Raw genomic sequence first — 42,035 nt, 5'->3', positions numbered from 1 at the left:
ATGAATTGAATGAAGTCTTATTAGAATTAACTGATCGTGAAGAAAAAGTATTACGGTTAAGATTTGGATTAGATGATGGACGGACTAGAACGTTAGAAGAAGTAGGGAAAGAATTTAGTGTAACTAGAGAAAGAATTCGTCAAATCGAGGCTAAAGCATTACGTAAATTAAAGCATCCTTCACGTTCAAAGAGATTAAAGGATTTTTTGGATCGTTAAAATGAAACTATCAAAAAGATTACAATTAATTGCAGATGTAATCATCAAATATAAACAAGGAAGTGTTTTGGCAGATATCGGAACAGATCATGGGTATCTACCTTGTTATCTAGTTGAAAATCAAGTTATAACAAGTGCATATGCTTGTGATGTAGCTAAAGGACCGCTTGATTCTTCTAAAGATACGATAAAACAATATAAGTTAGATAATCAAGTTTTTCCATTACTAGGTAGTGGATTGGATCCAATTTTAGAGCGACAAGTTGATATGATTAGTATTGCTGGAATGGGAGCATATTTAATATGTGAAATTCTTGATGAACATCCGGAATACTTAAAAAATATACAAGTAATGTTTTTGCAAGCAAATGCTAATAATGATCATTTAAGAAAATATTTATTTGCTAATGATTGGATTATTATTGATGAGCAGATGGTCAAAGATGGTGGGCATATATATGAAGTAATGGTTGTTACGGCAAGGAAAAACAAAGCTGTTACCTATAGTCAAAGAGATGAAGAGTTTGGTCCAATCTTGATTAATAACCAAACACCCTTATTTAAAGAAAAGTGGAAAAAACAATATTTTGTATATAAAAAGATTCAAAATACATTATCTCATGATCATCCGCGCTATAATGAAATAAATGCTAAAATGAAAATGATTAAAGAGGTACTACATGAAAGCTTATGAAATAATTAATCATTTAGAAAATTATTTTCCTTTAAATTTGCAACAGTCATGGGATAAGTGTGGTATGCAAATTGGTAACATAAATCAAGAAATAAATCGTGTTATGATTTCATTGAATGCAGATTTACAAAGTTTACAATTAGCAATAGATAAAAATTGTCAGATGTTAATAACGCATCATCCATTTCTACTTGAAAAAATAGATAATCTAAGTTTTGATAATCATCATGGTAAATTTGTTAAATTATCAATAACAAATAATGTAGTTGTTTATAGTTTACATACTTGTCTAGATCAAGGCAAAGATGGTATTTCAATGAATGATTGGTTGATCAATGAGTTAGATGTTCATGATGTAAAGTGTTATGATGATATTCAGGTTGGAAAACAGGCTATTTTGAATAAGCCGTGTCTAACGAGTGAGCTGGTGGCTAGAATTAGAAATACTTTTAATCTTCCAGTAAAATATGCAGGTAAAGAAAGATTAATTAAGACAATTGCTATTTGTGGTGGTAGTGGTAGTGATGATTTAGAATATTTAGTGGGTAAAGTAGATGCTTATATTACAGGTGATACAAAACATCGTCATGCTAAATATGCCTATGATCATGATATTGTATTGATTGATGTGCCACATCATATTGAAGTAATAATGGAAAGTAAAGTAAAAGATTTATTGAAAGATAAAGATATAGATGTTATTACTTCGAATTTAAAAGACTACTATATATATTAGATAGCTTAATAAGCTATCTTTTATTATAAATTATTATTGTCTAGATATATTATCATAGGAGGTTTGATTGAAAAAAAAGTGATTGATGTGTATAATATTAGTATATACTAATATAATTAATTGTTCTTATTTTTAGTAAATTTATCAGAGACCCTTATAAAAGAATCATTAAAAAGGAGGGAGATATAAGGGGCTGAAGTATTTTAATGAATTATGTAATTTAGATTAAATTTTACCAGTTTATGTATTAATATTTAAGATACTTCAATAAGATTAATTGATTTAATCAATTTTATAGGGTTTCAAATAAAAAAATTATTTAATTTAAAAGAAAGGTGAATATGTGTATGAACACATAAATGAGGTAATTATCATGAAGAAAAAGAGAATGTGTAAAAAAATATCAAAAATCACTTTGGCATTTACATTAGTTGCTAGTGCAGTAATTCCCGTTTCGGCTTCTTTAAAAACGATAAATGCTGAAGAATTATTAATTAATCAAAGTAGACAAATGCAAAGTGCAATTGGTTCTATTACTCCAGTTGACAATGAATTTGTTGGGGATGCAAAAAAGAAAATATTTTCAAGTGCACATTTTAAAATTGCATGTACAGAAGCTTTTACTGAAATTCGTTTAAATAATCAAAAACTAGGTTTAGCACCTAGTAAATGGTCGGATATATCATTGTCTAATGTAAAAAAATGGTTAAATGAGGGACAAACAAATAAAATAGAAATCTTTTTTACTGATGATAGGGGAGATTTATATTTAGGTGGAAGTTATGAGTTCATTTATGATATAACAGCACCAAGTATTGAGCTTAATACCATTGATTTAAACAAATATACAATTGAATTAGGGGCAAAATATTCAGAAGAATATACTCTTTTAGACAATGTAAGTAAATCCGAGGATATTGACGTAAAGATGGTTTATCACTATAACAATAACGGTATTTATGAAGAAGTTACTACAATGGATAAAGTTGGAAACTATACTGTTTGGTATAATATTTGTGATGAAGCTGGAAACTTTGTTGAAAAAGCTGCTGTTAGAGATGTAGAGGTTGTAGATACATCTGGACCAAAAGTATATCCTTCTAAATTTACAGGTAGTGAAGTAGAAGGGATAGGATATTATTCTTATCTTGATTTAAAATTATATGATATGAGTGGATTGAGTCATCTATTAGTAAATGAAACAAATAGATTAGATAGAAAAGGTGTCTGGAATGATGCTAATTATATAAATTTAAAAGGTTATTATAAAAAGAATAAAATAAATACTGTACAAGTATTTGATATTTATAATAATAAATCGATCTATACATTTATATATGATATTGATAAACCAATTCTAGATGTACAATATAGTAAAACTACGCCAACAAATGAAGCCGTTATAGTTACAATTAGAGCAACAAATGAGTTGTATAATGGTTATGGTGGGATTCATGAGATTGATGGCTGGACTAAAATAGATAACCAGACATATCAAAAAGTATTTGAGAATAATACTAGTATTAGTGATTTAGCAATAAGTGACTTTGCAGGAAATGTATCATATGTAGATATTGATGTTAATAATATTGATAAAACCTTTGCTAGAACAGAGTTGTCTTATTCTGTTGCTAAAGGCGAATTTACTAATGGTAATGTAGAAGTTACTTTAGAATGTGATGAAGAAATTTTAACACCTGAAGGTTGGACAAAAAATGTACAAAGTGATGATAAGGTTAACTATGTAAAAAGCTTTACTGAAAATGGCACTTATGATTTTGAACTTCAAGATCTAGCGGGTAATAAAAAGACAATTACGGTTGTAATTGATCAAATTGATCGAATAGCACCAGTTATTAATGGAATTGAAAACAATAAATACTATAAAAATGATGTTACTTATACAATAGATGAGGAACATTTAGATTATGTTAAAATAAATGGTATAAAGTATACAGAAAATATTCCAACTACATTTACTGATGAAGGAAATTATATTATTAGTGCAGTAGATAAGGCAGGGAATGAAACAACTGTAAATTTTGTTATTGATAAAACAATGCCGGTTGTAGTTAATATAGAGCAAAAGTATGAAAGTGAAGAAAATGGTAGAATAAAGGTAAATGTTATATTTAGTGAACCAGTGAAAATAAATAACACGTCATCATGGAAAGCAGTAGATCCAGATAACAATGATTATGCAGCTGAATATTATAGTTATTTTTATAAAACTACAGACGTAACATTAAGTTTTAATGATCGTGCAGGTAATTTAGGTGATGAGACATTTACTGTTGATAAAACGGCACCAATTGCTCAAATAACTTATTCAACAACTGAACCTACTCGAGATAATGTAGTTGTCACATTAGTTACAAATGAAGATATTAATGATGAAGAGCTTATTAAGTTAGGTTGGATAAAAACAGCTGATAGAACATTTAATAGAGAATATTCTTCAAATGTAGACGAGACATTTAATATTTATGATTTAGTTGGAAATCCTGGGAATGTTACTGTAAAAATTACTAATATCGATAAAAAAGTACCTGAATATAAACCAGAAAAATGGTTTATCACAGTTGAAGTAGATGCAAATGCGGCTAATGGATATTTAATGCCAGAACAAGTAGCTGAAATTTTAGAAGAACAAAAACAATATATAACAGATGAAAACGTTGTAAGTGTTGTCGAAGATAAATGGTGGAATCAAAATAGTTCAAAACTTGATATTAGAAAAATAGGGTCATATGCAAATTCATTCTCTTTCTATATTACAGATGCTGCTGGAAATAGAATTAATCCTAGGTTATCAGTAAAAGTTGTTGATACAACTGTACCTGTAATTGATTTAGGTGATATAGAATTAATTACAACTCATGAATTAAATAAACCATTTGTTGATATTAATCCAACAGCAACTGATAATTCAGGTGAAACTATTTCAGTATTATTAAATAAAGTTATTTATGCCCCAACTCAAGCAGAATTGGAAACTTCAACAGAATTTTTAGATGAGGTAGATGTTTCTAGACTAGGTTGGTATAAATTAGAATATAAAGCTGAAGATTCCTCAGGAAATACTGCATACGCATCAAGGATTGTTCAAGTAATTGATACAACTGCTCCAGAATATACGATAGATTATTCAGAAATAAATCCAACTTATGATTCAGTTATGGTAACAATTACTACTAATGAACAAGCGTCAATTACTGGTGAGGGATGGACAACAGATAGTACAGGAATGATATTTACAAAAGTTTTCACGAAAAATAGTAGTGAGGATGTAGTATTAACTGATCTTTCTGGTAATGCAGTTACGGTTAATATTAAAGTAGAAAATATTGCGAATAAAGATTTATTAGAAAGTTTTGTAAATAAATGTAAAGATTTAGATGAAACTAAGTATACTGAAGCATCTTGGAATATGTATTATCCAGTTTATGAGGCAGCAGTTGAAATGTTAAAAACACCGCATTTACAAGCTGAAATAGATCAGATGTATGAAAATTTGGTTCGTGCGTATTTAAGTTTAAGATTAATACCTGATTTAGATATAACTGCTCCAAATTACACAGTAGAATATTCATTAACCGAACCAACATATGGTGATGTAAAAGTAACAATTACAACTGATGAACAAGCAACGATCACCGGTGAAGGATGGACTGTAGATAGTACAGGAATGAAATTTACAAAAGTCTTTATGACAAATGGCAGTGAGGATGTAATATTAACTGATCTTTCTGGTAATGCAGTTACGGTTAATATTAAAGTAGAAAATATTGCGAATAAAGATTTATTAGAAAGTTTTGTAAATAAATGTAAAGATTTAGATGGAACTAAGTATACTGAAACGTCTTGGAATATGTATTATCCAGTTTATGAAGCTGCAGTCGAAATGATACAAACGCCTCATATACAAACAGAGGTAGATCAAATGTATAGAGATTTAGTTTCTGCATATTTAAATTTAAGATTAATACCTGATGTAAATTTAGTAGATAATATAGTTGAATAATAAAAGGCTAATAAATATAAATAATAGGAGAGTTAAGTTTTTAATTAACTCTCCTATTATATTTAATATTGATAGTTTTAAAATATTAAAAATCCCCTTTAATAGGGGATTAATTTATAAAATTTTATTTAAATCTATATCTGGTTTTATATAGGTTGAAGGATTAAGATAATCAAATTGTTGTAAATAATTGATTACTTGATTTGTTAAATAAGTTGGAGTAGAAGCTCCAGAACTAATAGCTGCAACTTTTTTATCTTTTAACATATCTATAGTAATATCATTTACACTTTCAATCATATAAGTAGTTTTTTTAGCTTTACTAGAGGATATACTAGCTAACTTTCGGGTATTGTTAGAATGCGGATCGCCTACAATAAAGACCACATCTACATCATCATTGATTTTTGCAATTGCTTCTTGTCTGATTGTTGTTGCTTGACATGTTTCTTTAGCGATTGTTATATTTTTAAGTACACTTTTTGCATATTCACATAAATCATATACATCATACAAAGACATTGTGGTTTGGTTTGTCATAACATAATTTAAGTTTGGATTTAAGTCATCAATATCCTTTTTCGATTCAATTAAATGTATATGTTTAGAATCAATAGATAAAGCTCCTTCAGATTCAGGATGACCACTTTTACCTATATAGAGAATTTCTGTTTGTCTATTTAAATACTTTTTTATTAAATCATGGGTTTTAATAACATCTGGACAAGTAGCATCAATTACATTTAAATTTTTTTCACGAGCCTTGCTGATTATTTGTTCGCTTGCACCATGTGCAGTGATAATTATTGTACCTTGATTAACCTGATTAAGGAGTTCTTCACGTGAAGCCCCTTTTTTATCAATAGTTTTAATGCCTAAATTATCTAGAGCATCAACAATATATTGATTATGCACAATCATTCCTAAAATATAGGTATTATCTTGATAAGCTTGTTTTTTAGCAATTTCTATAGCACGAATAACACCTTTACAATAACCTCGAGGAACAACTTGATAAACTTTCATATAATCACCCCGAAGCTATTGTATCATATTTTCAAACTGTACGTCATCATTAGTGGTATTTTTTGTTTCATCTTCATTAATTGGAGTGATATTTTGTTCTACTTCGTCAAAATCAATATCATTAATATGATTTACTGCTTGAATGACACGAAATGCATTTTTTGTATTATTAATAATAGGACGAATTTGATAAATTAATGGTATTACCTGGTTGATCGTATAAATAGTTTTTGTAGCATAGTGTAAGGATTTTTTTAAATTCATCTTAGTTTTCATTTTACGATCAAGTGGATTTATTTGATTCATCGGATAGATTTGTGGATTAAAATTATCATAGTAGAAATTCTCATCATAGAATGGGTTCATGTTATCCCTCCTTTAATATATTTTATGTAATTTTTTTTTATTTGTGCATATCAACAAATAACTGTTAAGCAGGTATTTTTTTCATTAAATATATCAAAATATGTAAAGAAAGAATTATAAATAAATTTATTTGCATTTTATTATGGTTGTGATAAAATTAATTGAATTTATCAAAGAAAAGGAGGAAAAAGATGAATAAATTTGAAAATTATAAATTTCAAGAATTTTGTTATCAAACAATTAATGAATTAGGTTTCACCAAACCAACTTCAATTCAGGAAAAAGTAATTCCTTTAGTATATAAAAATAATGATATAATTGGTATTTCACAAACTGGAACTGGTAAAACACATGCATTTTTATTACCAATCATGGATCGTATAAATACTAATGATGATTTTGTCCAAGCAGTAATTACCGCACCAACCAGGGAATTGGCAACACAAATCTATAATAACGCTAAGTTATTTGTTAAATATAATAAAGATATTCGGGTATCTTTAATGATTGGAGGTAGTGATCGTCAAAAAGCTGTTAATAAATTATCTACACAGCCACATATCATTATTGGGACACCAGGTAGGATTAAAGATCTCTCATTAGACGAACAAGCTTTAAAAATAACTACAGCATCTACTTTTGTTATTGATGAAGCTGATATGACATTAGAGTTTGGGTATTTAGAAGATATAGATGCTGTTGCTGGTAAAATGAAAGATGATTTAAATATGATGGTTTTTTCAGCAACAATTCCTCAGATGCTTAGACCATTCTTAAAAAAATATATGAAGACACCAATAATAATCGAAATTGATGATGATAAAGTAACTACTGATAATGTTGAACATATCTTATTAGCTACAAAACATCAAAATCGTTATGAGGTTTTAAAGAAGATAATGATGACAATTGATCCATATATTTGTATTATTTTTGCAAATAAACGTGATGAGGTTGCTAGAATTACTAAAAAGTTACGTGAGGATGGATTTAAAGTTGGGGAGATTCATGGAGACTTAGAACCTCGTGAGCGTAAACAAATGATGCGTAGAATTCATAACAATGAATATCAATATATTGTTGCTACAGATATTGCTGCAAGAGGAATTGATATAGATGGAGTTTCTCATGTCATAAATATGGAACTTCCTAAAGAAGCTGATTTCTATATTCACCGCAGTGGTCGAAGTGGACGGGGAAATTATACAGGAATTTGTTATAGTATGTATGATACTAGCGATGAGGATAATTTAAGAATTTTAGAGAGAAAAGGTATCTCTTTTAAGAATATGACGATTAAAAATAATCAATTTGTAGATTTAGGAGAACGTCTAAAAAGAACAAAACGTCCTAAGCAACAAACAGAATTAGAAAAAAAAGTTCAAAGTATTATCCGAAGACCAAAAAAGGTTAAACCAGGTTATAAGAAAAAAAGGAAACGTGAAGTTGAGCAAGTTGTTAGAAAGCAAAGACGTCAAATGATTCAAGATGATATTAGACGTCAAAAAAAGGAACGAGCAAGAGCTGCTCAACGTGAAAAAAGAAATGAGGTGGAAAATTAATGATAATTGGAAGTCATGTATCAATGTCTGGTAAAGAGATGTTATTAGGATCAGTTAAAGAAGCTTTGTCATATCATGCTAATACCTTTATGTTTTATACTGGAGCACCTCAAAATACAGCTCGTAAACCAGTAGAACAGTTAAGAGCCGATGAGGCTAAAGAACTTATGGAAGAAAATGGTATTGATATTAATAATGTTATAGTTCATGCACCATATATTATTAATTTAGCAAATACAACTAAACCAGAAACTTTTGAATTAGCGGTCAGTTTTTTAAAACAAGAAATCGAACGCTGCAAAGCATTGGGAATGACAAAATTAGTTTTACATCCAGGAGCTCATGTTGGAGCAGGAAGTCAGATTGGTTTAGATAGAATTGTTGAAGGGTTAAATGAGGCAACTAAAGATTGTGGGAATGTTAAAATAGCATTAGAAACTATGGCTGGTAAAGGATCAGAATGCGGACGATCATTTGATGAAATCAAATACATTATTGACCATGTGGATAATAATGATTGTTTGGGCGTATGTTTAGATACTTGTCATTTACATGATGCTGGTTATGATTTAGCTAAGTTTGATGATATTTTAGCTGAATTTGATCAAAAGATTGGTTTGGAGCGTTTATTAGTTGTTCATGTTAATGATTCTAAAAATGAATGTGGAGCTAGTAAAGATCGACATGAAAATATTGGTTATGGTCATATTGGCTTTGATATTCTTAATATGATCGTTCATCATGAAAAATTAAAAGATGTTCCTAAAATTTTAGAAACACCGTATATTGAAAAAATTGCTCCATATAAAGAAGAGATTGAAATGTTTAAAAATCAAATTTTTAATCCGAATTTAAAATAATTAGGAAAATTAATTAAAAATGATTTTATTTTAAGGCAAGTAGAAGTACTTGTCTTTTCACTTATATAATTATACAGTACTTCATTATAATGACTATCTACTAATGCGTAGCGATTATTTTGAATAAGATCATAGATAATTAATAATTGTTTTTCATCAATATCAACACCTTGTTCATACACAAGTTCCTTAAATTTATTAAAATCAAGACTAAATAAATGGTCATAACTACTATTGCTCATTATCTGCCCTCCATATTAAATAATATGCATAAATAAAAAAAGTAGCACTAAGCTACTTAATCATTTCTAATATTTCTTTTTTCAATTCTTTAACAATATCTTCTTGTTTAACCTTACGAATAATTTTCCCTTTTTTAATCAATAATCCTTCATTGATTCCTCCAGCAATACCGATATCAGCATGTTTTGCTTCACCAGGGCCATTAACAGCACACCCCATTATTGCAACTGTAATATTGGCTTTGATTGTATTTAAAAAATCTTCGATTTCTTTAGCAATAGGGATTAAATCATATTGAATTCTACCACAGGTAGGGCATGAAACTAAGGTAGGGACATTATCAATTAACTCTAATTCCTTTAATAATGTTTTAGCAACCTTTATCTCTTCAATAGGACTATCACTTAATGATACTCTAATCGTATTACCAATTCCCTGATATAAAATAGTTCCAATTCCTAAGCTGGATTTAATTGTTCCGCCTAGTTTTGTACCGGCTTCAGTAACTCCAATATGCAATGGATAAGGGAAAGTTTTACTAGCTAATTGATAAGCTTCTATTGTAAGTAAGGTATTAGATGATTTTAAAGAGATACAAATATCATAGAAACCTAGATTCTCTAATATTTCAACATGTTTTTGAGCACTTTCAATCATTCCTTTTGCAGTAGGACGACCATATTTTTCTAAAATATCTTTTTCTAATGAACCCCCATTAACCCCTATTCTAATGGGAATTTGTCTTTTTTTACAAGCTTCTACTACTAATTTTACTTTATCAATAGAACCGATGTTTCCAGGATTAATTCTAATTTTGTCAATCCCTGATTCTATAGCCTGGAGGGCAAGCCGATAGTCAAAATGGATATCTGCTACTAGAGGAACAGTTACTTGTGCTTTGATCTCTTTAATTGCTAAAGCATCTTCCATATTTAATACAGCTAAACGAACTAATTGACAGCCAGTATTTGCTAAATCATTAATTTGTTTAACAGTAGCTTCTATATCTTTAGTTTTAGTATTTGTCATTGATTGAATAATTACTTCATTATTACCACCAATAGTAAGGCTACCTACTTTGATAGCTCTTGTTTCATCTCTTTTCATGAATTTCACCTCGATAAAATTATAACATATCATTATATATTTATGAAAATAAATGAACTATTATTTTATAAAGAGAAATGTGGGATAAATAGTAGATATTTATTTGTAAGTATGGTAAAATTCTATCGCTTTTTATAGATATTTAGGTCTTGATTTTATAAGATGACACTAAAAGATATAGATAAAATATTAAAATAAAAATGAGGGTATTAATTATGGAGAATAATAAAGAGAAAAAAGTTACATCAATAAGTACAGAAAATATTTATGTATTAAATGGGCGTGTTCCATTAAAAAAAGCGATACCTTTTGGACTGCAGCATGTTTTGGCGATGTTTGTTTCTAATTTAGCGCCAGTGTTGATTGTTTGTGGTGCTGCTATCGTGAGAGGTACAGGGGAACATCTAACTTCTGCTGAAATTACTCAGTTGTTACAATGTGCAATGTTTGTAGCTGGTATTGGAACTTGTATGCAGCTTTATCCGGTTTGGAAGATTGGTTCAAAGCTTCCGATTGTAATGGGTGTGAGCTTTACTTTTTTAGGTAGTTTACTAGTCATATGTACAAATCCACAATTAGGATATGAAGGAATGATTGGTGCAGTTATTTTAGGTGGGATTTTTGAAGGTTTAGTAGGGTTGAGTGCGAAGTACTGGAAACGTTTTTTAACGCCAGTAGTATCTGCCTGTGTAGTAATTGCAATTGGACTTTCACTTTTATCTGTTGGTATGGATTCCTGGGGTGGCGGAAATGGTGTAAGTGATTTTGGGGCTTGGTATCATTTATTAATTGGAGCATTTACTTTAATCGTTTGTTTAGTATCACGCTATTTATTAAAAGGTGTCTATAAAAATTTAAATATTTTAGTTGGATTAATTTTTGGATATTTATTATCAATAATTTTTACAGTTGCGAATATTGCACCAATGATAGATTTTTCTGGAATATCTAAAACTATTAGTGAAGTTGGGATTTTTAGTATTCCTAAGTTAGTATTTTTTACTAGTCATATACCAGTATTTGATTTGGGTGCGTTTTTTACGATTGCAATTGTATTTTTAGTGTCTGCTGCAGAAACAACAGGGGCTACAACTGCGGTATGTACAGGTGCTTTAGGGCGTGATATCAAAATGGAGGAATTACAGGGTTCTTTAGCAGTTGATGGTTTCTCTAGTGCTGTTTCAGGTTGTTTTGGATGTATTCCATTAACATCCTTTAGCCAAAATGTTGGATTAGTTACGATGACTAAAGTCATTAATCGCTTTACAATTTTAATGGGAGCTTTAATTTTAATTTTAGCTTCATTATTTCCACCGTTAGGAGCATTTTTTAATTCATTGCCACAAGCTGTATTAGGTGGTTGTACAGTTATGATGTTTGGTTCAATTATGTATGAGGGAATTAAAATGCTTAAAGAAAACGAATTTGATGATCGTACGATGATTATTGTATCTCTAGCTTTTTGTATTGGTGTTGGTTTAACACAAACATCTGGTAATTTTTTTGCAGCTTTCCCAACGGCAGTAGGAGATATTTTTAATGGAAATGCTGTAGCTGGGGTATTTGTTATATCATTGTTATTAAGTCTAGTTCTTCCAAAAAAGAAAAAGACAAAAGAGTAATAAAAAGATGTTTGAGGAATCAATTATGATTCTCTAAACATCTTTTTTAGTTTTTTTGATTGTCTCAAATTGGTTTAATAAGTCTTCAAAATAACTAAATGCATCTTCATATATTTGATCATTCAAAGGATCAACACCAGCTTTTTTTAGTAGCTCTACAGGAGCTGCACTACCTCCTGATTTTAAGAAATTTAGATAATTATCAACTTGGTTTTGATCACCTTTTAAAATCCGATTAACGATTGCTAAAGCAACAGTCATTCCTAAAGTATATTTATAAACATAATAATTATAATAGAAATGTGGTACATAATAACAAGACCAGCCAACTAATTCATCCATTATTACATCATCACCATAATATTCTTGATTCAATTTTGCATATAAATCAGTGATTACTTTTGAAGATATTGGTTCATTATTTTCTGCCATGATGTGGAGTTTATGTTCAAAATCTGCAAACATTGGTTGTCTAAAAATCAATCCGACACAATTTTCAAGCTGTTCATAAATAAAATACGCTTTTTCTTGATCGTTTTTAGCATTATTGATCATATAATTAATTAGTAATGTCTCATTTACAGTTGAAGCAACTTCGGCAACAAAAATACGATAACTAGCATTTACAGATTCTTGATTTTGATTCGATAAATAACTATGAACACTATGACCTAATTCATGAATCAAAGTTGATAGAGAATTATAATCACCAATGAAATTCATTAAAATAAAGGGATTTGTATCATAACTGCCACTAGAATAAGCACCAATTCTTTTTCCGGGTGTTGGATAATAGTCGATCCAGCGCTCGTCTCTTGCTTTGTTAATGATTTTTAAATAATCTTGACCAAATGGTTTTAAACATTCATTGATGATTTCAAAGCATTGATCAATCGTATATTCTTTTTTTATTGATGAAACTAAGGGAATATTTAGATCATAATTATAAATTGTTTCTTTATTTAAAAGCTCTTTTTTTAAACGATTATAACGATGAAATAAATGACGATATTTAATATTAGCACTATCTAATACTTTAAAAAATAGATTACTTGGAACATCATCATCAAAAACACTTGCTTCTAAAGCACTATCAAATTTACGAACATCTGCATAAAAAGCATCTTTCTTCATTACTCCTGATAAAGTCTGAGCAAAAACATTTTCAAATTTCTTATATTCTTTAAAAAAGTTAGTATATGCTTGTTTACGAACTTTATCATCTTTACTTTTTAAAAATTGATTTAAAGTTGCATTATTTAAAGTTTTTCTCTTGCCGTTTTCTAGAACATCATCATATTCAAGACGTAATGCATTAAATACTTGACTTGAAGTATCGGCAATACTTTCAGCTTTAGCTAGAAGCTCTTCTTGTTCTTTGGGTAAGATATGATCCTTAAAAGACATTAATGAATTAATTTTATAAGTATACTTTTGCAGTTTTGGATCTTTAATATATTCTAAAACTTTTTCCTGGGCTTCAATTATTTCATTATCAATAAAAGAAATCTTAACTGAGGAAGCCTCTAAAACTCCGAGCGTAGCAGCCATCATAGTTTGATATTCTTGATTATTAGGCTCAACATCACAATTTAAATGAGCATAACAGTATAATTTATTAACTAATCGTTCAACTTGGTCTTTAGTTGTTAAAAAGTTATAAAAACTATCTATACTATTACATATTTTTCCTTGATAACTAACAAGTTCATCAATTAATGTTTTGGTTTTTTCAAGATCATGATAAAAACTTTCATGGTCACAATAAATAGTACTTAAATCCCAAGTATCTTTAATATCAACATCTTTTCTTTCCATACAATTTTCTCCTTTAAAATAAAAACCCTATCATTAGATAGAGTTCACTAATTTAGCTAATCTAGATTTTTGTCTACTAGCATAGTTTTTATGATGAATTCCTTTTGAAACAGAAGCATCTAATTTTGATGCAACAACGTTGTAAGCTTCAACTGCTCCATCTTTATTTCCAGCTTCAACTTCAGCTAATAAATTTTTAATTGCAGTTTTTAATGCTGATTTATAAGAAGCGTTTTTTGCTCTTTTTACATTATCATTTTTATAACGTTTGATTTGTTGTTTCATATTTGCCATGATCTTTCACCTCGCTTTATTCTTGCCTTTACATTATATATAATTAATTGATTAAATGCAACTTTTTTTTGAATTGATACAATATTATTTAGATAAAAATGTATTAAAATCAAAGAATTGGTGATATTTATGATAGGTGATAAGATGAATTTTAAAAATATACGTAGTGATTTAGCAACTGAATCGTTAGGTCAACTAGAAGCTGGCAAACATTATAATAAGGAAGAGTATGTTAATAATGGTGTAAAAGTAGAAAAGGTATCTATTATAAAGGCCCATCAAAGTATTAATCAAGGAATTGGGACATATATTGAGATTAGTTTTAAGAACTATTTAGATCAACAAGTAATTATTGATGAAGTAGTAAATAATTTAAAACCCTTAATTGATAAAATCAATTATCCTAAAATATTAATTGTTGGTCTTGGTAATCAATATTTAACTAATGATGCTTTAGGGCCCAGAACACTAAGAGATATTAGAATTACTCATTTTCTTGATGACGAAGACAAACTTTTAAATCATTACTATGATATCTTAGGGATCGCCCCTGGGGTAAAGGTGCAAACAGGAATGGAATCTAGTGAGATTGTCAAAGCTCTTGTTGATAAAGAAGATGTGGATCTAGTAATTGTGGTAGATGCCTTGTGTGCTAAAAATTATCGTAAATTAGCTCATGTAATCCAAATTAATGATGTAGGGATAAATCCAGGTAGTGGAATAGGCAATTATCGTCAGGCAATTAACGAAGAAACCGTAGGGGCAAAAGTTATTGCAATTGGTATTCCTACCGTAATTTATGCAAGTAGTTTAGTTAGTGATGTATTAAATTATACGATTGATTATTTTGGTGATAGCTTAAATCCAGTAAATAAGTTAAAAGTTGGAAAGCGTGAAAAATATCAAGGTAGTTTAAATGAAGAACAAAAAGAAGTTATGTTAGGTCAAATTGGAAAGCTTGATGATAGTGAGCTGGAATTATTATTTAATGAAGTATTAAATCCTATTGATTGTAATTTTGTTTTAAGTGATAAACAAATCGATGAACAGTGTGAGATCATGTCAAAAATAATTAGTAAAAGTATTAATGCTTTAAGGTACTAATTCCTACATTTCGTGCATACAATTAGTTGTATAGTATAGTGGGTGATGAAGATGAGACTAAAAAATATTTTTTTGATTTTATTGAAGTTAGCCGTTATAGTTGGTTTGATTGTATATCTTCCAAGTAAAGTATCAACTTCTTCTAGTGCACAGGTTATTAATGCGATTAATTCAAATTCTGATGATTCAACCCCGGTAGCAACTAATCCACAAAATACGAACTTTCCTATTACCAAAGATAAAAAAGTTCATATTTATAATACTCATCAAGGAGAAGAATATGATGGGTATAATGTGGTGTTAGGGGCTAATTATTTAAAAGAATGTTTAAATAATCAGGGTTATCAATGTGATGTTGAAGGAAATGATTTTGAGGGGTATAAAGCAGTGCACAATATCGCTTATAAAAATTCCTATTCTGTTTCTAAAATGTATTTAGAACAAAGTTTGCAAAGTAATGGTGGTTATGATCTAATTATTGATTTTCATCGAGATTCTATTTCTAAAGAATTATCAACAATTAGTTATAATGGCAAATCATATGCAAAGATCATGTTTGTAGTTGGAAAGAGTAGTGGTAAATTTGATGCTGTAAATCAGTTATCGCAAAAGTTATCAGATTTAGCTAATGCAACAATACCTAAGATCAGTAGAGGGGTATATGTAAAAAAATCTCACTATAATCAAGGAATAAGTGATAATATGGTTTTAATAGAAGTTGGAGCTCAAAGTAATACTAAAGAAGAAATCCAGGCAACCGTTGAAATTATTGCTAAAGCGATTGGAGATTATTTAGGCGGATGAAGAATTTTTTAATTGATTTATGCCTGGTAGGATTACTTTTATTTATGATTAATGGATTACTTGGAGACTTTGGAGTTCAAAAAGCGGTGTTTGAACAAAATATTGAGCAGTTTGAAGAAGATATAAAACAACAACAGCCAATTACAACTGATTATGGAACTACTAATGATAATGATGAAAATACATTATCATTAGTAGTAAAAAAGATTAGTGATGGATGTATTAAAGTTATTGAAACTTTAGTATTGATTATTTCTAATATTATTAGTACACTTTTATAAGAAAGTGGTGATTAAATGAAAGAAGTAAAAATAGTATTTATGGGTACTGCTAGTTTTTCTAGATGTGTACTAGAAAAACTGTTAGAAAACAATTTTAATATTATTGGAGTGGTTACACAGCCAGATAGATATGTAGGACGTAAAAAAATATTAACCATGCCTGAAGTTAAAGAAGTAGCAATTGAGCATGCTATACCAGTCTACCAGCCACAGCGTATTAAAAAGGATTATCAAGAAATCATTGATTTAAAACCTGATTTAATAATTACAGCTGCATATGGTCAAATCGTTCCAGAAGAGATATTAAAAACACCTAAACTAGGATGTATTAATGTACATGCTTCGTTATTACCGAAATATCGTGGTGGAGCACCAGTTCATTATGCAATTATTAATGGTGAAAAAGTTACTGGTGTATCAATTATGTATATGGCTAAGAAAATGGATGCTGGAAATATTATTAGTCAAGCAAAAGTTAATATTGGTGATCAAGAAACAACTGGTGAATTATATGAGCGGTTAAGTATTATTGGAGCTGAATTATTAATTGAAACGTTACCAAGTATTATTGAAGGTAATAATACCTCAATTAAACAGGATGAACTATTAGTTACATATGCACCAACAATATCTCATGAACAAGAAAAGTTAGATTTTGATAAAAGTGCACTTCAAGTTTATAATCAAGTTCGAGGAATGAACCCTTGGCCTGGTGCTTATACTATATACCAAGATAAAGTAATAAAAATTTGGGCTGGTAAAATTCATGAATGTGAAAATGCTAAAAAGCATCATAGTCATCAGGAAAATGGAACGATCGTTAAGATCTTTAAAGATGCCATTGGAGTTAAAACAGGTGATGGAATCTACCTAATTACTGAATTACAAGTTGCAGGTAAAAAAAGAATGTTGGTAAAAGATTATTTAAATGGCAATAGTATATTTAATGTAGATACTAAATTTGAATAAAATAAGAGGCTATTAATGAAATAATTTTTTAATAGTGTTATATTTGTTCAGTTATGCCAAGTTTATTACTTTTTGCTAATGATAGAACAATTAGTAAGATAGATGTAAATGGTGATAAAATGGTTTTAGAAGCGTTGTCAAAAGATTTAATTAAATCTCTAAATTTCTTTAAGATAATCGTACAATGAAATAAATATTAGTTTAGTAAAGATGATGATAAGAAAAATCTTATTTAATCGTCTTTTTTTATAGGTGTAATTTTTGTTAGTTGATTTAAAAATAGGTTATAATTTATTAGTGATTTATTTAAGCAGAATGGGAATATTTATTATAGAGATATAAAATAATATAGTTAATATTTTATTTTAGATATAGTAAAATAATAGTATTGGAGGATCCTATGATGAGAATGGTAGATTTAATAGAATTAAAGAAAAATAATCAAGTATTAACTAAAGAACAAATTCACTTTATTATTGAAGAATATTGTAATCAAAGAATACCTGATTATCAGATGAGTGCTTTACTAATGGCTATATGCTTTAATGGTTTAACTAAACAAGAAACAGCACTTTTAACAGATGAGATGATTCATAGTGGTGAAGTAATTGACTTAAGTGCTATTGAAGGAATAAAAGTAGATAAACATTCAACTGGTGGGGTTGGTGACAAAACATCATTAGTTTTAGGACCGATGGTAGCTGCATGTGGTGTTAAAGTAGCTAAAATGTCAGGACGGGGCTTAGGACATACAGGCGGTACACTAGATAAGTTAGAATCAATTCCAGGTATGAATATTAATATTAGCAAAGAAGATTTTATAAAACAAGTTAATGAAATTGGAATTGCAATAATTGGACAAAGTACAAATCTTGTTCCAGCTGATCAAAAAATGTATGCATTGCGCGATGTTACGGCAACAGTTGATTGTATCCCTTTGATTGCTTCTTCGATTATGTCAAAAAAATTAGCTTCTGGCAGTGATACTATTTTATTAGATGTAAAATATGGTAAGGGAGCTTTTATGAGAACTAAGGAAGAAGCAAAGAAATTAGCTTACACTATGATTGAAATTGGGCAACATCTAGGAAAAGATACTAGAGCTGCTATATCAGATATGAATCAGCCCTTAGGTAATGCAATTGGTAATTCTTTGGAAGTGATTGAAGCAATTAATACATTAAAAGGTAAAGGACCTAAAGATCTATTAGATTTATGTTTAGAAACTGGAAGTCATATGTTAGTTCAGGCTAAAAGGTGTCAAAATGAAATAGAAGCATTACAATTATTAAAACAGGTAATTGCTGATGGTTCAGCATTAAATAAATTAAAAAAAATGGTCAATTATCAACATGGTGATGTTGATATAATCGATAATCCGAAGTTATTTAAGCAAGCTAAAATTATTTTACCAGTAAAAGTAAATAAAGAAGGATATATTAAGGATTTAGAAGCTAAGACTTTAGGAATGATTTCAATGAAACTTGGAGGAGGACGCTTAACTAAAGAAGATACAATTGATCATAGTGCAGGAATTATTTTAAATAAAAAGATTGGCGATTACTGTAATAGTGAAGATATTTTGGCTTATCTATATACAGATAAAGAAATTGATCAGGAATTAATAGAAGAGTTTTATAATGCATATCAAATAGTCGATTTTTTTGTTGAAAAACCAACACTAATTGATGAAATCCTTGTATAATGTATATATATGGAGGTTGAAGATGAGCAAATATTTATTTTATGATATTGATGGTACTTTGATTGGTGCAAGTAGAAAAGTTAGTCAAAAAACGGTTGAAGGAATTAGACAAGCTCGTAAAAATGGTCATAAAACATTTTTATGTACTGGTAGAGCACCGATATCAATAATGAAGTCGATTAAAGATATTGGATTTGATGGAATTATTTCATCAGCAGGGGGATTTATTAGTATTGGAGATAAATATATTTTTGAAAATTTCATTGATCAGTATTTATTATTAGAAGTAATACTTTTGTTTTCTAATGCTAGGATATTATTTAGTTTAGAAACTAAAGATGCATTATATCAGACTCCAGGGGTACAAGAATTTTTTGATCAAAAAAATAATAGTATTTTAAAAGAAAACTTAGAATTAGCACGTTTTTTTAAAGAACGTAAAAATGAGGAAATAAAATTACCGATAAGAAAGTTTAATATTAAAAAAAATAAAGTTACTAAAATATGTTTTATTTCTGAAGATAAGTTGGCGTTTTATGATTGTGTAAAATATTTAAATGAGTTTTTTAACATAGTTATTTTTTCAAAAGAAACAGATGATTTTATTAATGGTGAGATTATTTTAAAGAACTGTACCAAAGGTGATGCAATTAAGCGTGTAACGGAATATTTTAAAGCAAAAATAGAAGACACGATTGCTTTTGGTGATAGTATGAACGATTATCAAATGATTGAAGCAGCTGGATATGGAATTGTTTCATATTTGGCTCCTGAAAAATTAAAAGCAATTGCTGATGATACATTTGAAGATCCCGATAATGATGGTATTTATAAATGTATGAAACAACTCGAATTAATTTAATAAAAGAGGATATATTTTTTGTCAGTAGGCCTGATCTTAAAACAACTTAGAAGATTAAAAAACATTTCCCAAGGGGAAATAGCGGAAATGTTAGGTTTAAGTCTAAGTTCTATCTATCGTTTTGAAAACGGTGGACAGATTAGTTATGATAACTATCTTAAATATTGCAAATGTATAGGGGTATCTCCATATATTCCTATAATTATTTGCAGTAATGACAAAATGTTGCTTTTATATAATAGAATCTGTCAAACTATTTTAGATAAGGATATGCGTGATGTGATTTTATCTGTATTTATTCAGGAGCTTAATCAGGGAATAGACGAACAATTTGAAAAGATATTCCTAGAACTAGATAAGAAAATTAATGACGATTTTATTAAGATAATATAGCTACAATAGTAGATTTGAGATATTTAAGGAAGATAGGTAAATAAACAAGTAAGAAATAATAGTAATCTAAAATAACCTGGTATTCAGGAGTTTTAGATATCCTAAAAAGGTCCAGGTTTTGGGCTTTTTTTGTTATAAAGTGCTATGGGAATCTAAAAGTACTGTTCAAATAGCAATAAATTAGTTTGAAAACGTTAATTTAGTTTTATAGAATATCTTATAAATATTAAAAAAAGATTAATTGTTAAATACTTTAGTGATATAGTTATATTAGTTGATTAACTATATTTTAATTTGTTATAAAATGGAGGGGAAAAATGACAGAACGAGAAAAAATGGAATTGTGCATGTGGTATGATGCAAATAATGATGAAGAGTTATTTAAACAGAGGATCATAGCTAAAGATTTATGTTTTGATTTAGATCATTTAAGACCAAGTGATAAAGAAAAAAGATTAGAGGTAATTGAAAAACTTTTAGGGTATCAGCCAATAGATTTAGAATTAATTAGTCCTTTTATGTGTGATTATGGTAATAGGATTAATTTGGGGAAAAATGTATTTATAAATAGTAATTGTTATTTAATGGATGGTGGTGGAATTACTATTGGAGATAATGTTTTTATTGGTCCATCATGTGGATTATATACCGCAGTTCATCCGCTAGATTTTGAATCAAGAAACAAAGGACTTGAAAAAGCTTTACCAATTATTATAGGTAATAATGTTTGGCTTGGAGGAAATGTTGTGATTTTACCAGGAGTTACAATTGGTGATGGTTGTGTCATTGGTGCTAGTAGTGTTGTAACTAAAAATATTGAAGCTAGTAGTGTTGCTTGTGGTAATCCTTGTAGAATAGTTAAAAAGATAAAACCAGACTTTTAATGGGTCTGGTTTTATTGGTGTGGCAGGCATGGCATATATCTAACTGGTGAAAGTCCAGTCGCGGGTATTTACCGCCAAGCGTAGTGAACCACAAGCCGTTGATAGTGATGTCATGGGTGAAGGAAGTGGTGTAACAAATCTTTTGAGCCTACGAATAGAAACCTGATGAGGCTAAATAGTGGATGAGGTTGCCAATCAAACCGAAGTTCAAAGGGTAAACTTTAAAAACAGTGATGGTACCACTGGTTGAAAAAGGTTTATCACAAGAAGCAGCAAATGAAATTAATGGAAAAGATTCTAAGGAAAGAGAACTTACAAATTGCAGTCAAAAAGGTCAAACAAAATAAAGGAGCACCAGGTGTAGATAAGATGATAGTAGATGAAGTCGAAACCTGGTTTGAATACAAGTTGCCAAAATATTTGATTTATTTACTCTTTTGTGTCTTAGGGCTTTCTTGTATATGCTTATGCAAGGATAAAAGAAGTTGTTATTTCTTAGAAACTGGTAAAAATCTACTGAACCAATATCCAAATAAATCTGTAACATATAATATTTTCAACAAACATCTACTTCCTATTCAAGTATAAGTATTACATAATGGAAGTTTACTTTCATTGGATTGTACTTAATGTGTCGATAATTTTAAACTGTTTTAATAATAACTGGATATATAAATCATTTTTTACGCTACATTATTCATTAATAACGTGTATTGTTTATTAGAAATATTCTAATGTATATAAATGAAAATCCACCAGTTATCCTGGTGGATTTATACTAAAATAGAGATCTAAATGTTTTAAATAATTTTGAAAAGTAGGTGGCTTTATTAGCGTCATTATCACTATATACTTCGTAACTGCCAGCTTCTTTACCACCAATCGTAACTATTAAAGTCCCGACAACATCACCTTTTTTAACAGGGAGTAAGTTATCTTTATAAATTATTTCTGTTGTATATTTATCGTTACTGTTTTTAGCTTTTGTAAAAGCTACATCTTGTTTACATTTTACATCAATAGTTAGATTATCCATCTTATTAATTACATGCTTTTCAATAACCGTATCTTTTTTGAAAATAATTTCCTGTTTATAATTATTAAAGCCATAATCAAGCATACTGCACATTTCTTCATTTCTTGTTTTAGGAGCACTTTCTTTCATTAAAACACCAATTATTCTTTGGTTATTACGTTTAGCTGTAGTAACAAGACAATAACCTGCTTCTTTTGTATAACCAGTTTTTAAACCATCAACACCATCATATAATTTTAAAAGCTTGTTTGTATTAACTAACCAAAAGCTTTGTTTAGTGTTTTCACGAATATAACTGTCATAAAGTGATGTAACATTTAATAGATCATCGCCACCAATTTGAATTAAATAAGCTGCCATTAATGCTAAGTCATGAGCACACGTGTAATGATCATCATCATGTAGTCCAGTAGCATTTTTAAAATGAGTATTTTTCAGATTTAATTCTTTAGCTTTATCATTCATCATAGCAACAAATTTATCAATACTACCTGCAATATGTTCAGCTACAGCAACGCTAGCATCATTAGCACTTGCAATAGCAATTGATTTAAACATATCTTTTAATGACATACTTTCGCCTTGTTCTAAATAAACTTGGGAACCCCCCATGCTGGCAGCATATTTAGATGTAGTTATTTCATCTTCAAATGAAAGTTTTTTATCTCTAATTGCTTCAAACATTAAGATCATTGTCATAATTTTTGTGGTTGAAGCAGGGTACAGTTTCTCACTAGAGTTTTTATCATATAGAACTTGTTTTGAATTAGCTTCTATGAGAATTGCTGCTCTAGCATTAGGAGTTACATCGTTATCTACTGCTTTTACACTGGTTATTGGTAATAAACATACAACTATTAAGGTTATAAATATTTTCTTTATCAATTTGATCGCCTCTATAAATAATATGTCCAAGTTTGATAAAAATACATCAAACAATCAGTAATATGATAATTATGGATTATTTCTTTTTTTGTTGCCATTATTCTAGTTTTGTCGAAAGCATTTAATCATAATTTTAAAAGTTGTATGATAGCTTGGAGGAGATGAGATAATGGAAAATAAGATAGAATATAAGATATTAGATGATAGAATTATTGTCTACTTTTATGGCGAACTTAGCTGCAGTAATGTAGTTAAATATCGTAGTTTATTAAATAGTATTTTAGATAAAGGTAATGATTCAGTATACTTTGACTTTTCACATACAAGTTTTATTGATAGTTCAGGAATTGGTTTAGTATTGGGACGTTATAATCAATTAGTTAATGATCACCGAAAACTGTTTTTAGCTAATCTAACCAAAACATCATATAAAGTATTTGAATTATCAGGGATGTTTGAATTAATGGAATATGTAGAGGGGGTTAAAGAATAATGAATCAGATGGAACTTAGTTTTAATGCTAGAATTGAAAATGAGCCTTTTGCTAGAACAAGTGTAGCGGCATTTGTCACAGCATTAAATCCAACAATTGATGAGCTGGTAGAAATAAAGACAATTATTTCAGAGGGTGTTAGTAATGCCATCATCCATGGTTATCAAAATAATGCAGAATGTAAAGTTGTAATTAAGGTATCGATTGAAGATGAAAAGGTTATTAAAATCATAATTCAGGATTATGGAAAAGGAATCGAAGATATTGAGGAAGCAAAAGTACCAATGTATACTTCATTAAAGGAACTAGAACATGCGGGGATGGGATTAACAATTATTGAGGCTCTTTGTGATAATTTAGAAATTCATTCAACACCAAATTTAGGAACAAAACTAACTATTAGAAAACAATTGAAAGATTCTAACGTTGGCTAAGACAAATACAATTGAACTAATTGAAAAAGCACGTCATGGGGATGATCATGCTAAAGAATTAGTTGTTAGTCAAAATCTTGGTTTAGTCTGGTCGATAGTACATCGATTTAAAAATAACTACTACGATAAAGAGGATTTATTTCAAATCGGATGTATTGGTTTGATGAAAGCTGTTAACAACTTTGATACTAATTATGGAGTTCAATTTTCAACCTATGCAGTACCAATTATTATGGGTGAAATTAAGCGTTATTTTAGAGATGATGGAACTATTAAAGTAAGTCGTTCTTTAAAAGAGTTAAACTTAAAAATAAATAAAGCCCGTGAATTATTAATTAATCAAAATGGTCATGAACCTACAGTAGAAACAATTGCAAAATATTTAGAGGTTGATGTCCAAGATGTAGTAGAAGCAATAGATTCATCTTATTATCCAACTTCGCTAAGCGAACCAATTTATGAAAAAGATGGTTCTTCTATCTCAATGGAAGAAAGGGTCGAAGATAAACATAATAAAATGTGGTTTGAAAAAATAGCCCTAAAAATGGAAATAGATAAATTGGATGAAAAAGAAAAATTAATCTTATATATGCGTTATCAGTTGGATTTTAATCAAGAGAAGGTTGCTAAACGGCTAAACATTTCTCAAGTACAGGTATCGCGTTTAGAAAAGAAAATTATCGCAAAATTACGTAATCACTTGAATGAATGACAAAAAGTGATATAATGTCATCAGGTGATATAATGGATGAAGAAGTACAGACAAGAAAAGTAATTAGAAGAAGAAAAAGACTTTGGGTAGAATATTTTCAGGTTATTGTAGTTACATTAATAATTACATATGGAATATTGCATTTTGTTCAAATATCAAGAGTTTATGGAACTTCGATGATACCAACGTATCATGAAGGAAATATAGTACTTGTAGATAAAGTTTTTTATAAGCGTAGTGAACCCCAAAGAAATGATATTATTGTAGTTGATTATAAAGATGCTAATTTAAAAGAAACATTTATAATTAAAAGAGTAATTGGTATTAGTGGTGATCATATTGAAATCAAAGATAATGAAGTATATTTGAATGGTAAGTTATTAGAAGAAGACTATATCAATGGCGCAATGGCAAATACAGAAGATATGATAGTTGATGTTCCTAAAGGCAAGGTATTTGTTATGGGAGATAATCGTAACAATAGTCTTGATTCACGAAAACTGGGTTATTTTGATTTTGAAGAAGATGTGATTGGAAAAGTATTTTTTACAGTTCCTTTCTTTTAGAAAAATTGACAGATAGAATCTAATTCTATCTGTTTTTGCTTATCTAATATATGTAATAAAGTAGAATTAAAAAGTGAATTATTGTGAAAATATGTAATAATTAAAATGGTTTTTAATAAAGTGATATAATATGTATGGGTGATCAAAATGACTGAAAAAATAGAAAAAAGAAAAGTTTGGTTTGAATATTTACAAGTAATAATAGTTACTTTAATAGTCACATATGGAATATTATATTTTGTTCAAATATCAAGAGTTTACGGGATTTCGATGTTGCCAACGTATCATGAAGGGAATATAGTACTGGTAGATAAAGTCTTTTATAAACATAGTGAACCAAAAAGAAATGATATTATTGTAGTTGATTATCAAGATATTAATTTAAAAGAAACATCGCTGATTAAAAGAGTAATTGGTATTAGTGGTGACCATATTGAAATTACAGATAATAAATTATATTTAAATGGTAAGCTGTTGGAGGAAGATTATATCAAAGATGCAATGAAAAATGCAGAAGATATGGTAGTTGATATTCCTGAAGGCAAGGTATTTGTTATGGGTGATAATCGAAATAATAGTCTTGATTCGCGTAAATTAGGTTATTTTGATTTTGAAGAAGATGTGGTTGGTAAAGTATTTTTCACAGTTCCGTTATCATGAAAATAAACTAACAGGCAGAATTTTATATTCTGCCTGTTTTAGTTTTTTTAACCAATAAATTATGTTAAAATTAAGCTAAGGATGTGAAATTAGATGATTGGATCAACAAAATATACAACGAAACCGGAGCCTAAACAAAAAACAATTTCTTTAAATTTACTTATATTGTTTATTGTTACTTGTGTAATTCTTGTGATTATTTTCATTCCTAAATGGATGGAAAATTTAAAAGAGAAAAAATATAGAGAAGCAACAACTACTGAGCAAGTAAATGAGAGTAAAGATGATAACTTATTTGAAATATTAAAGGAAGATGATGCAGAAGATAATATTTTTAAAAATTTAGAAGTAATTGACAATGAAGGTGATAAAGAGGGGTTATTGGGGAAAAAAGGTCAGTATATTGCTAGAGCGAGGGTTAGTGCAAAAATTGGTAAATATATTAATAATTGGGAAGCTATAACGATTGAAGTGTTTAATAACAAAGAGGATTTAAAATTAAGAGTAGCTTATTTACAGGCTAAAAATGATTATTTAAATAAGGTTTATGGTGATGAGTATGGATTCTTACCAAATATGATCGACATGCCTTCTAATCGAATTATTTATACAAAAGGTAATGCATTACTGACATTTGATTCAAGTATAGCTTATGATAAAATGTTACGTTATTGTAATTTATTTTATCAAGCTGTTAAAAAGATTGATAATCAAGAAATACTTGTTCTTAGTAGTGGTGAGATAGAAGAACTTAAAGCAGATAACGATAAACGATTATTAAAATGGAAAGAAGAGTATACTAAAGATAAATTATTACTTACATTGAATGAATTAAAAGATAAAATGAATAGGCAGGTAGAAATAGCTTATGCTTTAAATAACAAAGATTTAATCACAAGTATTTTAGATAAATTAGAATTATATAATGTTGAAAAATTTAAAGAACAATATTCTTTATGGAATGAACAACTTACAAAAGCTAAACAAAGTATTGAGCAAGGAAATGTCTTGCCAGATATGCTAGAGAAACAAAATCAGTATAAACAAACTATCTATAGTGATGGAAAATATATTGTTGGTGAAGATATCCTACCTGGAGAATATATTATAGTTAAAAATGATGGGGTTCAAGATGCTAATGTTAGCGTAGATTTTTCTAATATTAAAATATTTGGAAATACAATTATAAATGTTAATATTTCTGATTATGGGATTATACGTTATAGAACAATAGAACTTAATGGGGCAACAATGTATCATATTGATAATTCACCTCAGCTTGATTTAAAAGCACCTGGTACTTTTAAAGTGGGAAAACATATTGAAGCAGGTGAATATGAAGTTAGTTCGACTTCATATGTTGATTATTATCTTATAGATGATTTTGCGGGAGAACTTAGTTATTCTAAAGTAAAAGAATTTAGTTATAGAGCTAGTCCAGTGCTTAAAACAATTACTGTTAAAGATGGTCAGTATGTAGTGTTAAATGATAACAGTATTCAAATTAAAAAGAAATAAGGGAAAAATATGGTAGAAAAAGATATTATTGAAGAAATAAAAAAATATGATCCTAATTTTAGTAAAGTAGAGTTTAAGCGATGGTGTGGAGATGTATTAAAAACACTTCAAGAAGCCTGGTCAAAAAAAGATTTAGCAACTTTAAAATATCATGAAGTTAAAGAATTATATCAATTACATGAAAAGCAGCTTAAAGTTATGCAGGAGCGAAAAATAGTTAATATTACTAAAGATATGGAAATAGACAAAATTAAAATTATTGATTATAATCGAATGCCTGATTGTGAGCTGTTTAAGGTTATAATATCTGTAAGTTTGATTGATTATTATCAAAAAGAAAATAGCATGCAGATATTATCTGGTTATTTAAATCAAAAAGTTGATGCTGATTATAAGCTGGAAATAGTTAGAGATAAGGATTTTTTAACAGAGTGGTTAGTTGATAAGAGTATTACAGTATGTCCTAATTGTGGTGCGATGATTAATTTGTTGCAACAAAAAAAATGTGAGTATTGTGAAACCGTGTTTATTACTATGGATAATAGTTATAAAATAAAGTCATTAGAAATATAGCCAGGAATACTAAAAATTTTTTAACATATAATTTACAAGGTCTTAACGACCTTTTTTTATTTATGAATAAATTTAACTTTTTTTACAATAAGTATTGTATACAATATAACTTTTATGTTAAAATGACAAAAATCAATAAGTGGGGAAGTACTTGTTGAATAAAGAAAGGGTGGTTACATGGGTTACAAATTTAAAATCACACGCGGGAACGCAATTTTAAACTTTTCTGAAGAGTATTGCCAATCTCGCTGTCAATTAATTGAAAGTGAATCATTTGCAAGAGTGGTAAAAGGATTTATACACGAATCTAAAAGAAAAGAAAATACTATTTACACATACTTAAGAGAAGTTAAAGCAGAAAGTACAGAGCTTGTTAATGACTTAAGAACGATCTTTAAATTATTATTAGTTATGTCTGTAGAAGAGGTTTTACAATCATATCCTCAATTTTCAGGTTATTTTAGAGATCGTGATGAATTCGTCAAGGTTATTGAAGAAGTATATCTTTTCTGGAGAAAGTTACAGCGTTACAGCGTAGTATATAATGAAAGCACGAGTCGTGGGTATCAAAACGTTCAATTTGCTGATGCTCAAGCTAAATTTGAAGAATTAGTACTTCAAGTATATCGTACGATTGAAGAAACGGCTTTAGGATATCGTCATCAAGTCTATCGTCAAATTACGGCTGGAGTTAATGCTGGTTTAAGAGTAACTAACATGCGTTCATTCTTACCATATGAATATCGTAATTTAGATGATATTCCATTTATTGAAACCGTTATTATTCATCCGCCATTTATTACTTATTCAAAACGTAATAAACGTGATGGGGTTTTCCCTGAAATTAAACATAATCCAATTGAAGATTTAAAATTTGATTCTGAACAATGGTTCTGCTATCCAGCAAAAGTTGGTGACTTATTAGCATTTGTATATTTCAATGTTGCTTTTATGGCTCAAGGGGTTGCATTATGTAACTTATTTGAACTTGCAAGTGAAGAAGAATATCGTAATCGTAAGCCAGACATCATCTACGTTTATGGATATGAAGATGGTAAAATGAATCAAAGTTTCTATCAAGATGATGAAAATGATATGATGGTAGCTTTATTATCAGCTAGTGATGATTTTGATTATTTTGGATATATGAAAAAAATGATGTTGACTTTACACAATGTTCGTAAAATAAATCAACGTCAGTTACCAATTCATGGAGCTATGGTCAAAGTGACACTTCATAGTGGAGAAGTTAAAAATATTGTAGTTATGGGTGATAGTGGTGCTGGTAAATCTGAAACAATTGAACAGATTAAGGTCTTTGGGGCTGCTTATATTCGCGATTTAGTTACTGTTTATGATGATATGGGTGTTTTATTATTAGATGAAGATGGTAAGGTTAAATCTTCAGGTACGGAAATTGGAGCTTTTGTAAGATTAGACGATTTGGATGCTGGATATAGTTTTAAAGAGTTAGACCGTTCAGTATTTATGAATCCTGATAAAGTTAATGCCCGAATCGTAATCCCAATAACTGATTATAAAGATGTTGTTGCTAAACATGATGTTGATTTCTTCTTATATGCTAATAACTATGAAGAAGATGGAGAATCAATCAGTTTCTTTGATAATGTTGAAGATGCTTTAACAGTATTTAGAGCTGGTAATCGGATGGCTAAGGGAACAACTACTGAATATGGATTAGTTGGAAGTTATTTTGCAAATCCGTTTGGACCTGTGCAGCGTCAAGAACAAACAGAACCAATTTTAGTTGATTACTTTAATTTGATGTTTGAACAGGGAATTCAAGTTGGTCAGTTAAGAACACGTTTAGGTATTAAGGGTAATGAACATAAAGGACCACAAGAAGCGGCAATTGCGATTCTTAAATATATTACTGGTGAAACAGAATTAAAGCAATTAAAAGAAGAATAATAAGAGGTTTAAATTGGTTTACCAATGAGATTAACTTAAAGAATTAATGTTCTGAAAAACTCTTTATAGTAATAGTAATTTAAAATAAGTAATGGTAGAGATATATTTAATCAATCAAATTGTAGATATGGTTTAGCTAACTATAAATGTTTTATAGATCAATCATATTATGTTAAAGGTTCGAATAGTGACTAGAAATCGTTAGATTTCTAGTCATTTTTTGATTACATGTAATATCAACAGTCATAATATTCACTATTCTGTTACGAAATCTTTCTTAGTTTCTGTTGCTATTTAAGTTATGTTTGATATCATTTATTTTCTTATTTTTGTTTTCAATGATTCCGCTGGTTACTTTTTGGATTTAGTTTTATATATTAGTTTATGATTTAATTCTACCATCTTACTATTATACTTTTAAAATTATTAATTATAAAAGAATGTTTTTAACTTATTCTTGAGATAGAGTGCCTCCTCAAGCAGATTATCAATCTTTATTATTTACTTAACAAAATTATAATTGTTATATTAGCCGCTAAGAATACTATGGCACTTCATAATATCTATTTAAATTAAAATGTTTATTATTGTTTCTTCTTTTCGTTGTATTCTAAATTAAGTTTTTTTGAAAGTAAAGTTTAACTTTAACCTATTTATTGTATTAATTCTAACACTGCCAAATCTTTAATCAAGATTTTGTATTAGATTGTATTTGTTGTCATATTAAGTTTTATACTATGGGTTTTATATGTCAAAATATGTAATGTAAAGTTAATAAAATATGATGAACTTGTTATTCGTGCCAAAAATATGTTATTCGTGCCAAGGATATTGCTTTAATAGCAAAAGTACAATAATATATAATTAAGATATAGCTATATTTAAAAATGTAATTTGTAATATTCAATTTAGAGAATTATTGAAAGAAATCAAAATGAAAGAAAATTTTTTGAAGTATTCAATGTTGTTATGTTTAATCAGTGTTTTTTGTATAATGAGTGTGCAAAATATTCAAGCTTCAACACGAGAAGTAACAGATTTTGCTGGAAGTGCGGGTTACAGTTATACTTTAGTATCTGCAGCAAATGAAAAAAACAAATCAGGAAATTTTGCTTTAGTTAATTGGGAGTATTCAAATAAGGATAGCCATAAAATGTGGTTTCGAGTTGTCAATGGAGTTGCAGAGCAAAGGGGAAAAGAACTATTTAAATATTTGGAACAAAGAGATATTACTACTAGTGGAACAGCTGTTGGCTATGATTATTATTTACAAGCAGCAAGAGAACATATCACTAATCCAAAGACTTATGTTTCAGGTGCTTGGACTTCATAAAAACCACATTATGTGGTTTTTATATTATGATATCAGTCGAGATAAATTTTTATTATTTAAATATAGTAAATTTTACAAAGCTACATAAAATTTTGAAATATAAATAAACTAGATTAAAAAATAATAAATCACACTTAACTATTTAATATTAATTACTATTTAAATGTTTAAAAAACTTCTAAGAAAGGTGGTATTTGCATGAAATTAGTAATCAAAGAAAATAAAAAATATGTATATGTTTTTTTAATATGCATAATTATAATGACATATGGAGCACTTTCTGATATTAATTTAACTCAAATTGTTAAAAAAGCATTATTTGAGCCTGGTTATATCGAATATTATTTTGCAAATACTGATGCTCCTGTTCCTCCTGGGACGGCACATACTTTTATTAATTTAATTATCAACAGTATTAAACACGCACCATTAGCATTTGATTCACTTATTGTATTTGGAACAAGATTATTTCAGTTGATCTTACCATTATTTGCAGTTATTAGTGGAATTGAATTCCATAAATATTTCAATAATATATATAAATTTAAAATTAATGTTGAACAGAATTATAGAAAATTTATTTTAAAGAAAATTACTATTAATGCCGCTAAAATAGCATTTTCAATGTTTATGGCATATTGTTTATATTTATTGATTATTTATTTTATTTCTGATTTTTCATTTAATAGTAAAGCAACTAGAGATTTTTTGTTAGATATTATTGGTACTGAATTTTATGTGGAGCATATGGTTTTATATTATTTTTTTGAAGGAATGATTCGATTTCTATTTATGCCCTTTATATATTCTTGTTTAACACAGGTAAGTGTTTTATATTTTCAAAATATAAAACAAGTTATTGCAACACCGATTGTTTATTATTATTTATTAGCGACGATAGGTTATGGATTAAATATGCTTGATCATCCTATTTCAATTTATATAAATCCCTCAGTGATTATGGCAAGTGGTACATATGCAAATATAAATAGTATCTTATTAATATTATTTAATTTATTACCACTAATATTTTCGATAATACTGATTTACTGGAGAACTAAAAATGTGGAAATTTAAAAAGGAAATAATATTGTCACTTTTTTTATCAATAATCATATTATTATATACAATATTTATAAATAATAGTATCCATGTCGATATGCAGGTTAGTGACTATATATTTAATGATTATACTTTTATATTTGTTTTTAGCACAATTGTGTTTTATTTATTTTTTGATACTTATAATTTTGACTTAACAGCATGTAAATTTAAAAACATAGAAAAATATATTTTCTTTGAAATTAATAATACGATTGTTTCCCTTTGCTCTTTTTTTCTAGTTTTAACTATTAATCAAATAATTATATTTACTATATTTGATCCATTGTTCAAAATAAGTACATTGATTTATCAAAATATAATCTTTTTTTGGATATATCTTATATTTTATTTGGTAACATTTTTATGCAAAAGAAAAAATTATAGAAATTCATTAATTTTTATGTTTATAATATGGAATATTTTATACATAGTTTATATACTTTTTCCAGAAAATATTATTAATCAAATAACAATATTTAAATCTTTGAAAGAACTAAGTGTATATGAAATATTAAGATTAATTATATTTAATCTTATAATAATATATGGAATATACATCAAAATAAAAACAAGAGGAAGAAAGATATTAGAATGAGACAAAAAATAAAAATATGTATTGAAATTGGGCTATATTTTGTATTTATCTATTTTTTTGTGATTATTCCTTATTTTGATAAAGTTAATATTGATGTTATTTCTACTGTTATGTTTCTAAACTTCAGCACACTTGAAATATTAAATATAAATAAATTTAATTTACAGTATCTAATTATGTTTATTTTATTCTACCAAATAATAATCTATCCTAAGATATTAGAAGTATCAAATAATTTGTCTTTTTTTAGTATGTCATTACATAAATTAGGTAAAAAGAAGCAGCTAAAACATATTTTATCTGATAATTTTAAATATGTAGTCATGATATATTTCTATATTTTATTGTATGCAATTATTTTTGAAATAACTGTTTCTATTTTAAATAATAGTATTTTTGAATATGAAATACTTTTTCAAATTTCCATTTATCTAATAAAATATTTAAGTTTTATATTTACAATTATGTCAATAAATCAGATTATTTGCATTATAAAGGAATATTTATATTTTGTTTTGCAATCGTATTTTATACTCATTATTTTAGTAGTGAATGATATATTTTTTAGTCTAAGTATAATAACTTTATCCTCATCAATTATAAATGAATTTTTGGGGTTGATTATTATTATTAGTATTGAAAGTATAGGAATGATAATAACTATTTATAAATTTTTAAAAGTTAAGGAGATTTATAATGATTAAATTAGAAAATGTTAATAAAAGTTTTGGTGAATTAATTTTGTTTGAAAATTTAAATTTAAAAATAGATAAAAAAAAGACAAAAATAAAAGGGGAAAATGGAACTGGTAAAAGTGTATTATTAAAAATGATTGTTGGCTATAGTACACCCGATTCAGGAAGAATATTTTATGATACTGATAAACTACTAGGTAAAGACTCAGATTTTTTGCAAGATGCTGGTATAAGTATTAATGCTCCGCAATTTATGAAAACATGGACAGGATTAGAAAATTTACAATATCTAGCTAATATAAGAAAAATTTGTACTGATAAAGAATTAATGGAATTGATTAGGATTTTTGATTTGGAAAAGGTTATTAAGAAAAAATATAAGACATACTCATTAGGAATGCAGCAAAAATTAAGAATTATCCAAGCATTAATGGATAAACCTAAGTATTTAATATTAGATGAGCCATTTGAAGCATTAGATAAAAAAACGAAATTAATTACTAGAAACTATTTAGATTCATATTTATCTAAAAATTCTGATAGAAAATTGATTTATACAAGTCATGATGAGACGGATGATGATTTTGCTGAATGTATTTTAGAAATTAATGATAAGAAGATTCATATTATTAAATAAGGATTAAAAGTTAAAAATATGTTTAATAAATATTAGAACTTAACTATTATAAAAATATATATATTATATTTATAATTAAGTTCTTTTTTTATATAGTGTGAATATGGTTTGATGAGGGGATAAAAGTGTCTAAATATAAATTAGTTTTAATTCTTTTTATTTTAATCATTACTTTAATAATTTTATCCATTCATCCAACTAATCAGATTGTTTTATACAATTATCATCCAATAATTGAAATTTCAAATAAATTTGATCCTAAAAGTAATATTCAAAAAGTAATTGGTGGTTCAATAAAAGATGTAAATGTTGATACTAGTAAAATAAACTTTAGTAAGCCGGGAAAATATCCAATCACTTATTCTTATAATAATATTAAAACTACAATTACTATAGAATTAAAAGATACGATTAAGCCAGATTTAGAAACCCAGGAATTAACAATTGATTTAGGAATGAAAGTAGAAGCTCGTGATTTAATTAAAGCTAGTTATGATTCAAATCGAACTGAAGTTAAATTTAAACAAAATTATCAATTTAATGAAGTTGGCGATCAAAATGTAGAAATAATTATTTGCCGAGGTAATAACTGTATAACAAAACAATCAGTAGTTCATATCTTGCCAAAGGATACAACACCACCTGAAATTATAGGAATTAGGAATTTATCAGTTTTAAAAGATAGTGATATAGATCTGCTTTCAAGTGTTAGTGTTAAAGATAATCAAGACGATAATCCAATTTTAACAATTGATAGTTCAAATCTAGATATTTCTAAGGTTGGGGATTATCAAATAACATATCATGCTAAAGATCGTTCTTTAAATACCATAAAAGAAACTTGTATTGTTAGTGTTGTTGAAAATAAAACGATTGGATCGTATAATCAAACTAATGAAAAAGTAGTTTATTTGACTTTTGATGATGGACCATCGGAAAATACTCAAAAAGTATTAGAAATTTTAGATGTATATGATGCTAAAGCAACTTTTTTTGTTACTGGTACAAACGAAGAATATTATTATTTAATAAAAAAAGCTCATGAAGCTGGTCACACTATTGGTTTGCACACTTATGTTCATGAATACGATCAGATTTATAACTCTTCTTCATCATATTTTTCTGATCTAAAAAGAATCGAAGATTTAGTTTATAGTCAAATTGGCTCAATTCCTAAATATATTCGTTTTCCAGGAGGAAGTAGTAATAAGGTATCTAAGAAATATTGTCATAAAATAATGAGTAAACTAACTAAAGAAGTTATTAATCGTGGATATCAATATTATGATTGGAATGAAGATAGTGAAGATGGTTCAGGAGAATTATCTGTTAAACAATTAATTAAAAATGCTACAGCATCAACCGATAATAATATTATTTTATTATTTCATGATGCAAATGGTAAAGAAAATTCGTTAAAAGCATTAGGAGCAGTGATTCAGTATTATCAAAAAAAAGGATATGTTTTTAAAGGGATAGATGATAATTCATATGTTGTACACCATAGTGTAAATAATTAAAAGAATTCTAATAAGAATTCTTTTAATTTTTAAACATATACTGTATTGGTGATTAGATGAAAGATAAATTAATTAAGTATGGATATTATTTAATGATTTTAATTATTGCAGTAATTGCTACATATATCCTAATTAACTGGTTGATTCCTTTGTTTTTTAGTTGTTTGATTGTTTTGATTTTACAACCTTTATTAACTAAAGAAATTGATATGTTAAAAGTTAAAAATAGTTTTATAGCAAAAGGAATTATCGTTTTTAATTACTTGTTATTTGTAGCTATGATTATTGTAATAATTATTTTTAGTGTCGTACAAATATATAAAGTACTTGAACTGTTACCAGATTATCTGTACCGTCTATATAATTTATTTAGTCAAAATCACTATATTATTGATGCTACTAAATATCTCGATATTATTTATAGTGGTTCGATGAGTGTTGTTGAAAGTGTATCTAGTGAGTTTATTACAGGCTTGATTACAGTTGTTATGAAAATACCAAGTATTTTATTTGATTTAATTTTTGTTATTATTACATCTTTATTCATGTTATTAGATTATCAAAGAATTGATAAATTAGTAATTCAAAAATATCCAATGGTTTCATTAGTAATTGATACGATCAAGGATGTTTTAAGTAATATGTTTAAAGCCTATTTTATGATTATGATCATTACCTTTATTGAATTATGGACAGGGTTTATGATCATGAAATTAGATAATCCAGTAATGTTGGCTTGTATTATTGCAATCTTTGATTTTATGCCGGTTTTGGGGATCGATATGATCATGATTCCCTGGATCATTATTAGTGCTTTAACTAATAAAATGTCAATGGCATTTGGATTATTGATTATCTACATGGTAATAGTAATTACTAAAAATATTTTAGAGCCAAAGCTGATTGCTAAAAATTTGGGTGTAAGCCCACTAGTTTCGCTGATAGGAATGTATTTAGGAATGAAGATTTTAGGGGTGATGGGACTTATTATCGTACCAACGCTATTAATGATCATTATTCAGATTATTAAGGTAAAACAAGAGATGACGAGGTGAAAGTGTGAAAAAGAATGAATCTGAAATTCAAGTGCATTTAATGGGAAAGGGAAAGTTTGAAGGCTGGTATTTTAGAATTAGTGATCGTAAAGTATCATTGGCAGTTATTGTGGGAATGAGTGAATCAATGGCATTTATTCAAACTATTGATACGTATACTAATCAAAGTCAAATGATTGAATATGACTTAGAAGAGTTTGAGTATGGTGATAATCCGTTTTATGTAAAAATTCGAGATAACTATTTTACTAAGGAAATGATGATTTTAAACCTTGATCAAGGTATGATTAAGATAAAAGGTGAAATTGAAAATGAATCTTTTACACCATTAAAATCAACACTATATGCTCCAACGATTATGGGACCTTTTTATTACATTCCAAAGATGGAATGTAATCATGGAATAATTAGTTTATTACATCGAGTTAAAGGACGATTAATGATCAATCATCAAAAGATAAAGATCAATGGTATTGGATATATTGAAAAGGATTGGGGATATTCTTTTCCAAAAGATTATCTCTGGCTACAGTCAAATGATTGTAATCAATGTGAAGCATCATTGTTTTTAGCTATAGCTAAGATTCCAATCAAAATTATTAGCTTTACAGGAATTATTATGGTTTTAATGATTGAAGGAAAACAACAGGTTATTGCTAGTTATTATGGAGCGTATTTAAAACGCTGGTTAGTTAAAGATGGTAATTATTATTTAAATATTAAACAATATCCATATAATTTTTATATTAAGATAATTCCAGAAAATAGCTGTTTATTAAAAGCACCTCAATTGGGAATGATGAGTGATGAAGTTAAAGAGAGTTTAACTTCTAAGATTACTGTGTTAATATATAAACATCATAAGAGAATAGAAAAATTGAATTTTATTGCTTGTGGTGTTGAATTATTTGGAGGGTTTAATAATGTTAAAAAGCAAGAGGTTGATACTTAGAAGACCAGAAATAGAAGATGTTGAAGAAATCTTGAAAATTCATAATAGTGAATATGTACAACGTTTTAATGCAATGAAAATATATAAAAAAGAGGATATGTTAAAAGATATTATTAATGATAAAGATAAAACTTTTTATATTCAGTTAATTGATTCAAAGAAAATAATTGGTGCCATTTTTACAAATGATGATTATCTAAGGTATCAGGTAAATGCTGTTTGTTTATCATATTATCTGGCTGAAGAATATCATGGTCAAGGATATATGTTTGAGGCTTTAAATATATTGATCAATGATTTGTTTGAACAAGGTAAAGAGATTATTAGTGCTAGGGCTTTTGTAGGTAATGAATCATCCAAAAATTTATTATTAAAATTAGGGTTTGTTTTAGAGGGATGTTTAAGAAAGGCTGTTAAAGGTTATAAAGGGATAATTTATGATGATTTAGTATTTTCTTTACTTAAAGATAGTTAATTTGACAGTATGTAGGTTAATTGGTATAATATTTTTCGTTGGCGTTGATGATTCAACGCTTTTATTATGAGGAGGGAAATTAGATGTTAAAAATATGGATCACTGGTTCAAATGGTCAAGTTGGTACTGCATTAAATGAATTGATTGAACCATTAGATATAGACGTACTTAATACAGCTACAGATGAAATAGATATAGCAAATACAAATGAAGTTATTCGTTTTGGAGAAATTAATCGTCCTGATGTAATTATTAATTGTGCTGCAATTACTGATATTAAAGAATGTGCTAATGATAAGGATCAGGCCTTTAGAGTAAATGCATTAGGACCTCGTAATTTATGTATTGTGGCTCGTAAAATTGGAGCTAAAGTTGTACAAATATCTACAGATGATGTTTTTGATGGAACAAATAATCAGCCATATAATGAATTTGATTCTACAAAACCTAAAACTGTTTATGGTTGTTCAAAAAAAGCTGGGGAGGATTATGTAAAGGAATTCACACATAAACATTTTATTATTCGTAGTAATTGGGTTTATGGTAAAAATGGGAATAATTTTGTTAATGAGTTTTTAAATTGCAAAGAGAAGATATTAGATGTAGCTAGTGATCAATTAGGATCACCAACTAGTGCTAAAGATTTAGCTCGAGCAATCTTATATTTAATCCAAACTAGTGAGTATGGTACATATCATATAACGTGTAAAGGAGTATGCAGCCGTTTTGAATTTGCTCAAGCAATTAAAGAAAAAACAGATAGTTTAGTTGAATTAAATGAATTTTCTGGTAATAGTGATGAAACAATCAGACCAGCATATGCGGTTCTAGATAATTTTATTTTACGTTTAGTAAACGAATATGAAATGCCAGATTGGAAAGAATCATTAGATGAATATTTAAAGGAAATAAAGGAGGGCTAAGATGGCATTTAAAAAAGAAAAAAAGTTAGGTTTAACAACAAAGATATTTATTGCTTTACTATTAGGAGCAATTTTAGGAGTTATTTTATATAGTCTTCCAGCTAGCTCAATTCGTGATGATATAGTTATTGATGGAATTCTTTATGTGATTGGGCAAGGTTTTATAAAATTAATGAAGATGCTAGTTGTACCATTAGTTTTTTGTTCCTTAGTTTGTGGAAGTATGGCAATTGGGGATACTAAAAAACTAGGCTCAGTAGGTGTTAGAACGATTATTTTTTATTTATTTACCACTGCTTTAGCTATAACAGTTGCTCTACTAGTAGGAAATTTAATTAATCCAGGAACCGGATTGGATATGTCCACAATCCAGTCTAATGCAACAAATGTTGGTAGTGCGGAAGCGACAACACTAACAGAGACGATCTTAAATATTATTCCTGATAATCCAATCAATTCTTTAGCTAGTGGTAATATGTTACAAATTATTGTTTTTGCTTTATTAGTAGGTGTTATTTTAGCTAAATTGGGTGAAAAGACAGAAGTAGTAGGAAATTTCTTTAGTCAGTTTAATGATATTATGATGGAGATGACTATGATGATTATGGCAATTGCGCCAATTGGAGTATTTTGCTTAATTGCAAGAACTTTTGCAGGAATTGGATTTAGCGCCTTTTTACCACTGGGAAAATATATGATTGGGGTTTTATTAGCCTTAGCGATTCAATGTCTCTTTGTGTATTTAGGTTTATTGAAATTGTTTACAGGTTTAAATCCAGTAAAATTTATTAAAAACTTTTTTCCTGTTATGGCGTTTGCTTTTTCAACCGCGACTTCAAATGCTACGATTCCTTTATCAATAGATACATTAGCTAAAAAGATGGGAGTTTCAAAACGAATCTCGTCGTTTACAATTCCTTTAGGAGCTACGATCAATATGGATGGTACTGCAATTATGCAGGGAGTGGCAGTTGTTTTTGCTGCTCAGGCTTTTGGAATTAATTTAGATATAACTGATTATATTACAGTTATAGGGACAGCAACATTAGCTTCAATTGGGACAGCGGGAATTCCTAGTGTTGGTCTTGTGACTTTGACAATGGTGTTTAATTCAGTAGGGCTTCCAGTTGAGGCAATTGGAATGATCATGGGAATTGATCGAATTTTGGATATGACAAGAACTGCAGTAAATATAACAGGTGATGCCGTTTGTACAACTATTGTTGCTCATCAAAATAAAGCAATAGATAGGGATGTATTTATTAACAGTGATTCTTAATAATGAGTGATTTTAGAGATTATTATCTAAAATCACTTTTTTATAGTTTAAAACTATATCAAACTAACTAATATTAATATTTTTCAATAATATGATGATTTGTTAAGCTTGTAAATAAGAAAATTTAAGTAGATGAAAGTAAGAGGTTATTATGAAAACAGCAGTTATTGGATATCCAAGAATTGGATTAAATCGAGAATTAAAATTTATTGTTGAAAAATATTTAAATGAACAAATTGATCAAATTAGTTTATTAAATCAAATAAAGGAAATAAGAAGGAGACATTGGTTAGATCAAGATAATCAAAAAATAGATTTTATCTCTTCAAATGATTTTTCGTTATATGATAATGTTTTAGATACAGCAGTTTTATTAAATATTATTCCTAAGCGTTATCAAAGTTTAAACCTTACTCCACTTGATAAGTATTTTGCAATGGCCCGGGGATATCAAGGCAAATTAGGTGATGTTAAAGCATTGGCTATGAAAAAATGGTTTAATACCAATTATCATTATTTGGTGCCTGAGATTGATGATAACGTTCAAATCAAACTAAATGGAACTAAAATATTTGATGAATTTATTGAATCTAAAGAATTGAATATTATAACTAAACCTGTAATTATAGGACCATATACATTAATTAAGTTATCACGTTTTACAGAATCTGTAACATATGATGATGTTATTATAAAAATTATAGAAGTATATATTCAAATAATTAATAAATTTAACGACTTAAAAGCTGAGTGGTTTGAATTTGATGAACCGGCTCTTGTATTAGATATGAATGAACAAGATATCATTTTGTTTAAAAAGATATATACTAAAATACTTAATGAAAAAGGAAATTTAAAGATTTTATTACAGACTTATTTTGGAGATCTTCGTGATTGTTATCAAGATGTAATGGCATTAAATTTTGATGGCATAGGACTTGATTTTATTGAAGGTAAACAAACACTTTCTTTATTAAAAAAGTATAGTTTTGATATTAATAAAGTATTATTTGCAGGAGTAATTAATTGTAAAAATATCTGGAAAGATGATTATAGAAATACTTTAAAATTATTATATGAAATTAT

The 42,035-nt window shown here is 28.0% G+C and carries 40 protein-coding genes and 1 pseudogene; 34 read left to right on the top strand and 7 right to left on the bottom strand.

Features of this window, described 5'->3' with window-relative positions; translation table 11 throughout:
• From ACLR9T_RS08385 to ACLR9T_RS08370, 4 genes are all read left to right on the top strand, one after another.
• Positions 1–218: sigma factor-like helix-turn-helix DNA-binding protein (locus tag ACLR9T_RS08385; protein WP_413109091.1), on the top strand; the 218-nt coding region annotated here is incomplete at its 5' end.
• 1 nt (position 219) lies between these two features.
• Positions 220–912 carry a tRNA (adenine(22)-N(1))-methyltransferase gene (locus ACLR9T_RS08380; RefSeq protein WP_413109090.1) on the top strand — a complete coding sequence of 231 codons (693 nt, stop codon included), beginning with the start codon at positions 220–222 and terminating at the stop codon, positions 910–912.
• Positions 899–1,648 (top strand): Nif3-like dinuclear metal center hexameric protein, encoded by a 750-nt coding sequence (locus tag ACLR9T_RS08375; protein ID WP_413109089.1) that lies wholly within the window; start codon positions 899–901, stop codon positions 1,646–1,648. Before ACLR9T_RS08380 ends, ACLR9T_RS08375 begins: the two co-directional genes overlap by 14 nt.
• A gap of 373 nt (positions 1,649–2,021) precedes the next feature.
• On the top strand, positions 2,022–5,672 hold the full coding sequence (locus ACLR9T_RS08370) for a hypothetical protein (RefSeq protein WP_413109088.1): 3,651 nt from the start codon (positions 2,022–2,024) through the stop codon (positions 5,670–5,672).
• Positions 5,673–5,786: 114 nt separating this feature from the next.
• Here ACLR9T_RS08370 and ACLR9T_RS08365 read toward each other — a convergent pair whose 3' ends face one another.
• Both ACLR9T_RS08365 and ACLR9T_RS08360 read right to left on the bottom strand, forming a co-directional pair.
• On the bottom strand, positions 5,787–6,698 hold the full coding sequence (locus ACLR9T_RS08365; RefSeq protein WP_413109087.1) for a 4-hydroxy-3-methylbut-2-enyl diphosphate reductase: 912 nt from the start codon (positions 6,696–6,698) through the stop codon (positions 5,787–5,789).
• Between the two features lie 15 nt (positions 6,699–6,713).
• On the bottom strand, positions 6,714–7,064 hold the full coding sequence (locus tag ACLR9T_RS08360; RefSeq protein WP_413109086.1) for a hypothetical protein: 351 nt from the start codon (positions 7,062–7,064) through the stop codon (positions 6,714–6,716).
• Between the two features lie 191 nt (positions 7,065–7,255).
• Between ACLR9T_RS08360 and ACLR9T_RS08355 the strand changes: the two genes are divergently transcribed.
• Both ACLR9T_RS08355 and ACLR9T_RS08350 read left to right on the top strand, forming a co-directional pair.
• Positions 7,256–8,626 carry a DEAD/DEAH box helicase gene (locus ACLR9T_RS08355; RefSeq protein WP_413109085.1) on the top strand — a complete coding sequence of 457 codons (1,371 nt, stop codon included), beginning with the start codon at positions 7,256–7,258 and terminating at the stop codon, positions 8,624–8,626.
• On the top strand, positions 8,626–9,486 hold the full coding sequence (locus ACLR9T_RS08350) for a deoxyribonuclease IV (protein ID WP_413109084.1): 861 nt from the start codon (positions 8,626–8,628) through the stop codon (positions 9,484–9,486). The genes ACLR9T_RS08355 and ACLR9T_RS08350 overlap by 1 nt, the downstream gene beginning before the upstream one ends.
• Here ACLR9T_RS08350 and ACLR9T_RS08345 read toward each other — a convergent pair.
• The gene (locus ACLR9T_RS08345; RefSeq protein WP_413109083.1) at positions 9,459–9,728 is read right to left on the bottom strand and encodes a hypothetical protein; all 270 of its coding nucleotides are present in this window, start codon (positions 9,726–9,728) and stop codon (positions 9,459–9,461) included. The genes ACLR9T_RS08350 and ACLR9T_RS08345 overlap by 28 nt on opposite strands.
• Positions 9,729–9,780: 52 nt before the next feature.
• The gene (gene ispG / locus ACLR9T_RS08340; RefSeq protein WP_413109082.1) at positions 9,781–10,836 is read right to left on the bottom strand and encodes a flavodoxin-dependent (E)-4-hydroxy-3-methylbut-2-enyl-diphosphate synthase; all 1,056 of its coding nucleotides are present in this window, start codon (positions 10,834–10,836) and stop codon (positions 9,781–9,783) included.
• Between the two features lie 215 nt (positions 10,837–11,051).
• On the opposite strand from ispG, the gene ACLR9T_RS08335 reads away from it, so the two are divergent.
• Positions 11,052–12,458, top strand: coding sequence for a uracil-xanthine permease family protein (locus ACLR9T_RS08335; RefSeq protein ID WP_413109081.1), 1,407 nt, complete (start codon positions 11,052–11,054; stop codon positions 12,456–12,458).
• A gap of 33 nt (positions 12,459–12,491) precedes the next feature.
• Here the strand turns inward: ACLR9T_RS08335 and pepF are convergent, their stop codons facing one another.
• Together pepF and rpsT are read right to left on the bottom strand one after the other, a co-directional pair.
• Positions 12,492–14,276, bottom strand: a complete 1,785-nt coding sequence (gene pepF, locus ACLR9T_RS08330) for an oligoendopeptidase F (protein WP_413109080.1) — start codon at positions 14,274–14,276, stop codon at positions 12,492–12,494.
• Positions 14,277–14,309: 33 nt separating this feature from the next.
• Positions 14,310–14,570, bottom strand: coding sequence for a 30S ribosomal protein S20 (rpsT, locus tag ACLR9T_RS08325; RefSeq protein ID WP_413109079.1), 261 nt, complete (start codon positions 14,568–14,570; stop codon positions 14,310–14,312).
• A 144-nt stretch (positions 14,571–14,714) separates the two neighbouring features.
• Here rpsT and gpr point away from each other — a divergent pair, with 144 nt between their 5' ends.
• The 9 genes from gpr (at position 14,715) to ACLR9T_RS08280 (ending at position 21,572) form a co-directional block, all read left to right on the top strand.
• Positions 14,715–15,674, top strand: coding sequence for a GPR endopeptidase (gene gpr, locus ACLR9T_RS08320; RefSeq protein WP_413109078.1), 960 nt, complete (start codon positions 14,715–14,717; stop codon positions 15,672–15,674).
• Between the two features lie 51 nt (positions 15,675–15,725).
• Entirely contained in the window at positions 15,726–16,478 is a 753-nt protein-coding gene (spoIIP, locus tag ACLR9T_RS08315) for a stage II sporulation protein P (protein WP_413109077.1), read from the top strand.
• Positions 16,475–16,759 carry a hypothetical protein gene (locus ACLR9T_RS08310; protein ID WP_413109076.1) on the top strand — a complete coding sequence of 95 codons (285 nt, stop codon included), beginning with the start codon at positions 16,475–16,477 and terminating at the stop codon, positions 16,757–16,759. The genes spoIIP and ACLR9T_RS08310 overlap by 4 nt, the downstream gene beginning before the upstream one ends.
• A gap of 15 nt (positions 16,760–16,774) precedes the next feature.
• The gene (gene fmt / locus ACLR9T_RS08305) at positions 16,775–17,728 is read left to right on the top strand and encodes a methionyl-tRNA formyltransferase (RefSeq protein WP_413109075.1); all 954 of its coding nucleotides are present in this window, start codon (positions 16,775–16,777) and stop codon (positions 17,726–17,728) included.
• Positions 17,729–17,781: 53 nt separating this feature from the next.
• Positions 17,782–17,916 carry a hypothetical protein gene (locus tag ACLR9T_RS08300; RefSeq protein ID WP_413109074.1) on the top strand — a complete coding sequence of 45 codons (135 nt, stop codon included), beginning with the start codon at positions 17,782–17,784 and terminating at the stop codon, positions 17,914–17,916.
• A gap of 215 nt (positions 17,917–18,131) precedes the next feature.
• Positions 18,132–19,433, top strand: coding sequence for a pyrimidine-nucleoside phosphorylase (locus tag ACLR9T_RS08295; protein ID WP_413109092.1), 1,302 nt, complete (start codon positions 18,132–18,134; stop codon positions 19,431–19,433).
• Between the two features lie 22 nt (positions 19,434–19,455).
• Positions 19,456–20,295, top strand: a complete 840-nt coding sequence (locus ACLR9T_RS08290) for a Cof-type HAD-IIB family hydrolase (protein ID WP_413109073.1) — start codon at positions 19,456–19,458, stop codon at positions 20,293–20,295.
• Between the two features lie 18 nt (positions 20,296–20,313).
• The gene (locus ACLR9T_RS08285) at positions 20,314–20,688 is read left to right on the top strand and encodes a helix-turn-helix domain-containing protein (RefSeq protein ID WP_413109072.1); all 375 of its coding nucleotides are present in this window, start codon (positions 20,314–20,316) and stop codon (positions 20,686–20,688) included.
• Between the two features lie 317 nt (positions 20,689–21,005).
• A complete protein-coding gene (locus ACLR9T_RS08280; RefSeq protein WP_413109071.1) occupies positions 21,006–21,572 on the top strand; it encodes a sugar O-acetyltransferase in 567 nt (188 codons plus the stop codon).
• Positions 21,573–22,350: 778 nt separating this feature from the next.
• Here the strand turns inward: ACLR9T_RS08280 and ACLR9T_RS08275 are convergent.
• Complete coding sequence (locus ACLR9T_RS08275) at positions 22,351–23,493, bottom strand: D-alanyl-D-alanine carboxypeptidase family protein (RefSeq protein ID WP_413109070.1); 1,143 nt, start codon at positions 23,491–23,493, stop codon at positions 22,351–22,353.
• A 169-nt stretch (positions 23,494–23,662) separates the two neighbouring features.
• On the opposite strand from ACLR9T_RS08275, the gene ACLR9T_RS08270 reads away from it, so the two are divergent.
• From ACLR9T_RS08270 to ACLR9T_RS08185, 18 genes and pseudogenes are all read left to right on the top strand, one after another.
• A complete protein-coding gene (locus ACLR9T_RS08270) occupies positions 23,663–23,986 on the top strand; it encodes an anti-sigma factor antagonist (RefSeq protein WP_413109069.1) in 324 nt (107 codons plus the stop codon).
• Positions 23,986–24,420, top strand: coding sequence for an anti-sigma F factor (spoIIAB, locus tag ACLR9T_RS08265; RefSeq protein ID WP_413109068.1), 435 nt, complete (start codon positions 23,986–23,988; stop codon positions 24,418–24,420). Before ACLR9T_RS08270 ends, spoIIAB begins: the two co-directional genes overlap by 1 nt.
• Positions 24,413–25,132, top strand: a complete 720-nt coding sequence (locus tag ACLR9T_RS08260; protein ID WP_413109067.1) for a SigB/SigF/SigG family RNA polymerase sigma factor — start codon at positions 24,413–24,415, stop codon at positions 25,130–25,132. Before spoIIAB ends, ACLR9T_RS08260 begins: the two co-directional genes overlap by 8 nt.
• A 32-nt stretch (positions 25,133–25,164) precedes the next feature.
• Positions 25,165–25,698, top strand: a complete 534-nt coding sequence (lepB, locus tag ACLR9T_RS08255; protein ID WP_413109066.1) for a signal peptidase I — start codon at positions 25,165–25,167, stop codon at positions 25,696–25,698.
• Between the two features lie 147 nt (positions 25,699–25,845).
• Positions 25,846–26,358, top strand: coding sequence for a signal peptidase I (gene lepB, locus ACLR9T_RS08250; protein ID WP_413109065.1), 513 nt, complete (start codon positions 25,846–25,848; stop codon positions 26,356–26,358).
• A gap of 93 nt (positions 26,359–26,451) precedes the next feature.
• Complete coding sequence (locus tag ACLR9T_RS08245) at positions 26,452–27,876, top strand: hypothetical protein (RefSeq protein ID WP_413109064.1); 1,425 nt, start codon at positions 26,452–26,454, stop codon at positions 27,874–27,876.
• Positions 27,877–27,885: 9 nt separating this feature from the next.
• Entirely contained in the window at positions 27,886–28,449 is a 564-nt protein-coding gene (locus tag ACLR9T_RS08240) for a TIM44-like domain-containing protein (protein WP_413109063.1), read from the top strand.
• Positions 28,450–28,626: 177 nt separating this feature from the next.
• Positions 28,627–30,381 (top strand): phosphoenolpyruvate carboxykinase, encoded by a 1,755-nt coding sequence (locus ACLR9T_RS08235; RefSeq protein ID WP_413109062.1) that lies wholly within the window; start codon positions 28,627–28,629, stop codon positions 30,379–30,381.
• Between the two features lie 934 nt (positions 30,382–31,315).
• Positions 31,316–31,714, top strand: a complete 399-nt coding sequence (locus ACLR9T_RS08230; protein WP_413109061.1) for a hypothetical protein — start codon at positions 31,316–31,318, stop codon at positions 31,712–31,714.
• A 198-nt stretch (positions 31,715–31,912) separates the two neighbouring features.
• Positions 31,913–32,791, top strand: a complete 879-nt coding sequence (locus ACLR9T_RS08225) for a hypothetical protein (RefSeq protein ID WP_413109060.1) — start codon at positions 31,913–31,915, stop codon at positions 32,789–32,791.
• 1,318 nt (positions 32,792–34,109) lie between these two features.
• Positions 34,110–34,745, top strand: coding sequence for an ATP-binding cassette domain-containing protein (locus ACLR9T_RS08220; RefSeq protein WP_413109059.1), 636 nt, complete (start codon positions 34,110–34,112; stop codon positions 34,743–34,745).
• A 125-nt stretch (positions 34,746–34,870) separates the two neighbouring features.
• Positions 34,871–36,265 (top strand): polysaccharide deacetylase family protein, encoded by a 1,395-nt coding sequence (locus ACLR9T_RS08215; protein ID WP_413109058.1) that lies wholly within the window; start codon positions 34,871–34,873, stop codon positions 36,263–36,265.
• A 56-nt stretch (positions 36,266–36,321) separates the two neighbouring features.
• Complete coding sequence (locus ACLR9T_RS08210; RefSeq protein ID WP_413109057.1) at positions 36,322–37,320, top strand: AI-2E family transporter; 999 nt, start codon at positions 36,322–36,324, stop codon at positions 37,318–37,320.
• Positions 37,321–37,324: 4 nt separating this feature from the next.
• The gene (locus tag ACLR9T_RS08205) at positions 37,325–38,272 is read left to right on the top strand and encodes a hypothetical protein (protein ID WP_413109056.1); all 948 of its coding nucleotides are present in this window, start codon (positions 37,325–37,327) and stop codon (positions 38,270–38,272) included.
• A complete protein-coding gene (locus ACLR9T_RS08200) occupies positions 38,244–38,747 on the top strand; it encodes a GNAT family N-acetyltransferase (RefSeq protein ID WP_413109055.1) in 504 nt (167 codons plus the stop codon). The genes ACLR9T_RS08205 and ACLR9T_RS08200 overlap by 29 nt, the downstream gene beginning before the upstream one ends.
• A gap of 83 nt (positions 38,748–38,830) precedes the next feature.
• Positions 38,831–39,670, top strand: a complete 840-nt coding sequence (rfbD, locus tag ACLR9T_RS08195; protein ID WP_413109054.1) for a dTDP-4-dehydrorhamnose reductase — start codon at positions 38,831–38,833, stop codon at positions 39,668–39,670.
• A 1-nt stretch (position 39,671) separates the two neighbouring features.
• Positions 39,672–40,949 carry a dicarboxylate/amino acid:cation symporter gene (locus ACLR9T_RS08190; protein WP_413109053.1) on the top strand — a complete coding sequence of 426 codons (1,278 nt, stop codon included), beginning with the start codon at positions 39,672–39,674 and terminating at the stop codon, positions 40,947–40,949.
• 151 nt (positions 40,950–41,100) lie between these two features.
• A pseudogene (locus ACLR9T_RS08185) lies at positions 41,101–42,035 on the top strand (5-methyltetrahydropteroyltriglutamate--homocysteine S-methyltransferase); the annotation flags it as partial.

It is taken from the genome of Thomasclavelia sp., assembly GCF_047249845.1.
Lineage (GTDB): Bacteria > Bacillota_I > Bacilli_A > Erysipelotrichales > Coprobacillaceae > Thomasclavelia.
The sequence above is the reverse complement of the archived record's forward strand: the minus strand, read 5'-3'. Positions and strand labels throughout refer to the sequence as shown.

Coding starts and splice junctions, on each gene's coding strand:
- ACLR9T_RS08380 (WP_413109090.1), top strand. CDS start 220: ATGAAACTATCAAAAAGATTACAATTAATTGCAGATGTAATCATCAAA.
- ACLR9T_RS08280 (WP_413109071.1), top strand. CDS start 21,006: ATGACAGAACGAGAAAAAATGGAATTGTGCATGTGGTATGATGCAAAT.
- ACLR9T_RS08190 (WP_413109053.1), top strand. CDS start 39,672: ATGGCATTTAAAAAAGAAAAAAAGTTAGGTTTAACAACAAAGATATTT.
- lepB (WP_413109065.1), top strand. CDS start 25,846: ATGACTGAAAAAATAGAAAAAAGAAAAGTTTGGTTTGAATATTTACAA.
- ispG (WP_413109082.1), bottom strand. CDS start 10,836: ATGAAAAGAGATGAAACAAGAGCTATCAAAGTAGGTAGCCTTACTATT.
- ACLR9T_RS08350 (WP_413109084.1), top strand. CDS start 8,626: ATGATAATTGGAAGTCATGTATCAATGTCTGGTAAAGAGATGTTATTA.
- ACLR9T_RS08355 (WP_413109085.1), top strand. CDS start 7,256: ATGAATAAATTTGAAAATTATAAATTTCAAGAATTTTGTTATCAAACA.
- ACLR9T_RS08370 (WP_413109088.1), top strand. CDS start 2,022: ATGAAGAAAAAGAGAATGTGTAAAAAAATATCAAAAATCACTTTGGCA.
- ACLR9T_RS08225 (WP_413109060.1), top strand. CDS start 31,913: ATGAAATTAGTAATCAAAGAAAATAAAAAATATGTATATGTTTTTTTA.
- pepF (WP_413109080.1), bottom strand. CDS start 14,276: ATGGAAAGAAAAGATGTTGATATTAAAGATACTTGGGATTTAAGTACT.
- ACLR9T_RS08245 (WP_413109064.1), top strand. CDS start 26,452: ATGATTGGATCAACAAAATATACAACGAAACCGGAGCCTAAACAAAAA.
- ACLR9T_RS08210 (WP_413109057.1), top strand. CDS start 36,322: ATGAAAGATAAATTAATTAAGTATGGATATTATTTAATGATTTTAATT.
- ACLR9T_RS08295 (WP_413109092.1), top strand. CDS start 18,132: ATGAGAATGGTAGATTTAATAGAATTAAAGAAAAATAATCAAGTATTA.
- ACLR9T_RS08290 (WP_413109073.1), top strand. CDS start 19,456: ATGAGCAAATATTTATTTTATGATATTGATGGTACTTTGATTGGTGCA.
- ACLR9T_RS08365 (WP_413109087.1), bottom strand. CDS start 6,698: ATGAAAGTTTATCAAGTTGTTCCTCGAGGTTATTGTAAAGGTGTTATT.
- ACLR9T_RS08375 (WP_413109089.1), top strand. CDS start 899: ATGAAAGCTTATGAAATAATTAATCATTTAGAAAATTATTTTCCTTTA.
- lepB (WP_413109066.1), top strand. CDS start 25,165: ATGGATGAAGAAGTACAGACAAGAAAAGTAATTAGAAGAAGAAAAAGA.
- gpr (WP_413109078.1), top strand. CDS start 14,715: ATGAATTTTAAAAATATACGTAGTGATTTAGCAACTGAATCGTTAGGT.
- spoIIAB (WP_413109068.1), top strand. CDS start 23,986: ATGAATCAGATGGAACTTAGTTTTAATGCTAGAATTGAAAATGAGCCT.
- rfbD (WP_413109054.1), top strand. CDS start 38,831: ATGTTAAAAATATGGATCACTGGTTCAAATGGTCAAGTTGGTACTGCA.
- rpsT (WP_413109079.1), bottom strand. CDS start 14,570: ATGGCAAATATGAAACAACAAATCAAACGTTATAAAAATGATAATGTA.
- ACLR9T_RS08310 (WP_413109076.1), top strand. CDS start 16,475: ATGAAGAATTTTTTAATTGATTTATGCCTGGTAGGATTACTTTTATTT.
- ACLR9T_RS08200 (WP_413109055.1), top strand. CDS start 38,244: ATGTTAAAAAGCAAGAGGTTGATACTTAGAAGACCAGAAATAGAAGAT.
- ACLR9T_RS08270 (WP_413109069.1), top strand. CDS start 23,663: ATGGAAAATAAGATAGAATATAAGATATTAGATGATAGAATTATTGTC.
- ACLR9T_RS08240 (WP_413109063.1), top strand. CDS start 27,886: ATGGTAGAAAAAGATATTATTGAAGAAATAAAAAAATATGATCCTAAT.
- ACLR9T_RS08230 (WP_413109061.1), top strand. CDS start 31,316: ATGAAAGAAAATTTTTTGAAGTATTCAATGTTGTTATGTTTAATCAGT.
- ACLR9T_RS08235 (WP_413109062.1), top strand. CDS start 28,627: ATGGGTTACAAATTTAAAATCACACGCGGGAACGCAATTTTAAACTTT.
- fmt (WP_413109075.1), top strand. CDS start 16,775: ATGAAAGAAGTAAAAATAGTATTTATGGGTACTGCTAGTTTTTCTAGA.
- ACLR9T_RS08335 (WP_413109081.1), top strand. CDS start 11,052: ATGGAGAATAATAAAGAGAAAAAAGTTACATCAATAAGTACAGAAAAT.
- spoIIP (WP_413109077.1), top strand. CDS start 15,726: ATGAGACTAAAAAATATTTTTTTGATTTTATTGAAGTTAGCCGTTATA.
- ACLR9T_RS08345 (WP_413109083.1), bottom strand. CDS start 9,728: ATGAGCAATAGTAGTTATGACCATTTATTTAGTCTTGATTTTAATAAA.
- ACLR9T_RS08220 (WP_413109059.1), top strand. CDS start 34,110: ATGATTAAATTAGAAAATGTTAATAAAAGTTTTGGTGAATTAATTTTG.
- ACLR9T_RS08300 (WP_413109074.1), top strand. CDS start 17,782: ATGCCAAGTTTATTACTTTTTGCTAATGATAGAACAATTAGTAAGATA.
- ACLR9T_RS08360 (WP_413109086.1), bottom strand. CDS start 7,064: ATGAACCCATTCTATGATGAGAATTTCTACTATGATAATTTTAATCCA.